The organism is Methylobacterium aquaticum (assembly GCF_016804325.1).
GTDB lineage: Bacteria > Pseudomonadota > Alphaproteobacteria > Rhizobiales > Beijerinckiaceae > Methylobacterium > Methylobacterium aquaticum_C.
In genome coordinates this window covers 3,377,539-3,434,106 of record NZ_CP043627.1, presented here as the reverse complement: position 1 = coordinate 3,434,106, position 56,568 = coordinate 3,377,539, and the positions used below count along the sequence as shown (strand labels likewise).

Genomic DNA, 56,568 nt, shown 5'->3' with positions numbered 1-56,568 from the left:
CAGATCCGCACCTATGCCCGCGAGATGATCCGCGACCACCGCGCCGCCAACGTCGCGCTGCTCGGCGGCCGTGAGAACGTGGCCCGCGGCACCGGTGCCGGCATCGGCGGCCTGATCGAGGCGCCCTTCGCTATCGCGGGCGGCGCGGTCGGCGCGGCCACGGGTGCGGCGGCCGGCGTGGTCGGCGGCACCCTCCAGGGCGGCCCGGTCGGCGGCCTCGAGGGTCTCGGTGCCGGTGCGGCCCGCGGCGCGCGGATGGGTGCCAACGCGGTCGATTTCGACGGTGACGTGACCACCACCGCCGCCACGGGCGCGATCCCGCTCGGCCCGCAGCAGCAGGCGATGCTCGCCGAACTCGCCGAGACCCCGGCCGGCCCGGCCTTCGACCGCACCTATGCCCGCATGCAAGTCCAGGCCCACGCCATGACCGTGGCCAACTACCAGGCCTACGCCCAGTCCGGCCCGAACCCGGCCCTGCGCACCTACGTCCAGCAGGCCCTGCCGGTCGTGCAGCATCACCTGGCGCAGGCCCAGCGGCTGCCGGGCGCCCGCTGAGCACAGACCATCCGGTGAGGTGACGGAGCGGCGGGCCGGAAGGCTCGCCGTTTCCGTTCGTGTCGGGCAGGTATGCCCATGGCCTTCGGAGGCGGTGCCGAAACACCGAAAGATTCGGGCTCGCCGATTGATTGACGGAGCGACCAGGCCTATCTTCAAGAAGTGAGGACCCGCAGGTGGCCGCCCGCGAGCCCTCTTGTCAAGCGATCCGAACCGCTACATGAGCCCGATCGTGATGGTCAGAGACCATCCGGTCGGGCTTTTCGCGATGGTGATGGTGAGTATCGGAAAACCGCTCACATCCTTCACCTCCTTCCCGGCCATGCCTGCTCAGCCCTTTCGGGTTTCGACGGCGGCCGGCGAATGCCGCCGTAAATCCACGCGCCATGGACTTTCGCAGCCGGGAAGGTGTCCGCTGACGCAAGGACCATAGCGGCTGCCGGGGGGATTGTCTCCCTCTCGTCTACGCGCCTTCGCTGCGGCACTCCGTTAGATCTCGACTGCCCCGATCGTCTCCTCGTCGAACGCCACGCTCTTCACGATCGCCAGGACCGGCAGCCCCGGCACGAGGGCGAGGTCGTGGACGGCGAGGCGCGTCACCTCGGCGATGAGGCTCGCCTCGCCGCAGGCGATCTCCACCCGGGCATGGGGGCCGTCCCCCGGCGTCACGGCGGTGACGGTGCCGGGGAGCACGTTGCGGGCGCTCAACGAGCGTGGCGCCTCGCGGGCCACCATCACGTCGCGGGCCCGCACCCGCACCCGCACGCTCGTGCCCACCGGCAGAGGAAGGCGCGGCACGGTCAGGCGGCCGGGCGCGCCGTCGAGCCGGGTAAGGCCGAAGGCGTCGTCGTGGGCGACGATCCGCAGGTGCAGGAGGGCGCCGGTCTCGCCGATGTCGCGGCCCGGGAAGAGGGCGCCCCGGCGCAGGATCTCGGCGGCGGGACCGCAGGCCGCGACTCGGCCCTGATCCAGCACCACCACCGTGTCGGCGAGGCGCGCCACCTCGGCGAGCGCGTGGCTGACATAGACGATCGGCACCCGCGCCTCGTCGCGCAGGCGCGCCACGTAGGGCAGGATCTCGGCCTTGCGCGCCTCGTCGAGGGCCGAGAGCGGTTCGTCCATCAGGAGGAGCCGCGGCCGGGCGAGCAGGGCCCGGCCGATCGCCACCCGCTGGCGCTCCCCGCCCGACAGCCCGGCCGGCCGCCGGCCGAGCAGGGGAAGAGGCCGAGAAGGTCGGCCACCGCCTCCAGGCTCGGACCGCCGGTGCGGTCACGGGCAAACCAGCGCCCGAACAGCAGGTTCTGGCGCACGCTGAAGTGCGGCATCAGCCGCGCGTCCTGGAACACGTAGCCGATCCGGCGCCGATGCACCGGCACGATCACGCCGTTCTCCGTATCGAGCAGGGTGACGCCGTCGACGACCACCCGCCCGCGATCAGGCCGCACCAGCCCGGCGATCACGTCGACGAGGGTCGACTTGCCGGAGCCGGAACGGCCGAACAGGGCGGTGACCCGCCCCTCCGCCGTGAAGGCCGCGTCGAGCGCGAAGGCGCCGCGGGCGTGCCGGACCGCGACCTCGATCATGCGCCCAGCCTGCGCCTCGCCCGCCGGGCCAGCCACTCGGAGGCGAGCAGTGCCGTCATCGACAGGGCGACGGAGACCAGGGTGAGGCGGAGCGCCCCCGCCTCGCCCCCCGGCACCTGGGTCAGGGTGTAGATCGCGGACGGAAGCGTCTGGGTCTCGCCCGGAATGTTCGACACGAAGGTGATGGTGGCGCCGAACTCGCCCATCGCCTTGGCGAAAGCGAGCACCGCCCCGGCGAGGATGCCCGGGAGCGCGAGCGGCAGCGTGACCACGAGGAAGACCGCGGCCGGCGAGGCCCCGAGCGTGCCGGCGGCCTGTTCCAGCTTGCGGTCGACCGCCTCGAGGGAGAGCCGCATCGCCCGCACCATCAGCGGAAAGCCCATCACCGCGCAGGCGAGCGCCGCCCCGGTCCAGCGGAACGAGAACACGATCCCGACCTCGGCCAGAGCCGGCCCGAACCATCCCCGGCGCCCGAAGGCCAGCAGCAGCACGTAGCCGGTCACCACCGGCGGCAGGATCAGGGGCAGGTGGACCAGCCCGTCGAGGAGCGCCCGGCCGCGGAATTCCCGCCGGGCGAGGAGATAGGCGACGGCAAGCCCCGGCAGCAGGCTCGCCGTCGTCGCCACGCTCGCCACCAGCAGGCTGAGCCGGAGCGCGCTCCACTCGTCGGGGGTGAGGAACAGGGGAGGGGGTCTTTCCGCGGGTTCGATCCGGCACCATGGCGGAACGGCGCCGGGAGTCCAGGCCCTGCGCGGCAACGCTGGGTTTCAGGCCGGACGATTGATCCGCGCCGGCATCTGGGGCCTGACTTGTCGCATGCCACCCCGCTCCCGGAGGCCCGGATGATCACGTTCTACTTCAACGGCTCGCCCAACCCGACCAAGGTCGCGCTCTTCCTGGAGGAAGCCGGGCTGCCCTACGAGCCGGTGGCGGTGGATACCCGCAAGGGCGAGCAATTCGCGCCCGACTTCCTGAAGCTCAACCCGAACGGCAAGGTGCCGGCGATCGTCGACGACGGCACGGTGGTGTTCGATTCGAACGCGATCCTGCTCTACCTCGCCGAGAAGACCGGCCGATATCTGCCGCCGGCCGAGGAGCGCGGCGCGCTCCTGTCCTGGCTGATGTTCGTCGCGACCGGCATCGGGCCGTTCTCGGGCCAGGCGGTGCATTTCCGCCATTTCGCCCCCGAGACGGTGCCGTACGCCAACACCCGCTACCAGTACGAGGTGAAGCGCCATTACGGCGTCCTCGACGGGCACCTCGCCGGGCGCGAGTGGATGGTGGGCGACGCCTACGGGATCGTCGACATGGCGGTGTGGGGCTGGGCGCGGATGCTGCCCTTCGTGCTCGGCGAGGGCGCCTTCGACGCCTTCCCGAACCTGAAGCGCCATACCGACGCGATCACCGCCCGCCCCGCCGCCGCGAAGGCCGTCGCCTTGAAGGACCGCTTCCCCTTCAAGGCGGAACTCGACGCCGAGGCGCGCGGGCACATGTTCAAGCACCTGAAGCCGGCCGTCTGACGGCCTGCTCGACTTGTCGTGCCAATGTTCCGGCACGAAAATCGACAACTCTCCTCGTCATCCCGGGTCTCGACGAAGCCGAGAACCCGGGATCCATGACAGCTGGCCTTTCAGGACAAGGTGGAGCGCAATCCGCCTCTTTTTCCAATGTCGGCGGTGATGGATCCCGGGTTCCGCTGCGCGGCCCCGGGATGACGGTGGAGGGTTTCAGCTCGGTCGGCTCACCCGGTCATTTCGAGCCTGAAATCAAAAAGGGGAGGAGACGCCATGAAATCCTTCGACAACCCGTTCAAGCGCGCCCTGGCTGAAGGGCGGCGGCAGGCCGGCCTGTGGATGACCACCGGGTCACCCGGCATCACCGAGCTCGCCGCCGGTGCCGGCTTCGCCTGGATGCTGATCGACATGGAGCATTCGCCCAACGACCTGATCCAGGTCGTCGACCACTTGCGGGCGGCGGAAGGCGGCACCGCCGAGCCGGTGGTGCGGGTGCCGTGGAACGAGCCGGTGATGGTCAAGCGCCTGCTCGACCAGGGCGCCCGCTCGCTGATGTTCCCGTTCGTGCAGAACGCCGAGGAGGCGCGCCGGGCCGTCGCCGCGACGCGCTACCCGCCCCACGGCATCCGGGGCTTTGCCGGCACCTCCCGGGCCACCGGTTACGGCCTGCGGCCGGACTACCACGCCCGCTCGGGGGGCGAGGTCTGCGTCATCGTGCAGGTCGAGACCAGGGAGGCGCTGGAGGCCGCCGGCGAGATCGCCGCGGTGGAGGGCGTCGACGGCGTGTTCATCGGCCCGAACGATCTCGCCGCCAGCATGGGCCATCTCGGGGAGCCCAACGCGGCCCCGGTCCGGGCCGAGATCGCCGCGGCGCTGCCGCGCATCCGCGGAGCCGGCAAGGCAGCGGGCCTCCTCAACTTCAACGAGGCCGGCGCCAAGGCCGATTTCGAGGCCGGATTCGCCTTCGTGGCGGTGGCCGGCGACGCCCACTTGCTTGCCCGCGAGACGCAGCGGGTCGCGAAGCTCTTCTGACGCATTTCCGGAGTACGAAAAGATGGCCGCCCTGTCGTTCCAGCACCGCTTCGAACCCGCCACCGATGCGGAGTCCGTGCCGCTCCTTCTCCTGCACGGGACCGGGGGCGACGAGGACGATCTCCTGCCGCTGGGCCGGGCGCTGTCGCCCGGGCGGCGCTGCTCTCGCCCCGCGGCCAGGTGCTGGAGGGCGGCGCGCCGCGCTTCTTCCGCCGCCTCGCCGAAGGTGTGTTCGACGAGGAGGACGTGGTGCGCCGGGCCGGAGACCTGGCGCGTTTCGTGACCGCGGCGCGTGCGGAATACCGCATCGCCGCGCCGCTCGCCGTGGGCTTCTCGAACGGCGCCAACATCGCCGCGGCGCTGATGCTGCTGCATCCGGGCGTGCTCGCCGGCGCCGTGCTGCTGCGGGCGATGGTGCCGCTCTCGACCCCGCCGGCCGGGCGCCTTCAGGGTGAGCCGGTGCTGATCCTGTCGGGCCGGATGGACCCGATCGTGCCCGCCGACAACGCCGCGCGCCTCGCCGCGATGCTGAATCAGGCGGGCGCCGCCGTCACCCACGAGGTGCTGCCCGCCGGCCACGGCCTGTCGCAGGCGGATCTGGTGCGGGCGAGGACGTGGCTGACGGGAAGGCCTGCCTGACCGGGCGGCCGCGATCGTCTCTCAGGCAAGCCCGATCAAGGCCGCGAGGCGGGCGCGCACGTCGGCCATCAGTTCGGGCGGAGCAACGGCAAGCGGGCACGCACCGCGCTCGTGCCATGACACGCTCTTCGCTTGGTCGGACAGCACGACGCCGCGCAAGCTGTCCTGTTCCGCTCCGTCGAGGAGGCCGAGACCTGGCGGGAGGGCAATGCCCGGCGGGACCGGAACCGCGAAAGGATAATCCTTCACGCGGCTGGTGATCGGGCAGACGATGCAAAGCCGCGTCACTGTATTATAGCGCTTCGGCGTAAGCACGAGGGCCGGGCGGATGCCGGCCTGCTCGCGCCCGGCCTGCGGGCTGAAGTCGAGGGCAATAATTTCGCCGAAATCCGGGCAGTGCGGCTGATCAGGCGATTTCTGCGCCTCGCGGAGCATCCGCGAAATATTCTTCATAAATATTCTCTTCCGTGATGCCGGCGAGCAACTCGTCGAGCGAGTAGCGGGGCTGCTGGTGAATGGGCTTCACGATCAATTTTCCGGATTCGACGCTCAGGTCTGCCGTCGTGCCTTCTGCCGCGCCAAGCTCACGTAATGCGTGGCTCGGAATACGCAGGGCGATACTATTGCCCCATTTTGCGAACTGCACGAGCATTGCTAACCCTCAAACACACACCCTGACACATATCGGTTGTCGATACGAGGTATATACGTACCGGCGATTCCACACAAGGTGCGCCCCAGGCTTGCACAGGCGTCGCCCGCTTGGGGGCGAGGGCAGGCCGGGCAATGCGGCGTCTTCTTTCGTCAGCGACGGAATCCCCTCACGTCCGCTCCGCCACCGTCTTGCCCCCGTGCTTCTGCCGCAGCGCGTCGATCTGCTCCTCGGCCTGGCGGAAGGCGGCGAGGTTCGGGCCGGTCAGCTCGCGGGCGCTCGGCAGGCGGATCTTCATCGGGTCGACGAAGCGGCCGTTGATCGCGACCTCGTAATGGACGTGCGGGCCGGTCGAGAGGCCGGTGGTGCCGACCGCGCCGATCACCTGGCCGAGGCGCACCCGGGCGCCCGGCGCGATGCCGCGGGCGATCCGGGCCATGTGGTTGTAGGCCGTGGTGTAGCCGTTGGCGTGCTGGAGCTCGACCCGGTTGCCGTAGCCCGATCGGGCGCCGGCCGAGACCACCGTGCCGTCGCCGGTCGCCATGATCGGCGTGCCGCGGGTCGCCGCCCAGTCGACGCCGTTATGCGGCCGGGAATAGCCGAGGATCGGGTGCAGCCGGGGACCGAAGGGCGACGAGATCCGCCCCTCCGCCACCGGGCGACGCATCAGGAATTTCTGGCTCGAGCGGCCGTTCGGGTCGAGGTAGTCGACCTCGGGCGTGCCGGGCACCCGGTAGCGATAGAGGCCGTAGGTCTCGTCGTGGATGCGCAGTCCGACATAGAGCAGTTCGGGCTTGGCGTCGTCGTCCTCGGTGAAGAACAACTCGGCCCGATCGCCCGCATTGGTGCGCTGCTGCAGGTCCGTGGAGGTCGCCAGCGCCATGACCATCTCCTCGATGATCGGGCGCGGCACGCCGTTCTTGAGCGCGGTGCCGTACAGGCTCTCGTAGAGGGTGACGCCGGATTCGTCGTCGTCGTCCTGCGCGGCCCCCGCCCGGGGCGGTGCCACCGACACGAAGCCGCCGCGGTCGTTGGCGGCGACGATCTCCTGGATGCCGTCCTCGCCGTAGAGGGTGACGCGCACGATGCCGCGCGCGCTCCCCTTGCTGTCGCCCTCCGGCGCGATGAGCAGGCGCACGTGCTGGCCCTCGGACAGCTCGCCCTTCGCCCGGGCGCTGAGGCTTGCCAGCATGGCGGCGAGCCGCGCCGGCTCCGCGCCGTTGCGCTTCAGGAGGTCCGCCAGGCTCTGGTCCTTGGCCAGCACCACGTCGCGCTCCTCGAACAGGCGTGCATCCTCTCCGCCGGTGCTGGTCTCGGGGATCTCGGTCAGGTTCTCGGGGAGGATCCGGACCTCGATGTTGCGGAACCGCGCCTCGACCCCCGGATCGTCGGGGAGGGCGGCCGGCCGCAGGGCCCGGGACAGCAGGCGCTCGGCCGGGAAGGCCGGCGGCAGCGTTCCCCCGGCGAGGCTCTGGGTCTCGGCGACCAGGGCGTCGACCTCCGCATCGGTGAGGGCCGGCGCCTCGTCGTCGAGCGCCGCCTCGGCGAGAGGGCTGCGCGTCAGGGTGACGGCGGTCTCGGCCGGATCGGTATCGCCCTCGGCGGCGGCCGGCGCCTCGATCCGGGCGCTGCGCAGGGGGTCGAAGGGCGGCACCGGCACGTCGGGCGCCCGCAGGGGCAACTCGGTGGCGATCTGCACGTAGGCGTGGACGCGGATCACCTCGCGCTCCCCGGCGCGCTCGCTCATCGGCGCCTTGAAGGCGGTCTTGGTCGCCACGATCATCTCGTCGCGCACCAGCCGGTCGCCCTTGCGGGCGACGTCGCCGGAGCCGCCCTCGCCATGGGGCGGCAGGGCCCGCTCGGGCGGCGTCGCGACCACGCCGTCGGCGGCGGCGAGGAAGAGCGCCACGCCGATCAGCCCGGCGCCGGTGATCCCGGTGAGCAGGCTGCCGGCGAGCCAGCGCAGGTTGAGGGCCTGCCGGGGCGGCCGCGATGCGGCAGGCGAAGCGGGGAGGGAGGGCGCGTCGACGAAAGCGGACAAGGACTGGAGGCCCTGGAATCAGCCGGAGGGGCGAAGCTCCGCCCTTGGCGCCGAAACCGTGACCGTTTTGAGACGCGAGCGGCCCCCCTACTCGGCGGCTTCCCGCGCCGCGTAGCCGAGCCGCGCGTTCAACTCGCCGATCAGCGAGGAGGCGGCCTCCGCGATGACGGTGCCGGGCGGGAAGATCGCCGAGGCGCCGGCCTGGCGGAGCGCCGCGAAGTCGCCCGGCGGGATCACGCCGCCGACCACGATCATCACGTCGGGCCGGCCGGCCTCGTCGAGCGCCCGCTTCAGCTCCGGCACGAGCGTCAGGTGGCCGGCGGCGAGCGACGAGACGCCGACGATGTGGACGTCGTTCTCCACCGCCTGGCGCGCGGCCTCCTCGGGGGTGGCGAAGAGCGGCCCGATATCGACGTCGAAGCCGAGATCGGCGAAGGCCGAGGCGATCACCTTCTGGCCGCGGTCGTGCCCGTCCTGGCCCATCTTGGCGACCAGGATGCGGGGACGGCGCCCATCCGCCTCCTCGAAGGCCTCGACCAGCCCGCGCACCCGCTCGACCGCCGCCGACATGCCGCCCATCTCCCGCTTGTAGACACCCGAGATCGCCCGGATCTCGGCCCGGTGCCGGCCCCAGGCCCGCTCCAGAGCCTCCGAGATCTCGCCCACCGTGGCCTTTGCCCGCGCCGCCTCGACGGCGAGCGCCAGCAGGTTGCCGGAGCCCTGCGCCGCCTCGGTCAGGGCCGCGAGCCGCGCCTCCACCGCCCGGCCGTCGCGTTCGCCGCGCAGGCGCTTGAGCTTGTCGATCTGGAGCGTGCGGACGTTGCCGTTATCGACCCGCAGGAGGTCGATCGCCCGGTCGCCGTCGGGCTTGTAGCGGTTGACGCCGACGATGACCTGCTGGCCCGAATCGATCCGCGCCTGGGTGCGGGCCGCCGCCTCCTCGATGCGCAGTTTCGGGATGCCGGCCTCGATGGCCTTCGCCATGCCGCCCAAGGCCTCGACCTCGCGGATATGGGCCGAGGCCCGGGCGACGAGGTCCTGGGTCAGCCGCTCGACATAGTAGGAGCCGCCCCACGGATCGATGATCCGGGTGGTGCCGCTCTCCTGCTGCAGGAACAGCTGGGTGTTGCGGGCGATGCGGGCCGAGAAGTCGGTGGGCAGCGCCAGCGCCTCGTCGAGGGCGTTGGTGTGCAGCGACTGGGTGCCCCCTTGCGTCGCCGCCATCGCCTCGACGCAGGTGCGGGTGACGTTGTTGAACACGTCCTGCGCCGTCAGCGACCATCCGCTCGTCTGCGAATGGGTGCGCAGCGCCAGCGACTTGGCGGATTTCGGCGAGAAGTCCTTGACGAGGGAGGCCCAGAGCAGGCGCGCCGCCCGCATCTTGGCCACCTCCATGAAGAAGTTCATCCCGATCGCCCAGAAGAACGACAGGCGGGGGGCGAACTTGTCGACGTCGAGCCCCGCCGCCATCCCGGCGCGGATGTACTCGACGCCGTCGGCCAGCGTGTAGGCGAGCTCCAGGTCCTGCGTCGCGCCGGCCTCCTGCATGTGGTAGCCGGAGATCGAGATCGAGTTGAACTTCGGCATGTTGGCCGAGGTATAGGCGAAGATGTCCGAGATGATCCGCATCGACCCGGCCGGCGGGTAGATGTAGGTGTTGCGGACCATGAACTCCTTGAGGATGTCGTTCTGGATCGTGCCGGCGAGCTTGTCCGGGGCGACGCCCTGCTCCTCGGCCGCGACGATGTAGAGGGCGAGGATCGGCAGCACCGCGCCGTTCATCGTCATCGACACGGTCATCTGGTCGAGGGGAATCCCCGAGAACAGCGTCCGCATGTCGTAGATCGAATCGATCGCGACGCCCGCCATGCCGACATCGCCCGAGACCCGCGGGTGGTCGGAATCGTAGCCGCGATGGGTGGCGAGGTCGAAGGCGACCGACAGCCCCTTCTGCCCGGCCGCGAGGTTGCGGCGGTAGAAGGCGTTCGAATCCTCCGCCGTGGAGAAGCCGGCATATTGCCGGATCGTCCAGGGCTGGGTCGCGTACATGGTGGGATAGGGCCCGCGCAGGAACGGCGCGATGCCCGGATAGGAGCCCGCGAGATCGATCCCGTCCCGGTCTTGCGGGCCGTAAAACTCCTTCACCGGGATGCCCTCGGGGGTCATCCAGGGCTCGGCGGCGGTCGCGGTCGCGGCTTGAGCGACCGCCGCGGCCGGCGCGAAGGCGATTTCCGAGAAATCCGGGATGCGGGTCATCGGCCTGCGGCTCTCGTTGCTGGCGTTCCTTGTCGCCAACTTATAGGGGGCGGTGCCGCTGCGGCCAATGGGTTGAAGGTCGGAAGGCGCGGGGCGATCAGCGCGCCTCCTCGCCCCCGCCACCCGGCCGCGGGCCCGCGCCCGGACCCAGTCGCGCCGGCGCTGGTCGGCCTTCGACTCGGCCGTTTCCCGCTCCGCCGGCACGGTGGCGTAGAACTCCGCGACCGCGGCGCCGCCATGGATGCGCTGGCCGCGACCGGCCTCGTGCCGCAGCCGCCAGCAGCCGAGCGTCTGGCGCTCGCCGTCGCTGCGCGCGCGCGCGCAGGCCTCCGTCCGGCTCTGGCGGGGTGAGGCCTCGGCGTGGCTCGCGAGTGCGATCGGAACGAGCACCAGGGGGGAGACAAGGGCGAGACGGGCGAAGGCGCGAGGGGACAGCGACGGCTTGCGGAGCATTCCGGACCTTTCGTTTGGGGAGGCCTCAAGCCTAGAGACCCGCTCCCATGCCTGCAACCTCTCCGAGCACCTGCCTGACGAGCACCTGCCTGAGCAGATGCGGGATGGATCGACCCGCACCAGGCCGCCGGCCGTGCGGCGGTGTCGCCGGTAAAATTCGGCTCCCGGTTCGTCTCGATGGTCATCTCCTACGCGCTGGAGGCGGGCTCAACCCGGCCAAAAGCCTTCACGAGGGCGTTCACCATGGCCGAACCCAAGCCGAGCGCGGCCATTGACGCGGGCACCGCCCGGCCCACTTCCCTGCCAGGCACTGCCTATTCCCTTTCGGCAGGCGCCCTGTCGACCCGTGCCCATCTGGAGTGACGAACCCGGTGCCCGATCGCTTCCTGCGGGTCGCCCTGACCACCGCGCTGGTGCTCCTCGCCCTGTTCGTGGCGCAGCCCTACGTCACGAGCCTGCTGTTCTCCGCCGATGCGCCCCGGGCGGTGACGGCACGGGGCGAGCTGTCGCCGATCGAGGCCTCGACCGTGGCCCTGTTCGAGCGCGCGGCGCCGTCGGTGGTCTACGTCTTCGCCCGCCCGCGGCAGGGCGCCGTGACCTTCGATCCCGAGACCGGCGAGCGCCGGGAGGGCGGGGGCGAGCAGACCGGCTCGGGCTTCGTCTGGGACGCGGCCGGCCACATCGTCACCAACAACCACGTCATCCAGGGCGGCGGCGACATCCAGGTCCGCCTTTCCACCGGCGAGGTCGTGCCCGCCACGATCGCCGGCACCGATCCGAACTACGACCTCGCGGTCCTGAAGCTCGGGCGCGTCGCCTCCGCGCCGCCGCCGATCGCCATCGGCACCTCGGCCGACCTCAAGGTCGGGCAGTTCACCTACGCCATCGGCAACCCGTTCGGCCTCGACCACACCCTGACCACCGGCGTGGTGAGCGCGCTCCAGCGCCGGCTGCCGACCGCGGAGGGCCGCGAGCTCTCCGGGGTGATCCAGACCGACGCGGCGATCAACCCTGGCAATTCCGGCGGGCCGCTGCTCGATTCCGCCGGACGCCTGATCGGGGTCAACACCGCGATCTTCTCGCCGTCCGGCGCCAGTGCGGGCATCGGCTTCGCCATCCCCGTCGACGTCGTCAACCGGGTGGTGCCCAACCTGATCCGCACCGGCCGCACCCCGAACCCCGGCATCGGCATCGTGGCGGCGAGCGAGGAGGCGGCGGCCCGGCTCGGCATCGACGGCCTCGTAGTGGTGCGGGTGCTGCCCGGCTCGCCCGCCGCCCAGGCCGGCCTCCAGGGCGTCGATCCGGCGACCGGCGAACTCGGCGACATCGTCATGGGGGTGAACGGCCGCCCGGTGCGGCGGCTCGCCGATCTCACCGCGGCGCTCGAAGCCGCGGGCGTCGGCAGCCGCGTGACGCTCCAGATCGAACGCGACGGGCGGGCGATCACCCTCTCGGTCACCCCGGCGGATATGGGACAGCGCCGGCGCTGACGCACGGTCGCGGGGCGGGACCGGATCCGCTATCCTGGTGCCGATCCGCCAGGACGCCGCCTCGTGCAGGAATCCACTTCGTGACTGCCCGCCTCGTGAATCCACGCGTTCTCGCCGCCCTCGTCCTCGTGGCCGCCGTCCTGCCGGCAGGCGCGGGCGAGCGCGGCACCCGGATGCCCCGCCTCTGCCCGCAGGACGCCCCGCCCGGCGTCCGCCTGCCCGACCGGCCTGAATGCCGGGAGGCGCCACCCGCCGCCGTCCGGGCCACGGCGCCGGGCTTCATCGATCTCGGCAACGGCACCTCGCTGCGCGTCGGCGGCAGGGCCGCCTTCGAGGCGGGCTACGCGAAGCGCTGAGCAGACTTGCGTCGGCAGGCCAACGCTTCACCCGCTTAGGTTTTTGTTTTGCCGCAGATTTTTCGCGCCGAACCGGTAACCACTTCGGCGAAGTCTGCTCAGCCCCGCTCCTCCGTCGTCGAGATCCCGACCGAATCGCATCGCCTGGACCGGCCGCCCCGGAACCCGCCCGGCCTCCCCGGCATTCGCTGTCACGTGGTGTGACGGAGGGCGTGATGATCCTGGCAGCCTGCGAGGGCCGGCACTGGCAATACGAGATCGTCGAGCATGCCGACGGCTACGTCGTGCGGATGCGCGACCTCGATACCGGTGACATCGATGCGGACGGCGCCACGGTCTTCCGCACCATGCCGGTCGCCTTCGCCTTCGCGGAGATGTCCGCCGCCTTCGACCGCTTCACCGCCTCGACCGACGAGGAGCCGGACGACGCGCAGATGGCGACCGACTTCGCGGTGAGAGAGCAGATCTTCTGCGATCTCAGCAGCCGCCTGTGCGACGGCGGCGTCGCCGGCAGCCTGGTCCAGGCCTGGGAGCGCCGGCCGGCGGAGGGGCCGCGGCAGACGCTGCATTGAAGTCCTAAGCAGACTTGCGTTGGCAGGCCAACGCTTCGTCCGCTTAGGTTGTTGTTTTATCGCAGATTTTTGTCGCAAAACCGGCAGCCACTTTTGCGAAATCTGCTTAGGAACCCAGCCGCTTGAGCGCGTCCCGCGCGGCCCGCTCGCCGTCGAGCGTCGCCCCGCCCACCGTCATCGCCGCCCCGCCCGCCGCGGCCTCGCCGGCGAGGAAGATCCGCCCGGCGACCGGCCGGCGCAGGGCCTCGCGGGCGGCGAGATGGCCGGGACGGGCCAGCGAATAGCTGCCGCGGGCGAACGGATCGGTCCACCAGGCGGCGAGGCGCCCACCCGTGACGGCGGCCCGGATGTCCGATCCGAAGACGCTCACGAGATGGTCGGTCGCTGCGGCGAGGGCCGACCTCTCGCCCGCCTCGCACAGGGCGCGGGCGCCGTCGCCGCCGCAATGGAGCACCGCCAACGGCTTCCCGAACGGCTGCATCTCCAGATAGGCGGTGAGGCCGGGCGTGCCGCTTCGCAGGATCACGGCGTCGCGCAGGTCTTGTGCTGTCAGCCGGGCGAGGTCGAGGGCGAGGCCGATCTTGGTGTAGGCGCCCATCGTCAGCCCCGCCACCGCTTCCGCCGTCGCCGCCGGCAGGGCGGGGGTGAAGCGCACCGCGCCCGAGGCCAGCACGCCGACCGGCACCGTCACGATGGCGCAGGCCGCGCGCAGCGTGCCGCGCGGCGTCTCGACGGCCACACCCGGGCCGCGCCAGTCGATCGCCGTGACGGGCGTGTCCAGCCGCACCGGCAGGTCGGCATGGTGGCCGGCCACCAGGGCGCCGTAGCCGTCGACCCAGATGTCGTCGCCCGACCAGAGCTGGTCGTAATCGGCGGCGGAGACCCGGTCCGGCTCCTCGCCGAGGGTGAGGCGGGTGAGCCCCGTCGCCGCGGCCCGCGCCGCCTCGTCCTCGCCGGCCACGGCCTGCGCCACCGAGCGGTCCGGGCCGGCCGGATGGTCGAGGAGGGCGCTGACCCGCCCGAAGCCGGCCCGGCGCTGGCGCCGCTCGCTCTCGCTCGCCCGCACGCCGTCCTTCACCAGGACCGGCCAGGGGCTCGCGGCGTCGTCGCTGGTGCGCACGCCCGCCGCCCGCACGATCTCCCGCCACGGGTTGCGCTCGGCCCAATGCACGTATTGGGCGCCGGCATCGAAGCTGCGCCCCGGGCCCAAGCCGGTCTCGGTGAAGGCCCGCCCGCCGATGCGCCCGCGCGCCTCCAGCACCACGACGCTGTGGCCGCTGCGCCGGATCGCCGCCGCCGCCGCAAGGCCGGCGGCGCCCGCGCCGATCACCGCGACTTCGGCATCCGCCGCCGCGCGGGCTTTGGCTGAGGCGGCCAGGATGGCGGCCCCGGCCAGAAGGGAGCGACGCGACAGCGCCATCCCGGTTCTCCGTCTCGGTTTCCTGCCCGTCCTCACCTCGGCGGCAATGGACCGCCGGCAAGCCTCGCACGGCGAAAACGGGCGTCGCGCGGCGAAATACCGCCCGCTCCGGCGCCCGCACTTTCGCCCCGGGAAATCCCCCGCTAAGAGCGCCGCCATGCTGATCCGCGCCGCCCGCCCCGAGGACGCCCCCGCCATCTGGTCGATCATCGGCCCGGTGATCCGCGCCGGCGAAACCTACACCCTCGACCCGCAGATGAGCGAGGCCGAGGCCCTGGCCTACTGGATGGGACCGGACAAGCAGACCTTCGTCGCCGAGGAGGCCGGCGAGATCCTCGGCACCTATTACATGCGGCCCAACCAGGCCGGCGGCGGCGCCCACATCTGCAATTGCGGATACATGACGCGCCAAGGCGCGACGGGACGCGGGATCGCCCGGCGGATGGCCGGGCACTCGCTCGATCACGCCCGCTCGCGCGGCTATCGGGGGATGCAGTTCAACTTCGTCGTCAGCACCAACGAGCGGGCGGTGCGGCTGTGGCACGCGCTCGGCTTCGCGACCGTGGGGCGACTGCCGCTGGCGTTCCGCCATCCCGAGCATGGATACGTGGATGCGCTGGTGATGTTCCAGCAGTTGCAAGAGCCTGCCTGAACGGTCGTGCAGGCCGGCCTGGCATGCATGTCGGCATCTCTCGACATTCCGGGGCCCGGCGCAGCCGGGGGCCCGGGATGACGGGGAGAATGTCGGCTTTAGCGGACTCATATCAATGGCCCAAGATGCTCACGCATCGGGCCATTGAGCCATCTCGAATTGTCCATGCCAAGCCGGAGGCTTGGCGAAGATTCGAGAACGGAACCAAAGGTCGTTTCCAACGACCTCTGGTATCGATCAAACAAGGTCTTTTGCTGACTACTCCGCAGTTGCGCTCACATCCAGGCGATCGAAGATCTTGCCCGGGCTCGGGGCGGTGCTGAAATCGATCAGGCCGAGCCCGCCCGGATCCTTGGCGGCGGCGCTGACCGAGAGGCGGCCGGGCTTGACCACGAAGCGCGATACCGCCTGGCCCAGAGCCTTGGCCGACGGCGAGCCGCCGAGGACCGCCGGGATCCCCAGCATCGCCGCGGTGCCGTATTCGCGCTGCAGCTCCTCGGGCTTGAGGCTCTGGGCCTTGGCCTGCTGGTCGACGAAGCGCTGGAACAGCCCGCCATTCTCCAGGGTGAGCGCGAGGGACTTGGCGCTGGCGCCGAGGAGGGCGAGGGACGAGACCATCGGCTCGGGGTCGAACACCTCCTTGCCGATCCCGCCGATCGTGCCGGTGATCCGGGCGGTACCCATGTCCTTGCCGGTCAGCGTCACGTCGCGAAGAGTCACCTCGCGGGCGGCCTCGTCCCAGCGGGCATCGAGGGTGCCGGAGAGGTCGAGGCCGGTATAGCCGAGGCCGGAGAGGTCGGCCAGCACCGACTGCGTGGTGCCGGGCGGGACCGCGCAGGTGAAGCCGTCGAAGGAGAAATGCGAGGCGGTCGGCACGCCGTCGCGCGGATCGCTCATCGCCAGGGCGGCCTTGCGGACGGCGAAGCGCATCGGGCCCGAGGCCGTGAGCGGGTCCTTCGGCGCGGCGTCCGCCGGCAGGTCGACGTCGAGCCCGTCGAAGGCGATCCGGCCGATGGCGGGGGCGTAGCGGCGCAGCTCGGCCTGATCGAGCGGGCCGGCGGCGGCGCGGCGCAGCCCCTCCAGCACCGGCTTCAGCGACAAGCCGGAGAGGGTCAGGTCCTTCAGCGCGACGCGGCCGGCAGCGGCCTCGACCTTCAGGTCCTCAGCCTTCACCTGGCCCGCGCCGTCCCCGGTGCCGTAGGTCAGCCGGGCGAGGCTCGCCTGGACCGGGTTCGGCTTCGGGCCGGCGCCCGGCGCCGCGAAGGTGATGCCGCTGATCTCGAGCCCGCCGACATCGATCCCGTCGAGGAGGTCCGCGGCGAGGCCCGACAGGCGGGAGCGCTCCGGCCCCTCGGCTTTGCCGGCCCCCTCCGCCAGCGCCCGGACCGATTCGGCCCAGGGGATCGTGGTCGGCCGGCCGGTGAGGTCGCGGGCATCAATGCGGGCGATGCGGAAGGCCGCCCCGTCCGGGCCGGTCATGGCGATGTCCTCGGCGGTGACGCCGCCATAGACCCGGATCGGCGCCGCGCCGGGGCCGCCGGGCTCGGTGAACAGGCGCGCCAGGCCCGGCAGGTCGACCTCGCGGGCGCTCAACCGGCCATAGGCGCCGGCGGCGTCGGGGCCCGGCCCCTCGACCGTCAGGGTGGCGCCACCGGCCTCCAGCGTGCCGATCCGGCCGGCCGCGACATCCTTGGCGACCACGTCGTGATAGACCGCAACCTGCACCCGCCCGCCGACCGGCTGCTCGACCCGCAGGACGGGGATCACGATCTCGCGGGCGGAGAGTTTTTCCAGCCGCGTGCGCCACGGCGCCGGGCCGGCCGGATCGAGGATCGACCGCGCTTCCTCCCGCGACAGGGCGGTGCCGCGCAGCTCCAGCTTCGGGGCCTTCAGGGTGACGGGGCCCAGCGGCAGCACCACCTCGTCGAGGGCGATCGCGGCATCCTGCGCCAGCGCGGGGCCGGCGAGCCACGGCACGGTCGCCGGCAGGGCGGCGGCCAGCGTGGCGCAGGCGACGGCACCGAGCGCGGCCCGGGCCACGCCCGTTCTGGATAAGCGGGTCATGGCGGAACGTCCCGGAACGGTGGCAGGCGAGGGGGATGAAGAGCGGGATTACAGGGAGAACGAGGTGCCGCAGCCGCAGGAGGCGGTGGCCTGCGGGTTCTCGATCTTGAACGACTGGCCGATCAGGTCGTTGACGAAATCGATCGTCGCGCCCTCCATGTACGGGAGCGAGGTCGGGTCGACCAGCACCGTCGCGCCGTCGCGCTCCACGGCCAGGTCGTCGTCGGCGCGGTCCTTCGCGATGTCGAAGGCGTACTGGAACCCGGAGCAGCCGCCGCCATTCACGCTGATGCGCAGCATCGAGCCGGGGGGCTCGGCGCCCATGATCTCGTTGATGCGGCGGGCGGCGCGGGACGTCAGGGTGATCGGGGTCATCGACGGCTTCTCGGGTGGGGGTCCGGCGTGCGATGGCAACATAAGAAGTGCGGGCGTGCGCCGCAACAGCGGCGCGAGAGGGGAGCGGGAACGTGAGACGGACAGGCGAGCGCTGGCGGGCCCCCTTCGGCAGCGACCCGTTCGCGTCGCGCGGGCGGCTGATCCCGGAGGCGGCCTCGCCGACCCGCACCGATTTCCAGCGCGACCGCGACCGGATCGTGCATTCGGCGGCCTTCCGGCGGCTGAAGCACAAGACCCAGGTCTTCGTCCATCACGAGGGCGACCATTACCGCACCCGCCTGACCCACACCCTGGAGGTGAGCCAGATCGCCCGCGCGCTCGCCCGGGCGCTGGGTCTCGACGAGGACCTGGCCGAGGCGCTCGCGCTCGCCCACGACCTCGGCCATACCTGCTTCGGCCATACCGGTGAGGATGCCCTGCATGCCTGCATGGCCGATCACGGCGGCTTCGACCACAACGCCCAGGCCCTGCGGCTGGTGACGCGGCTGGAGCGCCGCTACGCCACCTTCGACGGGCTCAACCTGACCTGGGAGACGCTCGAAGGGCTGGTCAAGCATAACGGCCCGCTCCTGACCCGCGACGGGCGGCCGACGCCGCATTACGAGGCGGGCGGCATCCCGGTGGCGATCACCGAGTACAACGCCGTCAACGACCTGGAACTGTCGACCTTCGCCGGGCCCGAGGCCCAGGTGGCGGCGCTCGCCGACGACATCGCCTACGACGCCCACGACCTCGACGACGGCCTGCGCGCCGACCTGTTCCGCCTCGACGACCTGGCGGAGGTGCCGTTCCTGGACGGCCTCCTCGACGAGATCCGGCGGACCTATCCGGGCCTCGAGCGCTCGCGGGTTGTGCACGAGCTCGCCCGCCGGGTCATCACCCGCTTCGTCGAGGATGTGATCGCCGAGGCCGAGCGGCGCTTGTCGGCGTTGCAGCCCGCGGACGCCGCCGCGATCCGCCACGCCGCGGCTCCGGTGGTCGCCTTCTCGGAGGCGATGGCCGCGGCCGACCGGGACATCAAGACCTTCCTGTTCGCCCGGATGTACCGCCATCCCGGCGTGATGGCGGTGCGCCGCCGCGCCGCCTCGATCGTCGAGGACCTGTTCTCCGCCTTCCGGCAAGACCCGACCCGGATGCCCGACGAATGGCGCGCCGGCCTCTCCGGTCCCGACGATCCCCGCACCCCGCGCCGGGTCGCCGACTTCATCGCCGGCATGACCGACAATTACGCGGTCAGCCAGCACCGCCGGCTGTTTCCCGAGACGCCGGACCTGCACTGGGTGATCTGGCCGGGGCTGGAGGGGTGATCCGGGGATTGGACCGAGATGATTGGACTGTAAGACCCGGCGCTAGGGCTCAGCGGTACGTTCGCCGCTCCCATCCACCACCTCATCCTGAGGTGTTAGTCGATCGAAGATCGACTGACCTCGAAGGAGGGCTCCAGACGTCTCTGAGCTAACTGGAGCCCTCCTTCGAGGCTCCTTTCAGTCGCACCTCAGGATGAGGTCGCGGGTGGGAAAGCCGGTTACGGCGCACCCCCGTCGCTGATAGTGCGGCCAGAAGTAGGAACGAACGATATGGGACGACGCCGCTCCCCCGCGCGTCGCCGCGCGAGGGGAGGGCGGAGACCGGCGCTCAATTACCCCGCAACAGCGCCTCAAGCACCTTGCCGCCGGGCCGCCCGGTCTGCGGCATGCCGAGCCGGCGCTCGATGTCCTTGATCGCCTCGCGGGTCTTCGCGCCGACCTTGCCGTCCGGCTCGCCGACATCGTAGCCGCGGGCGGTGAGCGCGCTCTGCAGGCTGCGGCGCTCGGCCCGGGACAGGGGTGGGTCGTCGGTCGGCCAGGCGGTCTGCACGCCGCCCTTGCCGCGCAGGCGGTCGGACAGGACCGCGATGGCGAGCCCGTAGGATTCGGCGGCGTTGTAGGAGTAGATCGCGTCGAAGTTCTTCGTCACCACGAAGGCCGGCCCGTCGGCGCCGGCCGGCGCCAGGATGCCTACCGGTCCCTCGCCGGAGAGCGGCCGCCCGTCGATCCGGGTGACGCCGAGCGAGGCCCAGTGCGCCACCGGCTTCTTGTTCTTGCGCCCGGCCGCCGCGACGTTGAAGCCGCGGGGCAGCCGCACCTCGTAGCCCCAGGGCTGGCCGTTGTGCCACTTGGCGACGCGCAGGAAGTTGGCGGTGGAGCCGACCGCGTCCGGCACCGAATCGACCACGTCGCGCCGCCCGTCGCCGTCGAGGTCGACCGCGAGGCGCTGATAGGTGGTCGGCATGAACTGGGTCTGGCCGAAGGCGCCGGCCCAGGAGCCGGTCAGGCGCTCGGGCGCGATGTCGCCGCGGTCGATGATCTTGAGGGTGGCGATCAACTCGCTGCGGAAGAACTCGCGCCGGCGGGTGCCGCCGCAGGCGAGCGTCGCGAGCGACTGCACCAGCGGCATCTTGCCGAGGTTCTTACCGAAATTCGATTCGACGCCCCACACCGCCGCGATGGTGTAGCGGTCGACGCCGTAGCGCGCCTCGGCCTGGGCGAGGGCGTTGGCGTGCTGGCGCATGGCGGCGCGGCCGTCATCGACCCGCTCGTCGTCCACGAGGGCGGCCATGTAGTCCCAGATCGGTGTCTTGAACTCGGGCTGGGCCTGGGACAGCTCGATCACCTTGTCGTCGAAGGCGATGCCCGCCGTCGCCGCCTGGAACGCCGCCGGCGAGACGCCGGCCGCCGCCGCATCCTGGCCGATGCCGGCGAGGCAGGAGCGGAAATCCGCCAAAGCCGCCTGCGGCAGGCCGAACCCGGCGAGGCAGAGCAGGGTGGCGGCCGTGAGGGTCGCGCGCCGTGTCATGCAGAAATCTCTCCCGTTTCGCCGATCCAAGCACCGGAATAGGGCGTCATCAGGGTTAAGGAAAACCTGATGGAATCGGAGACTGAAACGGGTTTCGCCGCGACGAACCGCCCTTCGGCCGGACGGGATTATTTTTCGCATTAAGCCGTCGGGCCAGGGCAGATATCGGCCGACACCGCTCCTGCATGTCGATCAGCCCACCTGAGAGCGGGGACTCCGAAGGTGTTTGATTGGCTTCCTCAGATTTGACACCCTCTGTGTCATTCCGGGGCCGCGCAGCGGAGCCCGGAATCCAGAACCGCAGGTGATCCAGAACAGAGCGGCGAGCGTTCCGCCTCTTTCTCGTCCAACTGAGTGTCTGATGGTGTGGACGGCCCCCCGATCGGCATCAGTGTGCCAGAATGAGGTCGTTGGGATCTCATCCGAGGAGGCCGTCCATGACCGAGGTTACCCGCATTGGGCTGGATACGTCCAAGGGAAGTTTTCAGCTGCACGGCGTCGATGCGTCCGAGGCTGTGGTCCTGAAGCAGAAGCTGACCCGGACCAAGATGCAGGAGTTCTTCGAGAAGCAGCCGGCCTGCCTGGTGGTGCTGGAGGCCTGTGCGGCGTCGCACTACTGGGCCCGCACGCTGGGGGCGATGGGCCACACGGTCCGGCTGATCGCTCCGCAATTGGTCAAGCCCTACGTGCTGCGCTCCAAGAACGACGCCCGGGACGCGGCAGCCCTGTGCGAGGCAGCCAGCCGGCCGCAGATGCGTTACGTGCCGGTCAAGACGCCCGAGCAGCAGGCCGCGCAGATGCTGGCGGGCCTGCGCGAGCAGCGGCTGAAGCGGCGCACCCAGATCAGCAACAGCCTGCGCGGCTACGCGGCCGAGTTCGGGCTCACGGTCCCGCAGGGTCTGGCCCATCTCGCGGACCTGGCGGAGCGCTTCGCGAAGGAGCCGGCAGTGCCGGACCTGGCCCGCACGCTGTTTGCGGATCTATGGGAGGAGTACCAGGATGCTGACGAGCGGGTGCAAGAGGCTGACCGCCAGCTCAAGCTCTGGCAGCGGGAGAACACGACCTGCCAGCGGCTGAGCGAGGTGCCGGGGCTGGGTCCGGTCGCCTCGGCGTTGCTGGTGATGAAGACGCCCGATCCCGCGGCGTTCGACAGCGGCCGGGACTTCGCGGCGTGGCTGGGCCTGACGCCCAAGGACCACTCGACGGCGGGCCGCCAGCGGCTAGGCGGGATCACGCGAGCGGGTGACGAGCAGTTGCGCAGCGTGCTGGTGGCTGGCGCGATGGCGGTGTTGCGTCACCACAAGCCGGGCAGCGGCGGGCTGAAAGGCTGGCTGACGGGGCTTCTGGCACGCAAGCCGATGAAGGTGGTGGCGGTGGCGCTGGCCAACAAGCTGGCGCGGATTGCCTGGCGTCTTCTGGTGAGCGGGGGCTCGTACGACCCGGCCTGGGCCGGCGCTGCTGTGGGCGGGGCTGCGCCGGCCCAGGCCTGATCGGGGGTAGGATCTGATCGGGAGCAGGGCTTGGCAGTATAGCAGGGCCTGGCAGTCTTGTCGGCGAGGCGAGGTCAGCGCGGATTGAAGGAGTTTGGGAGCCGGTGAGGCGCCCGTGAGCTTGCAAGCAGAAGATGAGTGGTCGGCTACGCTGTCTGTGACGCGCGAAAAATCCGTGGAATCCAGGGGCCGTTCGAGGCCGTGTTTCTGATGGGAGAGCGTGTCGCGAACCACCATTTTGGCCGCGGCCCCAGGGCCGCACCAAGGCCGGACATATGGATGCAACGCGAAAGCTTGGCCGGAATTTTCCGCTTGCGAGAAGGGGCCGTCCACATATGGATTCCGGGCTCCGCTGCGCGGCCCCGGAATGACGAGGTGGTTTTGATATCTGGAGAGACTAACCAAGCAAGCGCTCAGGCCCAGGGCCGCTCGGCGAGCTTCTGCTCGTAGGCGTCGATCGCCGGCGCCTTCTCCAGGGTCAGGCCGATATCGTCGAGGCCGTTGAGCAGGTTGTGCTTGCGGCCCGGATCGATGTCGAAATGCAGGGTGCCGCCGTCCGGCCCCTTGATGAGCTGGTTCTCGAGGTCGATCGTCAGCGTCGCGTTGGCGCCGCGATTGGCGTCGTCGAGGAGCTTCTCCAGGTCCTCCGGCGACACCGTGATCAGCAGGATGCCGTTCTTGGCGCTGTTGTTGAAGAAGATGTCGGCAAAGCTCGTCGAGATGATGCAGCGGATGCCGAAATCGGCCAGGGCCCAGGGGGCGTGCTCGCGCGAGGAGCCGCAGCCGAAATTGTCGCCCGCGACCAGGATCTTGGCGTTGCGGTAGGCCGGCTGGTTGAGGACGAAGTCGGGATTCTCCGAGCCGTCGTCGCGGTAGCGCATCTCGGAGAACAGGCCCTTGCCGAGGCCGGTGCGCTTGATCGTCTTGAGGTACTGCTTGGGGATGATGCGGTCGGTGTCGACGTTGACGATCGGCAGCGGGGCCGCAACGCCCTCCAGCACGGTGAACTTTTCCATGATTCGCTTCGTCCGAGATGCGCACCGCGCGGGGCAAGTCCCCGCGCGGCGTCAGTTCGGAGGTGTTCTAGCAACTCGCCGATGCGGCGGGAAGCGCAACCCGCGTCAGCGGGAGCCGGACAGCTCCAGCACGTCGTCGAAGGTCCGCAGGCCCGGACGCGGCGAGTTCACCAGCACCGCCATGTTGCCCGGGGCGTGCTGGTTCTTCCACATCTTGGTGTGGGCCTCCGGGATCTTGTCCCAGGGGAAGAGCTCGCTCATGCAGGGATCGACCCGGCGGTCGATGACGAACTGGTTGGCGGCGGCCGCCTGCTTCAGGTGGGCGAAGTGCGAGCCCTGGATGCGCTTCTGCCGCATCCAGACGTAGCGGGCGTCGAAGGTGATGTTGAAGCCGGTCGTGCCGGCGCAGAACACCACCATGCCGCCGCGCTTCACCACCAGCGCCGAGACCGGGAAGGTCGCCTCTCCGGGATGCTCGAACACGATGTCGACGTCGTTGCCCTTGCCGGTGATGTCCCAGATCGCCTTGCCGAACTTGCGGGCTTCCTTGGTCCACTCGTTGAACTCGGGCGAGTTCACCTTGGGCAGCTGGCCCCAGCAGTTGAAGTCCTTGCGGTTGATGACGCCCTTGGCGCCCAGGCTCATGACGTAGTCGCGCTTCGACTCGTCGGAGATCACCGCGATGGCGTTGGCGCCGGCCGCCGCGCAGAGCTGCACGCCGAACACGCCGAGGCCGCCCGAGGCGCCCCAGATCAGCACGTTCTGGCCCGGCTTGATCGTGTGCGGCGCGTGGCCGAACAGCATCCGGTAGGCGGTGGCCAGCGTGAGCGTGTAGCAGGCGCTCTCTTCCCAGGTCAGGTGCTTGGGCCGGTGCATCAGCTGGCGCGACTGCACCCGGCAGAACTGGCCGAAGGAACCGTCCGGGGTCTCGTAGCCCCAGATGCGCTGCGTCGGCGAGAACATCGGGTCGCCGCCGTTACATTCCTCGTCGTCGCCGTCGTCCTGGTTGCAGTGGACGATGACCTCGTCGCCGACCTTCCAGCGCTTCACCTTGGCGCCGACCGCCCAGACGATGCCCGAGGCATCGGAGCCGGCGATGTGGAAATCGGCCTTGTGGACGTCGAACGGCGAGATCGGCTCGCCGAGGCCGGCCCAGACGCCGTTGTAGTTGACGCCGGCGGCCATCACGAGGACGAGCACCTCGTCGTCGCCGATCGCCCAGGTCGGCAAAACCTCGATCTGCATCGAGGTTTCCGGCGGCCCGTGGCGCTCGCGGCGGATCGCCCAGGCATACATCTTCGCCGGGACGTGGCCGAGCGGCGGAATCTCGCCGATCTCGTAGAGATCCTTCACCTGGGGCCCACTCTTTGCCACCGGTTCCAGCGCGGCGCTCGCTGCCATTGCGGACCCTCCCTCGGTATGATGCACTGCACCGAGAATTCTAGCGCCGTTCCAAGGGGCCTCAATAGCCCATTTGGCGACGTGGCCGTGGCGTCGGTCTTACGTCATGGATGACGGTCAAGCCGGGTAGGGTTACCATTGCTGCGTCAGGGCGGGCATCCGGGCCCGCGGGCACAGCGGACAACGAGGGCGAGGGCGCAGATGGGCGAGCCGGACGTCAAGCGGGACAAGCCGTGGATCATCCGCACCTATGCGGGCCATTCCACGGCGGCGGAATCGAACGCGCTCTACCGCGGCAACCTCGCCAAGGGGCAGACCGGCCTGTCGGTCGCCTTCGACCTGCCGACCCAGACCGGCTACGACCCCGACCACGAGCTGGCGCGGGGCGAGGTCGGCAAGGTCGGCGTCTCGATCGCGCATCTCGGCGACATGCGGACCCTGTTCCAGGACATCCCGCTGTCCCAGATGAACACCTCAATGACCATCAACGCCACGGCCCCGTGGCTGCTGGCCCTGTATCTCGCGGTGGCCGAGGAGCAGGGGGCGCCGTTCTCGGCCCTCCAGGGCACGACCCAGAACGACATCATCAAGGAATACCTGTCGCGGGGCACCTACGTCTTCCCGCCGGGGCCGTCGTTGCGGCTCACCAAGGACGTGATCCTGTTCACGACGAGCCAGGTTCCGAAATGGAACCCGATGAACGTCTGCTCCTACCACCTGCAGGAAGCGGGGGCGACGCCGGTCCAGGAACTGTCCTACGCGCTGGCGGTCGCCATCGCGGTGCTCGACACGGTGCGCGACGACCCCGATTTCGACGAGGCGAGCTTCGCCGACGTGGTCGGGCGGATCTCGTTCTTCGTGAATGCGGGCATGCGCTTCGTCACCGAGATCTGCAAGATGCGGGCGTTCAGCGATCTCTGGGACGAGATCACCCGCGATCGCTACGGCATCACCGACGAGCGGAAGCGCATCTTCCGCTACGGCGTGCAGGTGAACTCGCTGGGCCTCACCGAGCAGCAGCCCGAGAACAACGTCCACCGCATCCTGATCGAGATGCTGGCCGTGACTTTGTCGAAGCGCGCCCGCGCCCGCGCGGTGCAGCTGCCGGCCTGGAACGAGGCGCTCGGCCTGCCGCGGCCCTGGGACCAGCAATGGTCGATGCGGATGCAGCAGATCCTCGCCTTCGAGACCGATCTCCTCGAATACGACGACATCTTCGACGGCTCGACCGCCATCGACGCCAAGGTCGAGGCCCTGAAGACCGAGACCCGGGCGGAGCTCGCCCGGATCGGGGCGCTCGGCGGCGCGGTGACGGCGATCGAGACCGGCTTGATGAAGCGGGCGCTCGTCGAATCGAACGCGAAGCGCATCGCCGCGATCGAGCGCGGCGAGCAGGTCGTGGTCGGCGTCAACAAGTTCCAGAACGGCGAGCCCTCGCCGCTCACCGCCGGCGACGGGGCGATCTTCACCGTCTCCGAGACCGTCGAGATGGAGGCGCAAGGCCGCATCAAGGCGTGGCGCGCCCAGCGCGATGCGGCGGCCGTCGCGGCGGCCCTCGACGAGCTCGAGGCCTCGGCCCGCGAGGGCCGCAACGTGATGCCGGCCTCGATCGCCTGCGCCAAGGCCGGGGTCACCACCGGCGAGTGGGGCGAGCGCCTGCGCCAGGTCTTCGGCGAGTACCGCGCCCCCACCGGCGTGACCCCTGAGACCGTCACTTCGGGGGCGGCCGAGGAGGCGCGCCTCCTCATCGCCGATCTCGGCGAGCGCCTGGGCGAGGCGCCCAAGCTCGTCGTCGGCAAGCCCGGCCTCGACGGCCACTCGAACGGCGCCGAGCAGATCGCCTTGCGCGCCCGCGACGTCGGCTTCGACGTGACCTATGACGGCATCCGCCAGACCCCGACGGAGATCGTCGCCAAGGCGCGCGAGCGCAACGCCCACATCATCGGCCTGTCGATCCTGTCGGGCTCGCACGTTCCGCTGGTGCGCGAGGTCCGGGCGCTGCTGCGCAAAGAGGGTCTCGACCACATCCCGGTCGTCGTCGGCGGCATCATCTCGTCGGAGGACGAGCTGGTGCTGAAGAACATGGGCGTGGCGGCGATCTACACCCCGAAGGACTACGCGCTCGACACGATTATGGTCGGCCTCGCCAAAGTGGTCGAGCGGTCGATCGCGAAGCGCGAGGCGGAGGATTCGGAGCCGCGGCGGGAAGAGGTGTTCTGAGGTAATACCAACGGTCGTTGGAAACGACCTTTGGTTCCGTTCTCGAATTTTCGTCAAGCCTCTGGCTTGGCATAGAAAATTCGAGATGGCTCAATGGCCCGATGCGTTAGCGTCTTGGGCCATTGGTGTAACGCCTCTCTTTCGAGATGGCCGGAGCCTCGTTGCGCCGGCCCGTTTTCCGACATGCCGACAGCCTGTCGGGGTGCGCACTCGTCAGTGTGCCTTCAATTCCAAACCGCGACCTCATCCTGAGAGCCTGTTTGAGCAGGATTTCTACCCAATATTTGAGGCGGGCGGGATCATCCTACCCGCTAATATCATCCTGAGGTGCGAACGAAGTGAGCCTCGAAGGAGGGCTCCAGAAGCCTCTGCGATCCCTGGAGCCCTCCTTCGAGGCTCCCTCCGGTCGCACCTCAGGATGAGGTCGTGGATGGGATGACGCCTTGGTCGGTGTTTCGTCGTTTTCTGGTCTATCACGTTGTCTTGACTGTCCCGTAGGCGGGCGCACACTCTCCGAACCGCGCCGATCCAAGAGAGCGCGGGTCGAGGGAGGAACACCATGCTGACGCGCCGCGGTTTCGCGGGGTTCGCCTCGTGCGCGATCTGCAGCCTGACCGGCTTTCTCGCCGTCGACGCCGGCGCGCAGACGCCGCCCGCCGCCACGCCGGGGGTGAAGCGCAGGATGCTGGGCCAGACCGAGGGGCCGATGCCCGGCTACGTTACCATCACCGCCGAGGTCGAGATCGAGCCCGGCATGCTGGTCGGCCGCCACACCCATCCGGGGATCGAATCGGGCTACGTCGTCGAGGGCGAGATCGAGCTGCCGATCGAGGGTCAGCCGACCCGGATGCTCAAGACCGGCGATGGGTTCCAGGTGCCGGCGGGTGTGCCGCATGGTGGGGCCAGGAGCGGTGGAAAGCCCGTGCGCCTCGTCAGCACCTACATCGTCGAGACGGGCAAGCCGCTGGCCTCCCCGGCGTGAGGCATGGTCTGGCTGGCGCCCGGCGGGTAGGGTAGGGGTGGGGAGCCCACCTCCCTCCGAACCCGTCGCGATGCCGCTCAGCCCCCTCGTTGCAATTCCCTTGGCCGCGGCCCTGTCGGCCGGGCTGATCGTCGCGTTGCGGCCGCTGCTCCAGCGCTACGCCCTGGCGCGGCCCAATGCCCGGTCGAGCCACCGGATCCCGACCCCGCAGGGCGGCGGCATCGCGGTGGTGGCGGCGGCGCTCGCGGTGGTGTTCGGATTCTCCGGGATGCCGGGCGGCGACGTCGCGGCCCTCGCTGTCGGCACGGTGGCCCTGGCGCTGGTCGGGGCCGTCGACGACATCCGGCCCCTGCCGGTGAGCCTGCGCCTGCCGCTCCAGGCGGCCTGCGTGGTGCTGGTGCTCACCGCCGCCGGCGGGCAGCTGGTGCCCGGAATCCCGCTCTGGTGCGAGCGCGCCCTCGCGGTCCTGGCCGGCCTGTGGTTCGTCAACCTCACGAACTTCATGGACGGGCTCGACTGGATGACGGTGGCCGAGATGGTGCCCCTGCTCGCCGCCCTCCTGGCCTTCGGCCTCGCCGGCCGGCTGCCCGGGGACGCGACCCTGGTGGCGGCGGCCCTGCTCGGCGGGCTTCTCGGCTTCGCGCCGTTCAACCGGCCGGTCGCACGGCTCTTCCTCGGCGATGTCGGCTCGCTGCCGATCGGCCTCGTCGTCGCCTGGCTGCTCTACCGGCTGGCCGGGGAGGGGGGGCTCGCCGCCGCGATCCTGCTGCCGCTCTACTATCTCGCCGACGCCACCTTGACCCTCGGGCGCCGGGCGCTCGCCGGGGACAAGGTCTGGCAGGCGCATCGCAGCCATTTCTACCAGCGCGCCACGACCAACGGCCGCTCCGTTCCCTTCGTGATCGGGGCGGTCTTCGTCCTCAACCTCGCCCTGGCGCTTCTCGCCGCCGCGACGCTCGCCGCGCCGGGCTGGACGATGGCCCTCGCGGGGCTGGCGCTCGGCGCCGGGCTCGTCGCCGGGCTGCTCCGGCTCTTCTCCCTGCCTGCCGTGAGGAACGCCGCCGCATGACCGCACCCCTCGTCGCCCTCACCGGCTCGACCGGCTTCATCGGCCGCCATCTCCTGGCGGCCCTGAGCGCCCGGGGCTACCGGGTGCGGGTGCTGCTGCGCCGGCCGGTGGAGCTGCCGCCGGGCATCAGCGGCGCCGTGGTGGGCGACCTCTCCCGGCCGCAGAACATGGCGGCGGCGCTCAGCGGCGCCGACGCGGTGGTGCATTCGGCGGGCCTCGCCCACGCGATGTCGGGGGCGCCGGAGGACGATTACCGGACCTTCAACACCGAGGCGACGCGGGGCCTTGCCCAGGCGGCGGCGAGGGCACGGGTGCGCCGCTTCGTGTTCCTGTCCTCGATCCGGGCCCAGTCGGGGCCATCGGCCTTACGCCTCCTGACGGAGGCCGATGCCCCGGCCCCGACCGATGCTTACGGCCGCTCCAAGCTCGCCGCCGAGGAGGCGCTGGCCGGCATCGACATCGACTCGGTCTCGCTGCGGCCGGTCCTGGTCTACGGTCCGGGCCAGAAGGGCAACATGGCGGCGCTGATGCGGCTCGCCCGGGCGCCGTACCCGCTCCCCCTCGGGGGCCTGTCCGGCCGGCGCTCCCTGGTCTCGGTCGAATCCCTGAGCGATGCCGTCGATGCGGTGCTGCGGGCGCCCGGCCCGTTGCGCCGGCCGCTGATCGTCGCCGAGGCCGAGCCGTTGCGGGTGCCGGAGATGATCGCATCCCTCCGCGCCGGCCTCGAGCGTCGGCCCGGACTCGTGCCGGTGCCGCAGGCGCTCCTCGATGCGGCCTTGAGGCTCACCGGGCGGAGCGAGCTGCGCGAGCGCCTGGCCGGATCCCTCGTCGCCCGCGCGGCGGGGCTCGAAGCCATGGGCTGGACGGCGCCGGTCGAGACCCGCGGCGGCCTCGCATCCCTGGCCCGGGCCGGCGGCTGACCGGTCGCCTCGCGAAAACGGCCCGGCGCCCGATCGGGCGCCGGGCCGGGCGAGCAGTGGCGCGGCCGCAGCCGGGATCAATCCTCGGCGTCGTCCTCGTCGGGCTGGCGGATGCCGTAGCGGTTCTCGAGGTTCACGGCGGCGCGCGGCGCCCGCTCGCCCGGGTCCCGGGGGGCGAGGTCACGAGGTCCCATATCACGAGGTCCCACATCACGAGGTCCCATGTCGCGCGGACCGTCCGGCCCGAGGGAGCGGGGCGCGCGGACCGGGCGCTCGCCCTGGTCGCGGCCGATGCGCGGGATCAGCTGCACGATGTCGACGAAGTCGTCGGCCTGGCGGCGCAGCTCGTCGGCGACCATCGGCGGCTGGGTCTGCACCGTCGAGACCACGGTCACCCGCACGCCCCGGCGCTGCAGGGCCGCCACCAGCGGCTTGAAGTCGCCGTCGCCGGAGAACAGTACCATGTGATCGATATAGGGGCTGAGCTCCATGGCATCGATCGTCAGCTCGATGTCCATGTTGCCCTTGATCTTGCGCCGGCCGCTCGAATCGGTGAACTCCTTCACCGGCTTGGTGACGACGCGGTAGCCGTTGTAATCGAGCCAGTCGATCAGCGGGCGGATCGAGGAATATTCCTGGTCCTCGATCAGGGCGGTGTAGTAGAAGGCGCGGACCAGATTCTCGCGCGCCCGGAAATCGGCCAGGAGCTTGCGGTAATCGATGTCGAAGCCGAGGGCCTTGGTGGTGGCGTAGATGTTGGCGCCGTCGATGAACAGGGCGCTGCGGGGGGGATTGGGCATCATTTATCCTTGAAGGTGCGGTACGGCCGCACGAAAAGAATCACTTGCGAGAAAAGCCGCCACGAAAAATGCAACTGCCCCTTGAGTATCGAGTTTGGAGCAATCAGTGCGGGTGCCGCACACCGCATGGCGGCTGCAATAACCGCAGCTAAGGATGCGTCGCCGCCCCTGTCAAGCGGTGATGCCGTGCAGGGGCCCGGCTCCCCGGCAAAATCCGCGCGTCCCGGCCCGTCTCCGCCGGGACCGGCGCTCCCGATCCGCCGACCCGAACGACCCTCCTGCCCGAACGGGGGGGTGAAACCGGTTGACCCTATGGGGCGTGGGGCGTAGGGTCCGCGCCACTCTCTAAAGGGCAGGCTTTCCACAGCATGCGTACGGTCCTTATTGTAGCGGAGGCGCCACCGAAGGGGCGGGCTTGAGAAGCCCGGCATCCCATGGGTGGCGCATGCAGGGTCCTTCGGGGCCCTTTTTTGTTGCGTAAAACGGACCCGAGAGCGCGGACGAGACCCAAGGAACGGAGCGCGACGATGAGTGCGGGCGAGGTCATGACGGGCGCCGAGATGGTGATCCGGGCGTTTCAGGATCAGGGAGTCGACACCCTGTTCGGCTATCCGGGCGGCGCGGTGCTGCCGATCTACGACGCGCTGTTCCACCAGGACACGGTAAAGCACATCCTGGTGCGGCACGAGCAGGGCGCCGTGCACGCCGCCGAGGGCTATGCCCGCTCGTCGGGCAAGGTCGGCTGCGTGCTCGTCACCTCGGGGCCGGGCGCCACCAACATCGTCACCGGCCTGACCGACGCGCTGCTCGATTCGATCCCGCTCGTCTGCATCACCGGCCAGGTGCCGACGCACCTGATCGGTTCCGACGCGTTCCAGGAATGCGACACGGTCGGCATCACCCGCAGCTGCACCAAGCACAATTACCTGGTCAAATCGATCGAGGACCTGCCGCGGATCCTGCACGAGGCGTTCTACGTCGCCTCGCACGGCCGGCCCGGCCCGGTGGTCGTCGACCTGCCGAAGGACATCCAGTTCGCCAGCGGCGTCTACCGCCGCCCGGTCGACAACAGCCACAAGACCTACAACCCGCAGACCCAGGGCGACCCTGAGAAGATCCGCGCCGCCGTGGCGCTGATGGCGGGCGCGCGCCGCCCGGTCTTCTATACCGGCGGCGGCGTCATCAATGCGGGGCCCGAGGCCTCCGCGCTGCTGCGCGAGCTCGCCCGCGCCACCGGCTTCCCGGTCACCTCGACCCTGATGGGTCTGGGCGCCTTTCCGGGCTCGGACCCGCAGTTCCTCGGCATGCTCGGCATGCACGGGACCTACGAGGCCAACCTGGCGATGCACGAATGCGACGTCATGGTGTGCATCGGCGCCCGCTTCGACGACCGCATCACCGGCCGGCTCGACGCCTTCTCGCCCTTCTCCAAGAAGATCCACGTCGACATCGACGCCTCGTCGATCAACAAGACCGTCAAGGCCGATATCGGCATCGTCGGCGATTGCGGCTCGGTGCTGGCCGACATGCTGCGCGAGTGGCGGGCCGTGACGCCGGAGCCCGACCAGGGCCGCCTGACCGAGTGGCTGTCGAAGATCCGCGGCTGGAAGGCGCGCGAATGCCTCGGCTACTGGCCGTCGGGCACCACCATCAAGCCGCAATACGCGGTCCAGCGCCTCTACGAGGCGACCAAGGACCGCGAGACCTACGTCACCACGGAGGTCGGCCAGCACCAGATGTGGGCGGCCCAGTACTACAAGTTCGACGAGCCGAACCGCTGGATGACCTCGGGCGGCCTCGGCACCATGGGCTACGGCCTGCCGGCGGCGATCGGCGCCCAGCTGGCGCATCGCGGCGCGCTGGTGATCGACATCGCCGGCGAAGCCTCGATCCAGATGAACATCCAGGAAATGTCGACGGCCGTGCAGTACCGCCTGCCGGTCAAGATCTTCATCCTGAACAACGAGTACATGGGCATGGTGCGCCAGTGGCAGCAGCTGCTGCACGGCTCGCGCTACTCCGAGAGCTATTCGGAGAGCCTGCCCGACTTCGTCAAGCTGGCGGAAGCCTACGGCGCCAAGGGCATCCGCTGCTCCGATCCCGGCAGCCTCGACGCGGCGATCGCCGAGATGCTGGACTATGACGGCCCGGTCATCTTCGACTGCATCGTCGACAAGACCGAGAACTGCTTCCCGATGATCCCGTCGGGCAAGGCGCATAACGAGATGCTGCTCTCGGATTACCTCGGCGAGACCGGGGCGGACCTGGGCGACGTGATCTCCGACGAAGGCAAGATGCTGGTCTGAGCGGGCAAGGGTTGAGGACGATGAACGCCATGAACACCCACTACCCCGATCCGGTCCGCGTCGAGCCGGTGAACCGCCATACCCTGGCGGTCATCGTCGACAACGAGCCCGGCGTGCTCGCCCGCATCGCCGGCCTGTTCTCGGGCCGCGGCTACAACATCGAGAGCCTGACGGTGTCGGAGACCGAAGAGGCCCGGCACATCTCCCGCATCACCATCGTGACGGCGGGCACCAATGCGGTGATCGAGCAGATCAAGGCGCAGCTCGACCGGCTCGTGCCGGTTCACCGGGTGGTCGACCTGACCCTTCAGGGCGATTCGCTCGAGCGGGAGCTGGCGCTGGTCAAGGTGGCCGGCAAGGGCGACCACCGGGTCGAGGCGATGCGGCTCGCCGCTGCCTTCGGCGCCCGCACCCTCGATGCGACGCTGCACTCGTTCGTGTTCGAGCTGACCGGCACGACCGACGAGATCGACCGCTTCGTCAAGCTGATGGCGTCGGTGGGGCTCGTCGAGGTCTCGCGCACCGGCGTCGCCGCGATGGGGCGCGGTGCGGAGGCGATGTAGCGTGCTACTCGGCGGGCGGGGTGCCGGTGCGCCCCGCCTGGCCGTACTTCCGCTCGAAGCGGTAGACGGCATACCAGGCGCCCGCGATGCTCGTCACCGAGATGAACAAGGCAAAGCTGAGCATCGCGAGGGTGGCATCCCAGGGCATCGTCACTCCCCCCGGCGTGCTGATCCCGGTCGGCGAGCCTTATTTTGATTCGCCCCAATAGATTTGACAACCTCCCGTCATTCCGGGGCCGCGCAGCGGAGCCCGGAATCCAGACACTCAGGTGGGAGAGGATGAAGCGGCCCGCTGTCCGCTCTATTCTTTACCATCGGCGGTTCTGGATTCCGGGCTCCGCTGCGCGGCCCCGGAATGACGCGGAGGTTTTGAGCAGCGTTGAGCGAAGCTAGTCAGCTCAAATACACAAATCCAACGCTCGACGCCCGGGGCCGGCTCAAGCGCCAGCCCCCGCGAGCGCTCCTCGCCTCAGCGCGCGCCCTTGCCGTCCCCGTCGCGCATCGCGCCGGTCGGCTCCTGGACGTGGGCCTCGAGGAACCACAGCTGCTTGTCGACCGCGCGGGAGACCTCGGTGAACAGGTCGGCGGTGCCGGCGTCGCCCGCCTCGTCGGTCTGGTCGATGTTCTCGCGCACGGCGTTGGCATAGGCCGCGTAGCGGTCGATCAGGGCCGAGAGGTGGTCGGCGATGGCGTAGACGTCGGTGGGGTAGGGGGTCAGCTTCGAGGAGGCGGCCACCACCGAGGCGGTGCCGAGCGCCGTGGCGCCGAGCTGCACGGCCCGCTCCGCGACCTTGTCGTTGAGGTCGTCGAGCTCGGTGCGGAACCCGTCGAGCATCTCGTGGATGCCGATGAATTGCGGGCCCTTCAGGTTCCAGTGCGCCTGCTTGACGGCGAGCGCCAGATCGATGCCGTCGGCGAGGCGCGCATTCAGGGTCTCGATCGAGACGCTCTTAGCATTCGAATCGGTGCCGTTGCGGGTGCGGTGGCTGCGCGGCTGGCCGGCCTTGCCCTTGGTATCCGTCATGTCGGTGTGCTCCGTGGATTTGCCGCAACAACGAGGCCGGAGGGCGGCCGTTCCGATGTTGTGGTGGGGTTTTCTCGGCCGTCCCGGGCTTTTCGGCCGCCGGGTCGAGGCGGGCCGGCATCGTGCCCGAGGGGCTAGGGCGGGGTGTCCGGGCGAACACCCCGCCGGGCGATAGCCTGACCTACCGTCAGAGCATCGGCTGACCGCCGGTCACCGGCACGAGCGCACCCGTCATGTAGCTGCCCTCCCGGGAGGCGAGGAGCACGTAGGCGGGCGCCAGCTCCGCCGGCTGGCCGGCGCGGCCGAGGGGCGTGTCGGCGCCGAGCTGCTCGATCTGCTCCGGCTTCTTCACGATCGGCTGGATCGGCGTCCAGACCGGGCCGGGAGCGACGCAGTTGACCCGGATGCCCTTCGGGGCCAGCAGGTTCGACAGCCCGACCGTCAGGGTGCTGATCGCGCCCTTGGTGGCGGCGTAGACCAGCATGCTCGCATCCGCCACCTTGGCCTGCTGGCTCGTCGAGTTCACGATCGCCGAGCCCGGCCGCATGTGCTTCACGGCCTCTTGCGCCAGGTAGAACATCGCGAAGACGTTGGCGCGGAACGAACCCTCGACATCGTGGGCGGTCACGTCGTCGAGGCCCTCGTTCACCACCTGCGCGGCGGCGTTGTTGACCAGGATGTCGATCCGGCCGAACGCGGCGACGGTCTTCGCTACGATCGCCCGGCAATGGGCCTCGTCGCGCAGGTCGCCGGGGATCAGCAGGCAGCGCCGGCCCGCCTTCTCGACCCAGGCTTTCGTTGCTTGCGCATCCTCCTCCTCAGATTCGAGGTAGGAGATCGCGAGGTCGGCGCCCTCGCGGGCATACGCGATGGCGACCGCCCGGCCGATGCCGGAATCGCCCCCCGTCACGATCGCGACCTTGTCGGTGAGCAGGCCCTTGCCGACGTAACTCTCCTCGCCGTGGTCCGGGGCCGGGTCCATCGGGCCGGTGAGGCCGGGGCGCGGCTGCTGCTGCGCGCCGGGGAAGGGCGGCCGGGGATAGGCCGTGCGGGGATCGTCGCTCATCGGGTGCCTTTCAGGAACGCGCCGGCGGTGCGCAGGGACAACGCCATGATGGTGAGCGCCGGATTGGCCGCGAGCGAACTCGGGAAGACCGAGCCGTCGCAGATCCAGAGATTCTCGACCTCGTGGCTGCGCCCATAGGCATCGACCACGGAGGTGTCCGGGTTCCGTCCCATCCGGCAGGTGCCCAGCGTGTGGGCGACGCGCTCCAGCACCCAGATGTCGGAGGCGCCCGCCGCCTCCCAGATCCCGCGCATCACCTTGGTGGCGTGGGCGTTGAGCCTGTCCTCGTTCGAGCCGTAGCCGAAGTCGATCTTGGCTTTTCGCATCCCGAGCGCGTCGGTCTCGTCCGACAGGGTCAGGATGTTGGCGTCGCAGGGCAGCGTCTCGCCGTTGATGCCGATGCCGGCGACGCGGTTGTACTGTTTCAGGTAGTCGGTCAGCGCCGTGCCCCACAGGCCGCGACCGCGGGCAACGGAGTTCGCCCAGGTCAGCGGCTCGACGCCGAGGCTCTGCACCAGGTAGCCGCCGGCGAAGTCGGCGCCTTTCGGCCGGGTGTAATCCTCGGTGATGAGCGAGGACGGATAGCCCCGGTTCATCCCCACCTCGTCGGCGAAGGTGCCCCAGACCTGCGTCGCGACGTGGCCGATATAGTTCCGCCCGACCTGGCCGCTGCCGGTGGCGAGGTCGAGATGGAGCAGGAGGCGGGGCGTCTCGACGGCGCCGGCGCACAGGACCAGGTGGGCGCAACGCTGGCGATGGTCGCGCCCGCCGCTGCGGTAGATCACGGCCGTGATCCGCCCGGCCTTGTCGCGCTCGACCCCGTGCATCCGTGCCTCGGCGCGGATCTCGGCCCCGCGGGCGACGGCCAGCGGCAGGTAGGTCACGTCCATGCTGGCCTTGGCGCGGGTGCGGCAGCCCTGGTGGCAGAAGCCGCAATTGATGCAGGCCTTGCGCTCCGGCACGGCCGGATCGACGGTGAAGTCGCGCGAGACCACCGCCGCCGGCGCGTCGGTCGCGGTGATCCCGAGTGTCCGGCACGCCGAGGCCATGATCTGGGCCGGCCCGTTGCGCAGGACCGGCGGCAGCGGGAAGCGGCGCGCCTCGTCCCACGGATAGGGCGTCGGGCCGGAGGTGCCGATGAAGGCCTCGACACGGTCGTAGAACGGCACCAGCTCGGCATGCTCGATCGGCCAGTCGCAGCCCTCGCCGGTCTCGGTGTTCAGCCGGAAGTCGCGCGGGTCGGCCCGGGGCACGAAGGCGCCCCAGTGCAGGGTCGAGCCGCCGATGCCGGTGCCGCTGTTGTTGGCGCCGAAGGCCTCCGGCGTCGAACCGCCGCTCAAGCGCTCCTCGGTCCAGTAGATCTCGTCGGCGAGCGTCTCGTCGAAGCCGTATCCGGCGGGATCGAAATTCGGCCCGGCCTCCAGCGCCACGACCTTGAGTCCGGCCGCCGCCAGTTCGGCCAGCAGCGGCGCGCCGCCGGCCCCGGTGCCGACCACCACCACGTCGACGACCTCGTCGGTGCCGTAACGCTTCTGCCCCGCGAGGTTCATCGGGCGTCTCCCACGGTGTCGAGAACGGGCTTTTCCCAGGATTCGCGCTCGTTCAGGCCGGTCAGGCGATAGCCGGGCAGGGCATCGGCGTCGTCGCCGCCCGCGCCGATCCCGGTGAAGCCGATCGCCGCGAGGCCGGCCGGATGGGCGAGGTAGGTGCGCACCGCCTCGCCCCGCAACTCCTCGAACCAGCAGGTCATCAGATCGGGCGCGAGGCCGCCCTGGATCTCCGGCAGGTCGCCGGAGGTGGCGCGGGTGAGAAGGGCGTCCTGCTCGGGCCCGCCGAGTGACGCGAAGGAGCGTCCGTGCGCCTCCCGCGCGGCCCCGTCGAGGGTGCGGAGCGCCCGGGCACAGGCGTCCGCGTCCGGCGGCAGGGCGGCGAAGCGCCAGCCGTCGCCGGTGCCGGAGGCGAGGCGCGCGTCGATGCGGCGGGCGAGATCGATCCGTCCCGGGCCCGCTTGCGGCAAGACCCGGTCGAGGCAGGCTCGAAGCGTCGCGCGCTCGTCCGGCTGCAAGCAGAACGGGCCGTCGGGCTCGCGCATCCGCTCGCGCAGGGTCGTGCGCAGGCGGGTATTGACCCGGTCGGACCCCATCAGCGCCGCGAAGGCCGGCGGCAGGGCAGGGGCTTCGGCGGCTTGCGGCGGGGCCGCGACGAAGTCGCGGATCAGCGTCGCCAGAGCCTCCGGCCGCTCCAGCGGCAGCAGGTGCCCGGCGCTGACGGCCACCTCGTGGCGGTGGCGGGCGAGGTGGGGCAGGGTCAGCGCGGCCTGCGCCTCCGGCCCGAGATCGCCGTCCTTCGCCCCGCTCACCACCAGGGCGGGCGTCGTCAGGATGCCGATCCGGTTGCGCCAATCCTCCTTGGCGCCGTTCGCCAGCCAGGCCTTCCAGGCCTGCGGGTTGGCGCGCAGCACGTCCTCGACCGTCCGGGCATGGTCCTCCGGCGCGAGGGGTGCGCCGACATTCGCCGCGACGAAGGCCTCGGCCTCCCGCTGCCGTGTCTCCGGATCGGCATCGATCCAGGCGATCATCGCCTGCCGGCGTTCCTCTTCCATCGGCTCAGGGCAGGGCGGGGAGCCCGCCAGCAGCACCAGCCCGGCGAGGCCGGCGAGCGCCGAATCGCCGTCCTCGCTGCGCCGCGCCAGCGCCAGGGCGACCTTCGCCCCCATGCTGTTGCCGGCGATGAGAAAGGGCCCGGGCGGGCCCTCGGCTTTGATGCGGGCCGCGACGTGGTCGGCCATGGCGGCGACGTCTGCGCCCGGATGGTCGGCTTCGTCGCCGAAACCCGGCAGGTCGATGGCGACGCAGCGCAGGTGGGGCCCGAAACGCTCGGCGAGGGGACGCCAGATGCGGGCGCTGCCTCCGAGGAAGTGCAGGCAGAAGAGGACGGGGTGGTCGATCATGCCGGCGAGATCGCGCGGTGCTGCGCTGCGTCAACGGCGGCCTGCCCGCGGCGCCTTGCAGCACCCCGGGATGATCTGTCGAGTCATTGACGGACCTGAGGGGCCTGCGGATCGCCTCCCTGTCGGTCGTGATGCCGCGATGGGCGCGGGGACGGACCGCCTCGACAGTCGAGCACTATGCCCGATCGTAGATAATATATGATCTCTTCGTCTCATGCGTTGAGGCGTGCCATCGGCTTTCGCCGCCCGCACTGCAAATTTGATCTATGTTAAATTTTTCCAATGAGTAAAGAGTAGCCGCCGCCACATCCTGGAATGCGCCTGGAGGAGCCGCGCAGGCGGGGGCCAGATCTCGCAGCAGCGGCCGGAAGCGTCGCTGCATCTGCACGGCTGGCCGGATCCACTCGGATTCTCGCCGCTCTCGACAACGCGAAACGCCGCGCGGACAGGCGGTCCGCGCGGCGTTTCGCAAGGCTGCGCCGCGGCCCGCCCGAGCGGGCCGCGGCATCGAAAAAGCTTAGTTCTTGGCCTTGTCGACCAGGGCCTTCTCCTTGATCCACGGCATCATGCCGCGGAGGCGCTCGCCGACCTCCTCGATCGGGTGGGCGGCGTTGCGGGCGCGGGTCGCCTTGAACGAGGTCTGGTTGACCTTGTTCTCGAGCATCCAGTTGCGGGTGAACGTGCCGTTCTGGATGTCCGTGAGCACCCGCTTCATCTCGGCCTTGGTCTCGGGCGTGATGATGCGCGGGCCGGTCACGTACTCGCCGTACTCGGCGGTGTTCGAGATCGAGTAGTTCATGTTGGCGATGCCGCCCTCGTAGATGAGGTCGACGATCAGCTTCACCTCGTGGAGGCACTCGAAATAGGCCATCTCGGGGGCGTAGCCGCCCTCGACCAGGGTCTCGAAGCCGGCCTTGATCAGCTCGACGAGGCCGCCGCAGAGCACGACCTGCTCACCGAACAGGTCGGTCTCGCACTCTTCCTTGAAGGTGGTCTCGATGATGCCGGCGCGGCCGCCGCCATTGGCCGAGGCGTAGGACAGGCCGAGGTCGTGGGCGTTGCCCGAGGCGTCCTGGGCGATGGCGATCAGGGTCGGCACGCCGCCGCCGCGCAGGTACTCGGAGCGCACGGTGTGGCCCGGGCCCTTCGGGGCGACCATCAGCACGTCGAGGTCGGCGCGCGGCTCGATCAGGTTGAAGTGGACGTTGAGGCCGTGGGCGAACAGCAGGGCGGCGCCCTGCTTCATGTTGGCCTGGAGCGAATCGCGGTAGATCTCGCCCTGCAGCTCGTCGGGGGTCAGCATCATGACGACGTCCGCCTGCTTGGCGGCGTCGGCCACTTCCATGACCGTGAAGCCCTCGGCCTCGGCCTTCTTGGCGCTGGCCGAGCCCTTGCGGAGCGCGATCACCACGTCCTTGACGCCGGAATCGCGCAGGTTCAGCGCGTGGGCGTGGCCCTGGCTGCCGTAGCCGACGATGACGACCTTCTTGCCCTTGATCAGATTGATGTCGGCATCACGATCGTAATAGACCCGCATGGCGGCTCCCCCTTGTGCAGATGGCGAGAATTTCGAACGCTCCGGGCGCTGGAGCGGCCGTGCGACGGCCGGCTTGTAGCGGCGTGATTCGCGTCAAGGAAGAGGGGATGCGCGCGAACGCGCACATGACTGGTCCGTTCCGGGCGCGGATTCGACCATTGGGGTTGCCGGCTCGACGGCGTGCGGACCGGGATCGTGACCGGCCCGCCGCCGTTCGCCCCTCACGCCGGCAGGGGCAGCCCCTCGCGGGCGAAGGCGCGCTGCACCGCCGGCCGCGCGGCCATGCGGCGGGCGTGATCGGTCCAGTACGGGAACTGGCGGGCCATGTCGTAGCCCAGAACCTGGCCGCGGCCCCAGTGCCAGAACACCAGCAGGTAGGGATCGGCGACGCTGTAATGCTCGCCCGCCGCCCAGCCGCCGCGGGACAGCCCGACCTCGATCATCGTCCACAAATCGGCGCAGGTCTCGTGGCCCTTGGCCTTCACGTCCTCGATCGCCGCCGCGTCGGTGGCGTAGCGCTCGGCCCGGCGGATATGGGCGTAGGCCGGGTGGATGGTGGAGGACATCCAGGCAAGCCACTCGGCGCACCGCGCCTCCTCCCGCGGGTCCTCCGGCCACAGGCCCGCCTGCGGATGCTTGCGGGCGATGTAGCGCAGGATCGCCGGGTTCTCGGTCAGGACCCACTCGCCCTCGGCGAGCGCCGGCACCCGGCCCTTCTGGTTGACGGCGAGGTAGCGGCCGCCGCGCTGCTCGGCTTTGGAGAAATCGATCTTCACCGCCTCGAAGGCTGCGCCGGTCTCTTCGAGGGCGATGTGGGGCGCGAGCGAGCAGGCACCCGGCGAGTAGTAGAGCGTGGTGACGTCGGACAACGGGACCTCCCGGAGAAGTCCCGGATCCTTAGCGCGAACGGGTCCTGACCGGGAAGCCGACCCGGGGCGCTCCCGCCCCGAATGCAAGGATCTCAGGCCGAGAAAGGATCTCAGGCCGAGACTTGCCCTCGGAGCCAATCTGAGCTTTTGCGCCGATCGATCCGGCACACAGACCGACATCTCTCGACGTCATCCTGGGGCTCGTCGAAGACGAGAACCCGGGATCCATAACCGCTGACGGTGCAGGATGAAGCGGAACGCTGGCCGCCTTGCCCGGCGTCGTCAGCGGTTATGGATCCCGGGTTCCGCTCCGCGGCCCCAGGATGACGTCGAGGTTTTCAATGCCGTCGGCCAATTCAAACTGGCTCTCAGAGCTTGTTCGATTTGCGAAAATTTAGCCGCAACGACCTTTTCCATCCCTCTCGCGACCTCATCCTGAGGTGCGACTGAAAGGAGCCTCGAAGGAGGGCTCCAGAAGTCTTCGCGATCCCTGGAGCCCTCCTTCGAGGTCAGTCGATTTTCAATCGACTGACACCTCAGGATGAGGTCGTGTGTGGGAGTCAGTGCTTGACTCGATCAGACAGGCTCTCGGGCTGACACTTGCTCAAGCGGAGACTTGCGGCCGCGCCGCCACGCCGGCCACCGGGCGGGTGCGCTGCGTCGCCAGCCAGACGACGGCGCAGAGCACGATCGCTCCCTGGACGGCCAGGGCCTCCCAGCTGCCGTTGAAGCCGAGCTCGGTGACGAGTTCCGGCACCCCATCGTTGTGGACCGGCAGCAGCACCTGCTCCTGGAATTCCTGGATCGCCGCGCCGACCATCCGCAGGCCCATCACGAACAGGAAGGCCGAGGTGAGCAGGAAGACCGGGCGCAGGGGCAGCCGGAGCGCCAGCCACTGCATCGCCACGAACACCACCGCGAGGGCGACAGCCGCGACTGCGAGGCCGCCGAAGAGCGAGGCGTCGAAGCCGCCGGCGGTGCGCGCCAGGGCGTGCAGAAACAGGACCGTCTCGGCGCCCTCCCGGAACACCGCCAGGAAGGCGATTCCGGCGAGCGACACGAGCGTGCCGGCGCTCATCGCCCGCTCGGCCATGCGGTTGATCTCGGCCTTCCAGGCCGCCGGGTCCTGGCGCAGGAACAGCCAGCCGCTCATCGTGAACATCAGGGCGGCGGCGACCACGATTACGCCGGCCTCGATCAGGTCGTTGTGGTTGCCGTCGAAGAAGGCCTCGAACACCCAGGCCATGCCGAAGCTCGCCAGCACCGCGAGGCCGGCCCCGGCATAGATCGGGCGGATGCGGTCGGCGCCGCCGGCCCGGCGCAGGAAGGCGGCGAGCGCGGCCACCACCAGCAGCGCCTCCAACCCCTCCCGGAACAGGATGGTGAAGGCCTGCACGAAGGTGGATCCGTCGGCCATGGGGTGCTCCTCGCTCGCAATGTCCGAAAATGGGCACCGTCGCGCCCTGTCGGCCGCCCTCTTAGGCGAGGCGGTCCCGGCTTTCAAACGTCGAATCTTTGTTTTGTATGATTCTAATCTAAGTTCCGGCGAGTAACGACTGTCGTATCCTGCTCCGGGGCCGATCGATCCGCGATGTGCGGACGGGGATCCGGAAACAAAACGGAAGAGATGCAGCCTGCCTCGACCATCCTTCGATGGTGCGGTCGCCGCGCATACGATCCGGGAGATCCATCACCACGCCGCATGCGGCGTCAGCCCGCGCACCCGTGCCACCGCCGCCTCCAGCCCCGTCCATTCCGGCGCGCCGGGTGCGTAGCGGGCGCGGGTATAGGCCGCGACCTCCGCCACCTGGCGGTCGGTGAGGGTGTCGCGAAAGGCCGGCATCGCGGCGGGCGGCGCCGCGGGATCGGGATTCGGGAAGCGCTCGGCCGCGGCCGCGACGCCGTTGAGGATGGCCTGGATCAAATTGTCCGGGTGCGCGCTGTGGACCGCGGTGACGAGGCCGAGCGGCACCAGCTCTCCCCGGCCCCACCCTCGTGGCAGGAGGCGCAGGCGCCCTGGAACAGGGCGGAGGAGAGGGGAGGGCTCGCGACCGCCGCGGCGCGGTGGGGCCGGGCTGCCGGCGCCTCGCCGGCGAGGCTCGTCAGGTAGATCGCCATGGCGCGGATGTCGGCATCCGGCAGGGGCGCCAGCGAGGCGACCATGTCGGCCATCGGGCCGGCGGCGCTGCCGTGGCGCGCCGAGCGGCCGGTGCGCAGGTAGGCGAAGAGATCGTCCTCGGTCCAGGACAGGGGCGCGCGCGACAGGCCGGTCAGGGCCGGCGCCTCCCAGCCGTCGGCGAAGCCCCCGGCGAGGCGGGCCGCGCCCCGTCGTTCGGCCCCGAGCGCGTTGCGCGGGGTGTGGCAGGCGCCGCAATGGCCGAGCGCCTCCACCAGATAGGCGCCGCGGTTCCAGTCCGGGCTGCGGGCCGGATCGGCGAAGGCGGGCGGGCGGTGGAACAGGGCGTTCCAGCCCGCCATCAGCGGCCGCAGGTTGAACGGCGCCCGCAAGCTCGTCTCGGGGGTCGGATTCGCCACCGGCGCCTGCGCCATCAGGTAGGCGTAGAGCGCCTGCAGGTCGCGCTCCGAGACACCGGAAAAGCTCGGATAGGGATGGGCCGGGTAGAGGTGGTGCCCGTCGCGCGACACGCCCTCGCGCATCGCCCGGGCGAAGGCGGTATAGGACCAGGCGCCGATTCCGGCGCCCGGATCGGGCGTGATGTTCGAGGCGTGGACGGTGCCGAACGGCGTTTCGAGCCCGCGCCCGCCGGCGAAGGATTTGCCGTCCGGCCCGACATGGCAGACGAGGCAGGCGCCGGCCGCCGCGACGAGGCGCCCCTGCGCGATCGTGGCGGCGGAATAGGCCGCCGGATCCGGCCGCTCGATCGACGGATAGGCCGGGCGCCAGGGCAGGAGGGTGGTGGCCAAGGCCAGCGCTCCGGCGCCGGCCCCGAACAGCCCGGCGAGGAGGCCGCGACGCCGGCGCGGCGCAGCGTCGGGGCCTGCGATCCGCGGCGGGTTGAGGGCGGCGCGTACGGCATCCGCGGTGAGTGGGAGTTCGCGAAAGCGGATGCCGGTGGCGTCGAACAGCGCGTTGGTGATCGCCGCCGCGCTCGGCACCGAGGCCGATTCGCCGGCCCCGAGCGGCGGATCCTCCGGCCGCTTCACCATCAGCACGTCGATCTCGGGGACCTGCGGGAAGGCGAGGATCGGGTAGCTGCCCCATTCCCGGCTCGTCACCCCGGTGGCGTCGAAGCCGACCGATTCGCTGAGCACCCGGCTCGTCGACTGGATCACGTTGCCGTGGATCTGGTGGCGCACCCCGTCCGGGTTGATCATCAGGCCGGAATCCTGGCCGACCACCACCCGGGTCACCGCCACCTCCCCGGTGACCCGGTTGACCGCCACGTCGGCCACCCAGGCGGCCCAGGCGGCGGCCTTTCCGGGGAACGGCCCGTGGACGTAGACCGCGTAGGCGAAGCCCCGCCCATACAGGATGTCGCCGGAACTCCCGTGGGTGCCGGGCCTGGCATGCGGCACCCAGGCAGCGCGCTCGGCGACCGCACGGACGAGATCGGCGGCGCGGGAATCGTCGAGGTAGCGCAGGCGGTACTCGATCGGGTCGATGCCTGCCGCGATGGCGAGTTCGTCGATGTAGGATTCGTGCGCGAAGGTGTTGGGCAGGGCCGAGACGCCGCGCAGCCAGGAGGCGCGGGCGATCGGCGGCATGTCGTGCACCGTCACCCGGGCGTTGCCGAAGGCGTAAGGCGGAACCGCCGTGCGGTCGCCCATCGGGTAGACCGCCGGGGTCGCCGCGACCTTGCCGGTGAGGATCAGCGCCAGCGTCGGGGCGCCGTTCGAGGGATAGCGAGTCTCGAAATCGTACGCCGCCGGCCCTCCCTCGGCATCGAGGCCGCCGCGCACGTCCATCACCTGCGCCGCGCCCTTCGGCTCCCAGGCATGCTCCTGCTCGCGGGTGAGCTGCACCCGCACCGGCCGGCCGACCGCCCGGGCGAGAAGCGCCGCGTCGGCCGCCACGTCGTCGGCGCAGTTGCGGCCGTAGCAGCCCGCCGCCTCGTGGCGCTCGATCGCGATCCGCTCCTCCGGCATGTCGAGGAGGAGCGCGAGGTCGCTTCTCAGGACGTGCGGGTTCTGGGTGCCCGACCACACGACCAGATCGCCGTCCCTGAACTCCGCCACGGCGCAGGACGGCCCGATCGAGCCGTGCATCTGGTAGGGCCAGACATAGGTGCGGTCGAGCCGCGGCTGCGCATGGGCCAGGGCCCGCTCGACGTCGCCGCGGTCGAGCAGCGTGCGCGCCGTCGCGGGATTGTCGCGCAAGGGCGCCTCGGGCCGGTTGAGGTCGGGGAGACCCGACCAGGGCCGCCAGGTCACGGCAAGGCATCGCGCCGCCTCGGCGGCGTTCTCCTCGCGCTCGGCGACGATTCCGACGAAATCGCCGACGACCACCACCGCGACGAGGCCCGGGACATGGGCGACGGAGGCCTCGTCCACGGCCACCAGAAGGTGCCCGAGGGTGGAATCGACGCCCGGTGTCGGCGGCCGGACCACCCGGCCATGCACCATGCCGGGCACCCGCACGTCGTGGATGTAGGTCCAGGCGCCGACCGCCTTGGCGGGGATGTCGACCCGCGGCACCGGCCGGCCGACCAGGGTGTAATCCGCCACCGGCTTCACGGGTGCGTCGGGATCGAGGGTCAGCTCGGTGCGCGCGCCCCGCACGAGGTCGCCATAGGCCACGCTCAGGTCCGGCTCCGCCGCGACCCGGACATGGCCGGCTTCGACGACCAGCTCGGCGGTGCCGCGGTTGAGCCGGCGCGAGGCCGCCTCGACGAGGTGGCGCCGCGCGGTGGCGGCGGCCTGGCGCAGGGGGATCGCCGCGATCTGGATCGTCTCGCTCGCGATGGTGCCGCCCTGGTCGGGGGCGGTCGCGGTGTGGCCGAGGTCCATGGCGACGTGGGACAGCGGCACGTCGAGTTCCTCGGCGACGATCTGGGCCAGCGCCGTGCGGATGCCGGTGCCGAGATCGACATGGCCGTTGAAGGCGGTGACCCGGCCCTCGCCGTCGAGGCCCAGATAGAGCGCGCGCTGCGGCCCCGCCGCCAGGGCGGCGCCGGGTGCGTCGCCGAGGCGGGGCGGGCGGCCCATCGTCTCGCGGTAGACGAGCAGGCGATCGCCCGCCTCCTGCCAATGCCGGCTCTCGGTCGCGGGATCCCGGGTCATGCCGCGTCTCCCCGGGGCGCCGTGCGCAGCCGTTCGGCGGCGGACCGCACGGCACGCAGGATCTCGATATGGGTGCCGCAGCGGCACAGGTTGCCCCGGAGCGCCGCCCGGATCCCGGCCTCGTCCGGGTCCGGATCGGCGGCGAGCAGCGCCACCGTCGTCATGATCATGCCGTTGAGGCAGTAGCCGCATTGGGCCGCGTTCTCGGCGATGAAGGCCTCCTGCACCGGGTGCAGCCGCCCGCCTTCCGCCAGTCCTTCGAGGGTGGTGATCCGGCGTCCGACCGCGGCACGCAGGGGGATCGCGCAGGAGCGCATGGCCCGTCCGTCGACCAGCACCGTGCAGCTGCCGCACTGGCCGAGGCCGCAGCCGTATTTCGGGCCGTTCAGCGCCAGGTCGTTGCGCAGCACGTAGAGGAGGCGGGTGGCGGGGGCGGCCTCCACCGCCACGCTCCGGCCGTTGACCGTGAGCACGTGGCGGATCGCCGCCAGCCGCGGGTCGTTGGCGATCGGCCGCCGATCGTCCTGCATGTGGTCCTGTCCCGCCCCGGCTGTTCCGCCGGCTGCCTCTAGTTCTCACAGATTTCGGCGGGGACCGGAACCCCGCCTGCGCCGGGGGCGGCTTGCAAGAGCTTGGCCAGATGGGTGCGTTACAGATGGTTGGCCTTGCACGGCGACCTCTGTCGCTCAGGGCAGCCGAGGCGGAGCGATCTGCCGGGGCTCGTCGAGGCCGTGTGCCGGGGCGAGGATTTGGTCGGCACCGATCCCGATTGGTTCGCTCCGCTGGATGGCGATGAGGTCGATGCCTGTCTGAAGGGCGCCAAGCCCTGAAGCGTCGGGCTGTCCCTCTGCCGGCTCACTCCGTTCGCCACCCTCCCCCCGTGGGGGGCAGGGCTGTCCGGGGGAAAATACCCTTTGGAATCAAACGCGGGATCCCCTCTCCTGGCGATGCCGGGCTTGCCCGGTATCGCTGCAAGGTGTGGGAGAGGGGAGACGCGCCTTTTTCTTTCCCCGGACAGCCCTGCGACAGTCCAAATCCGTCCGGCTCGCTCGGGCCATCAACCCCTCGTCGTCATTCTGAGACTGCGAAAGTGGAGCACGGGATCGAGGGGGCCCGAAGTGCAATCCAGAACCGCCGATGGCGCTGAACTCCGCAGACGGTGTTCCGCCTCGATCTCTCCAGCCTGAGGGTCAGAATTTCAGGCGTTGCCCTTACGGCTCCGGAGCGATGCGGTATAACTTAGATATATGGGTAGAAAACAGCAAATAACCTAGTTGCATCGAACACTATTATGCGTCTTAAATTTGTTAATGATTTACGGTTAAATCAATGTAATATTTTAAAAAAAGCAATCAATCATCATAATTTTGGAGGATAGAGTGTCCAGCGATATCACCCAAAGCGGTACGACGCCCGAGGGCGAGCCCGCTTCCCTGGCAGTCGGCGAGGCCGACACCGTCGCCGGAGACGGCGTCTCGCTCACGGTCGCGGATGACGGTACCGGGACCATCGCCGAGACCGCGCCGCCGCCGTTCAGCCCGACCCTGCGCGACCCCGACGCTTCCGCGTCGGAGACCGGCATGACCGTGCCGCCGCGGCCGCTCGACCCCGTCGATGGCGGCGAGGCACTGCCCTGCACCGGCCCTGAGGCCGACCGGGACCTGATCCTCGGCGCGTCGGACGGGGAAGCCGGCGAGGCGGCGATTCCTGTCGCGGAGGGGCCGGACGGGGCGACCGCTCCGGCCGTCGTGTCGCAGGAGACGCCGAGCCCCGTCGATGCCGCGAGCCTGTTCCGGGACTGGGCCGTGATGTGGTCCGGCAACCCGTCTGAGGTCGGGGCGGATGACGGCCTCGATCCGTCGCATGCCGAGATCTGCCTGTGCGACGAGACCAGCCTGGCACCCGGGGAGGGGATGGCCGACCTCGCCTCCTGATCCTCCCGGATTCCGGTCGATCCCGGGGGCAACCCGGGATCGATGCCGCGGCGCCCGCCTGAATCGTGGTCGATCCCTTTGGCCCCGGGCGCTTGCGGCGCGGCCCGTCTCCGCTAGCTCCCCGGGAGTAGGGGGAGCTCCATCATGCAGCAGCGCTGGCCGGACCGGATCTGGATCGTGCGTCACGGCGAGAGCGCCGGCAACGTCGCCCGCGACGCCGCCCAGGCGGCGGGGCACACCCATATCGACATCACGGAACGCGACGTCGACGTGCCGTTGAGCCCGCTCGGCGAGCGCCAGGCCGCGGCGGTCGGGCGCTGGTTCGCGGAGATGCCGGCCTCCGAGCGGCCCGACGTGGTGCTGACCTCGCCCTATCGCCGGGCGGAGTCCACCGCGCGGCTGATCCGGGAGGCCGGCGGCGTCGCCGACACGCTGCTCGACTACGTCGCCGACGAGCGCCTGCGCGAGAAAGAATTCGGCATCCTCGACCGGCTCACCCGCGAGGGCATCACCCGGCTCCATCCCGAACAGGCCGAGCTGCGTGGGCTGCTCGGCAAGTTCTACCACCGGCCGCCGGGTGGCGAGAGTTGGTGCGACGTGATCCTGCGCCTGCGCAGCGCCCTCGACACCGTGTCGCTGCATTACGGCGGCCGGCGCGTGCTGGTGGTCGGGCATCAGGTCGTGGTCCTGTGCCTGCGCTACCTGATCGAGGGGATGACCGAGGACGAGATCTTGGGCATCGACCGGGACGGCGACGTCGCCAATTGCGCGGTGACCGAATACGCCTTCGACCCGCACAAGGGCAGCAGCGGCAAGCTGGTGCTGCAACGCTACAATTTCGTGGCGCCCCTGACCCGGGCCGGCGCCCCGGTGACCGCCGAGCCCGATGCCACGGGAGCCGCCCGATGACGCGAGAGACCATCAGGCCGATCGACGCCGCGACCCTGCGCGGCCTGCCCCTCCCGGATTCGGGCAGCGGCAGCAAGGAGGCGCGCGGCAGCGCCCTCGTCATCGCCGGCTCGGTCGAGGTGCCGGGCGCCGCGATCCTGGCCGGCACCGCGGCGCTCCGGGCCGGCGCCGGCAAGCTGCAGATGTCGATCGCCGCCGGAACGGCACCGCACGCGGCGTTGGCGGTGCCCGAAGCCCTGGTGGTGCGGTTGCCGGAAGGCGAGGACGGCCATGTCGATCACCGCGAGGCCGCCGCGGTGCTGCTGCCGCGCTCCGAGCGGGCCGCCGCGATCCTGGTCGGGGCCGGTATGGCCTCGGGCGAGCCGACCAGGGCGCTCACCGCCGCCCTCCTCACCGGCCCGGCCAAGGCCCCCTTCGTCCTCGACGCGGCGAGCATCGACGGGCTGTGCGAGCAGGAAGAGGCGGTGCGGGCGCGGGCAGGCCGGGTGGTCCTGACCCCGCATGCCGGCGAGATGGCGCGTTGTCTCGGCTGCGAGCGCGACGCGGTCGAGGCCGACCCCCTCGGCGCGGCGCGGCAGGCGGCCGAGCGGCTCGGCGCCGTCGTGGTAATGAAGGGCGCCGAGACCTGGATCGTCGATCCGGCCGGCGAGACCTGGCATTATTCCGGCGGCGGCGCGGGCCTCGCCACCTCGGGCTCGGGCGACGTGCTCGCCGGGATCATCGTCGGGCTGCTTGCCCGCGGCACCAGGCCCGCCGAGGCCGCCGCCTGGGGCGTGTTTCTCCACGGCGAGGCCGGGCGGCGCCTCGGCCGGAGCTGCGGGCCGATCGGCTTCCTGGCGCGCGAACTGCCCGGCGAGGTGCCGGGGCTGATGCGGGACGTGGCGGAGGGGGCTATCTGACCGGTCAGGCGGCCCGCACCGTGGCGAGGACGCGCCGCACCTCGCACGACAGGGGCTCAGAATGGCGCGACAGGTCCGCCGCCGCGGTGGTGTCATCCTCCAGCCGGCGGGTGCGGGTCATGGTCTCGCGCGCTGCCGCGATGGCGCCGGTCTCGCCGGCGCGGCCGATCGGGCGGCGGGAGGCTCCCACGCCTCTGCCGGGAATCGTTCCCCTGGAAGATCGAACCCGCGGGCCGTCCGGATGTTGAGGAGGCGAGACTTCCGCACGGACAACCCGATGATCAGAGTGACCCTCGCCCTCGCTCTCACGCTCGCCGCCGCGGGCGCCGCCGAGGCCCAGACCGCCCGGGTTCCCCCGCCGAGCGACGCCGTCGGCGCCCCGGGCCCCGGCACCGGCACGAAGCCGCCGGCCTCCCGCCCGACCACCAACCTGCCGGGCAATCCGAGCAGCACCTCCGTGCCCGGTACCAATCCGGGGTGTGGATCGGGGGCAGCCCGACCGCGGGACCGCCCGGTTCCGGCGGCACCGCGGGCGGGCCGGCGGCGGGGAACCGCTGAGGGCAGCGCCTTGACGCTGTGCGGGCTCGAAGCGATGCTCGTCTCGTTGACGGCAACACGTCGCGGTGATGATTCAGAGCTTCCATGATCGCATCACCGAAGCCGTGTTCCGGGGCCGCTGTCCGAAGGGGTTCCCCGCCGACCTGTTCAAGGCCGCCCGTCGTCGTCTGATCGCCCTGGATGGCGCGACGTCGCTGGACGACCTGAAGATCCCGACCTCGAACCGGCTGCATCCGCTCGAAAGGGACCGCACGGGGCAACACGCGATTGCGGTCAACGCTCAGTTCCGGATCTGCTTTGTGTGGACCGAAGCAGGGCCCGAGCGGGTCGAGTTCACGGATTACCATTGAGGAGGCCAGCCATGTCGGACACCATCACGCTCGACACCCTGCGGCGGTCCTTCGACGATCCCGAGAGTGTGACGGTGCTGCCGCCGGTTCATCCCGGCGAAATCCTGCGCGAAGACTTCATGACGCCGCTCGGGTTGACGGCCGACACGGTCGCACGGGCCCTGCATCTGCCACGCTCCCGCATCGAGCGCATCATCGAGCAGGAGATCGGCATCAGCGCCGACACGGCGTTGCGCCTGGCTCGCTACTTCCGCACCTCGCACATGTTCTGGCTCAATCTTCAGATCCGGTTCGAGAGCGAAACGGCGTTGGCGGAGATCGGCGCCGAGTTAGAGCGGATCGAGCCGGTGCGCGACGCGGCGGCATGACAGAACCTTCGTGCTGCCGGCAAAATCGTCCGTGATCGTCGGGTCTTTGCCGGCCTGACGCCTCACGCCGCCAGCCAGTCCCGCAGCAACGCGCTCACCGCCTCCGGCCGCTCCAGGGGCGGCAGGTGGCCGCATTCGGGCAGGACGTGCAGGCGCGAGCCGGCGATGCCGTCATGGATCTCGCGGGCTTGCGCCGGCGGGGTCAGCCGGTCGTCCTCGCCCACCGCCACCAGGGTCGGCACCCGGATCGTCGGCAGGAGCGGGCGGCTGTCGGGGCGGTCGAGGATCGCGCGCTGCTGGCGCAGGAAGGCCGCGCCGCCGACCCGCTCGGCCATCGCCTTCACCGCCTCGCCCACCGGCCCATGCACGTGCGAGGCGTGGACGAGGGTCGGCAGGAGGCGCGTCGTGACCCCGGCGAAGCGGCCGACCTTGAGCTGATCCATGCCCTGGCGCCGCGTCGCGGCGCGGGCGTCGGTCTCCGGGGCGGCGGTGGTGTCGAACAGGGCGAGCCGCGTCACCCGCTCGGGCGCCTGGCGCAGGATCTCGAAGGCGACGTAGCCGCCCATCGACAGGGCGACGAGGCCGAAACGCGGCGGCGCGACCGCGAGCGTCCGGTGCGCCATCGCGGCGACGCTGTCGTCGAGGGTCAGGTCCGCCACCGAGGCGGCGGCCCGGTCGGCGAGCGCATCGATCGGCGCGCGCCACAGCACCGCGTCGTTGAGGAGCCCGGGCAGGAACAGGAGCGGTGCGAGAGCGGCGGCCATGGCCGCCCCTATGGCCGGATCGGTGGTCCGGCGCCAGGGGCGGCCGCGATCCGTCAGTAGGAACGCGGCATGCCGAGCACGTGCTCGGCGATGTAGGACAGGATCAGGTTCGTCGAGATCGGCGCGACCTGGTAGAGCCGGGTCTCGCGGAACTTGCGCTCGACGTCGTATTCCTCGGCAAAGCCGAAGCCGCCGAAGGTCTGGATGCAGGCATTGGCCGCCTCGAACGAGGCGTCGGCGGCGAGCATCTTGGCCATGTTGGCCTCCGCCCCCGGATTGGCCCCGGCCTCGTAGAGGCGCAAGCCCTCCTGCACCATCAGCTCGGCGGCGCGCATGTTGGCGTAGGCCTTGGCGATCGGGAATTGGATCCCCTGGTTCTGGCCGATCGGCCGGCCGAAGACCTGGCGCTCGCGGGCGTAGGCCGAGGCCTTGGCGATGAACCACTTGGCGTCGCCGACGCATTCGGCGGCGATCAGCAGCCGCTCGGCATTCATGCCCGAGAGGATGTAGCGAAAGCCCTTGCCCTCCTCGCCGACCAGGTTCTCGGCCGGCACCTCCATGTTGTCGAAGAACACCTCGCAGGAATTGTGGTTCATCATCGTGCGGATCGGCCGGATGGTCAGGCCGCGGCCGAGCACCGTGCGCATGTCGACGATGAAGGTCGAGAGGCCGTCGGTCTTCTTCGCCACTTGGTCGCGGGGCGTGGTGCGGGCCAAGAGCAGCATCAGGTCGGAATGCTCGGCCCGGCTGGTCCAGATCTTCTGGCCGTTGACGATGAACTTGTCGCCCTCGCGCCGCGCGGTGGTGCGGAGCGCCGTGGTGTCGGTGCCGCTCGTCGGCTCGGTGACGCCGAAGGCCTGGAGCCGCAGGCGGCCGGCGGCGATCTCCGGCAGGTAGCGCTCCTTCTGGGCCTGCGTGCCGTGCCGCAGCACCGTGCCCATCGTGTACATCTGGGCGTGGCAGGCCGCGCCGTTGCAGCCCGAGCGCTGCACCTCCTCGAGAATCGCCGCCGCGGCCGAGAGCGGCAGGCCCGAGCCGCCATACTCCTCGGGGATCAGCACCGAGAGGTAGCCGGATTCGGTCAGCGCGTTGACGAAGTCGGTCGGATAGGCGCGATCGGAGTCGAGGCGGCGCCAGTACTCGTCGGGGAAGCGGGCGCAGAGCTTGGCGACCTCCTCGCGGATCTCCGGGTGCCGCAGGGCGTCGGTCTCGGTCATTCGGGCGTCTCCTCCTGGCGGCGATGCGGGCACCGCGGCTCGGTTCGTTGCGCGCACGCTATATCGTCCGGGCCCGGGCAGGCCAGGGCATGGCGTCGTCATCGGCGTGCCGTCATGGGTGTCATGCCGTCGAGGCCTGCCTGCCGACCCCGCGTTCCGGCCTTGCCTTCGCGAGCCGCATGGCCTGTAAGTTTCGGGCCGGGGCCACGGGGACCGAAGCGGATTTCAGGGCATCGCGATACCGGGAACCGAGGCGTCATGCGTGCGGCAGACCTGTCCTTCGCCCCCGCCGATTTCCTGCGGCTGACGGAGACGGCCGGGCTGACGGGCAACTGGGCCTGGGTCTTCGCCTCCGACCGGCAAACCTGGTCGCCCGGCCTGCATCGCCTGCTCGGGCTCGATCCGCGGCTGGCGCCGCCGAGCTACGCGCTGCTCGTCGACCTCGTCCATCCCGACGACCGGATCCATCTGGCGAGCGCCGCCGACCTGATGCAAGGCTACGCGCTGCCCGAGCGCGAGGTCCGGGTCATGCGGCCGGACGGGACCCTGCGCCTCCTCACGATGCGCACCGAACTGCACCTGTCGCCGGAGGGCCGGCCGCGCGCCGCGGCCGGCCTCGTCCTCGACGTGACCGATTCGGCCGCCCTGATGCGGTTGCGCCGGGCCGACCAGCGCCGGCAGAGCGCCTGGTTCGCGGCGGCCCGCATGCTGTTCGTCCCCGTCGGCCTGGACGGGCAGTTCCGCTTCCCGGCCGAGGCGGCGCGGCTCGCCGGACGCCCGCTCGAGGATATCAATGCCGATCCCTTCGCCGACGTGGTACCGGATGAACGGGCGGCGTTCCGCGACAGCGTCGCGCAGCGCGCCGCCGGCGGCGTGTTCCAGGCGGCCCCGCTGATCCGTCACCGGAACCGGGAGCCCGAGCGGTACCGGGTGCTGTCGGTCCCGGTCCATGACGACCAGGGCCGCCTGATCGAGCGCAACGGCCTCATCTACCCCGCCGCGCTCGCTCCCGCCGTGGCGGCGACCGACCTGCGCCCGGGCCTGGAGCAGGCGGTGGAGGGGCACCACCTGCGCGCCGCCCGGGCGCTGCTCGACTGGTCGATGACGACCCTCGCCGAGGCGAGCGGCCTGTCGCTCTCGACGGTGCGGCGCCTCGAGGAGAATGCCGAGGGGCAGGGCGCCCGGTCCCGCCACAAGGCGGTCGCGACCCTGCGCGCCGCGGGCATCCGCTTCGTGCTGCTGGACGACGGCGAGGTCGCCGTCGCCCGCGCGTGATCGAGCCTCAGGGAAGCGCCGCGGCGGAGCGTGGCGGGGCGAACAGGCCGGCCTCGAGGAAGCGCTCCACCGCCAGCGCCGCGCCGGCCGAGGAGAGGTGGCCGGTATCGGCGTAGAAGAAGGTCTCGCCGCGGGCGAAGGGGCAGGTTCCGCCCGCGCACAGGGCGGCCGCCGGATCGACGAAGGCGGCGCCCGCCGGCAAGGCCGCCCGCAGGGCGTGGTTCAGGTGCAGACCCTCGACCGGGCGCCAGCGTCCCGCATCCTCCGGCGGGTCGCGGCGCTGGTGGTAGGCCAGGAAGGCGGGATCGAGGGGGAATTCCGGCGATTGCCCGACGACGTGGATGCGGGCGCCCAGCGCCATCACCTGCGCCACGGTCTCGCGCAGGCGCTCCGGCAGGGCGCGGTCGCGCTGCGCCCCCCAGCGGGCCGCCAGCACCACGTCGCGGATCCCGAGCCGGCGGATCAGCGCCAGGGCGTTGTCGTTGAAGGCCCGGCAATGCGGCAGGACGTGCGAATTCGTGCCGAGCACCGGCCGGCACCCCGCCGCCGTGTACTGGACCAGACGGCCGGGCAGCCTGTCGGCGTGCCGGATCAGCCCGGGCACGTAATGCGCCGCGAAGCTGTCGCCCCAGAGCAGCACCAGCCCGTCCTTGGCCCGCGTACGGACGCAACCCTCCGGGTCCCAGGCCTGCCAGCTCTGGTCGGCGAACAGGAAGCAGGTGCGGTGGTTCCAGGTCTCGCTGCCGGCCACCGGCCGCAGGCGGAAATCGGGGAAGCGGCCGGGCAGGCCGCCGCTGGTGGCGCCGGCCCAGCCGAGGCCGGCCATCACCAGCGTGGCGAGGAGCCCGCCGGCGAAGACCGGGCGCATCCGCCGCGCGGGCGAGGGCGGGTGGCGGAACGGCCGCTCGATGAACCGGTACGACAGGGCGGCGAGGAGAAGCGTCGCGCCGATCACCGCGACGGTCTCGGGCGTGGTGAAGTCCCGCATCAGGGCGATCCGCCCGAGCACGATCAGCGGCCAATGCACGAGATAGGCCGAGTAGGAGATCAGCCCGATCGCGACGAGGGGAGGGGCGGCGAGCAGGCGGGTCGCCGCCCCGCGCGGTCCCTGTCCCTCGCCGAGGCGGATCAGCAGGGCGGTGCCGAGGCAGGGCGGCAGGGCGCCGGCGCCCGGGAAGGGCGTCGCCTCGGTGTAGAGGAGGGACGGCGCGAGGATGAGGGCGAGCCCGGCCAAGCCGGCGATCCGGCGCAGGGCGGGCGCCGGCATCGTCCGCGCCGGCGGCGCCATCGCCAGCAGGGTGCCGGCGAGGAGCTCCCAGGCCCGGGTCGGCAGCAGGTAGAAATTCGCCGTCGGCGCGGCGCGGCCGGCATAGAGGCTCAACCCCAGCGAGAGCAGGGCGGCGAGCGCGAAGGGCCACAAGAGCGGCCGCAGGCGCAGGCGGAGTGCCAGCAGGAGCGACACCGGCAGGACGAGGTAGAACTGCTCCTCGACCGAGAGAGACCAGGTATGCAGCAGCGGCCGATACAGGGCCGCGGCGTCGAAATAACCCGAGGCGCGCCAGAAATAGAGGTTTGCCACCGAGAGCGCCGAGGCCGCCGCGCTGCCGGCGTAATCCTCGAATTGCGGCGGCAGCAGGATCCACCAGGCCGCCAGCGAGGTGACCGCCAGGGTCGCCGTCAGGGCGGGCAGGATGCGCCGGATGCGCCGGGCGTAGAAAGCCGCCAGGCCGATGCCGCCGCCCGCCGCCTCCCGCAGCAATCCGCGGGTGATGACGTAGCCGGAGATGACGAAGAACACGTCGACCCCGACGAAGCCGCCGGGTATCCAGACGAGGCCGGCATGGTAGAGGATCACCGCCAGCACGGCGACGGCGCGCAGACCGTCGATATCGGGCTGATAGCCGGTGAGGATCGGCTGCCCGTTCGGATTGGATCGCATGGAGCGTGCCCCCGGACGAAGGCCCATGATTGTCGCTCGACTGGCCTACAGGATCATCGTCCCGCAATGGGCGGGGATATCTGTCGGATCATCATCGCGAACGAACGTTTTTACGTCGTTGTCGGCGTCCAATGTATGAAGACGATGGGCGGGAGACAGCGCAGACTTTGTCGGTAAATTTTCGGCTTCATCATCGGCGATGTTGCAGAATTACCCGGTCCGAGCGATCCGCCGGCCCCGTGATTCAGGCGTGATGGTGCCGAGCATTGCGGCGGGGCGCGGTTGCCGGCGCCGCAACGGTGGATCTCTCCTCCTCCTGCCGACGGAAGAACACCGAGGTCGAGGTGGTGGCGCGTCCGCAGGTGGGCGCAAGTCGTCGTACCGACGGCAT

At 70.6% G+C, this 56,568-nt stretch carries 46 protein-coding genes and 3 pseudogenes (1 of these 49 only partly in view); 22 read left to right on the top strand and 27 right to left on the bottom strand.

What is annotated here, in order from left to right:
* On the top strand, positions 1-555 hold the 3' portion of the coding sequence (locus F1D61_RS15560) for a DUF4142 domain-containing protein (RefSeq protein ID WP_203158792.1). Its footprint begins 162 nt before the window's first position; only the last 555 of its 717 coding nucleotides appear in the window; its start codon lies off the left edge, out of view; it ends in the stop codon at positions 553-555.
* Between the two features lie 489 nt (positions 556-1,044).
* Here the strand turns inward: F1D61_RS15560 and modC are convergent.
* Positions 1,045-2,138, bottom strand: a pseudogene (gene modC / locus F1D61_RS15555) (molybdenum ABC transporter ATP-binding protein).
* Entirely contained in the window at positions 2,135-2,821 is a 687-nt protein-coding gene (gene modB / locus F1D61_RS15550; RefSeq protein ID WP_203159097.1) for a molybdate ABC transporter permease subunit, read from the bottom strand. The pseudogene modC and the gene modB overlap by 4 nt, the downstream one beginning before the upstream one ends.
* A gap of 159 nt (positions 2,822-2,980) precedes the next feature.
* Between modB and F1D61_RS15545 the strand changes: the two genes are divergently transcribed.
* The 3 genes and pseudogenes from F1D61_RS15545 (at position 2,981) to F1D61_RS15535 (ending at position 5,323) form a co-directional block, all read left to right on the top strand.
* Positions 2,981-3,658, top strand: a complete 678-nt coding sequence (locus F1D61_RS15545; protein ID WP_203158791.1) for a glutathione S-transferase family protein — start codon at positions 2,981-2,983, stop codon at positions 3,656-3,658.
* Between the two features lie 267 nt (positions 3,659-3,925).
* Positions 3,926-4,684, top strand: coding sequence for an HpcH/HpaI aldolase family protein (locus F1D61_RS15540; RefSeq protein ID WP_203158789.1), 759 nt, complete (start codon positions 3,926-3,928; stop codon positions 4,682-4,684).
* Positions 4,685-4,706: 22 nt separating this feature from the next.
* Positions 4,707-5,323 (top strand): annotated as a pseudogene (locus F1D61_RS15535) (alpha/beta hydrolase).
* Positions 5,324-5,344: 21 nt separating this feature from the next.
* Here the strand turns inward: F1D61_RS15535 and F1D61_RS15530 are convergent.
* The 4 genes from F1D61_RS15530 to scpA all read right to left on the bottom strand — a co-directional run bounded on the left by F1D61_RS15530 (position 5,345) and on the right by scpA (position 10,272).
* Complete coding sequence (locus tag F1D61_RS15530; protein WP_203158785.1) at positions 5,345-5,758, bottom strand: type II toxin-antitoxin system PemK/MazF family toxin; 414 nt, start codon at positions 5,756-5,758, stop codon at positions 5,345-5,347.
* Positions 5,730-5,975 (bottom strand): AbrB/MazE/SpoVT family DNA-binding domain-containing protein, encoded by a 246-nt coding sequence (locus tag F1D61_RS15525; protein ID WP_203158782.1) that lies wholly within the window; start codon positions 5,973-5,975, stop codon positions 5,730-5,732. The genes F1D61_RS15530 and F1D61_RS15525 overlap by 29 nt, the downstream gene beginning before the upstream one ends.
* A gap of 169 nt (positions 5,976-6,144) precedes the next feature.
* Positions 6,145-8,016: a M23 family metallopeptidase gene (locus F1D61_RS15520; RefSeq protein ID WP_203158781.1), complete on the bottom strand. Its 1,872-nt coding sequence runs from the start codon at positions 8,014-8,016 to the stop codon at positions 6,145-6,147.
* An 87-nt stretch (positions 8,017-8,103) separates the two neighbouring features.
* Positions 8,104-10,272, bottom strand: coding sequence for a methylmalonyl-CoA mutase (gene scpA, locus F1D61_RS15515; protein ID WP_203159096.1), 2,169 nt, complete (start codon positions 10,270-10,272; stop codon positions 8,104-8,106).
* Between the two features lie 824 nt (positions 10,273-11,096).
* On the opposite strand from scpA, the gene F1D61_RS15510 reads away from it, so the two are divergent.
* The 3 genes from F1D61_RS15510 to F1D61_RS15500 all read left to right on the top strand — a co-directional run bounded on the left by F1D61_RS15510 (position 11,097) and on the right by F1D61_RS15500 (position 13,143).
* Positions 11,097-12,215: a S1C family serine protease gene (locus tag F1D61_RS15510; protein WP_203158779.1), complete on the top strand. Its 1,119-nt coding sequence runs from the start codon at positions 11,097-11,099 to the stop codon at positions 12,213-12,215.
* 80 nt (positions 12,216-12,295) lie between these two features.
* Positions 12,296-12,571, top strand: coding sequence for a hypothetical protein (locus F1D61_RS15505; protein ID WP_246775903.1), 276 nt, complete (start codon positions 12,296-12,298; stop codon positions 12,569-12,571).
* 215 nt (positions 12,572-12,786) lie between these two features.
* Complete coding sequence (locus tag F1D61_RS15500) at positions 12,787-13,143, top strand: hypothetical protein (RefSeq protein ID WP_203158777.1); 357 nt, start codon at positions 12,787-12,789, stop codon at positions 13,141-13,143.
* A gap of 106 nt (positions 13,144-13,249) precedes the next feature.
* On the opposite strand, the gene F1D61_RS15495 is transcribed toward F1D61_RS15500, so the two are convergent.
* Positions 13,250-14,563 carry a flavin monoamine oxidase family protein gene (locus F1D61_RS15495; protein ID WP_203158776.1) on the bottom strand — a complete coding sequence of 438 codons (1,314 nt, stop codon included), beginning with the start codon at positions 14,561-14,563 and terminating at the stop codon, positions 13,250-13,252.
* A 157-nt stretch (positions 14,564-14,720) separates the two neighbouring features.
* Here F1D61_RS15495 and F1D61_RS15490 point away from each other — a divergent pair, with 157 nt between their 5' ends.
* Positions 14,721-15,215, top strand: coding sequence for a GNAT family N-acetyltransferase (locus F1D61_RS15490; RefSeq protein ID WP_203158775.1), 495 nt, complete (start codon positions 14,721-14,723; stop codon positions 15,213-15,215).
* A 258-nt stretch (positions 15,216-15,473) separates the two neighbouring features.
* Here the strand turns inward: F1D61_RS15490 and F1D61_RS15485 are convergent, their stop codons facing one another.
* Positions 15,474-17,279: a hypothetical protein gene (locus F1D61_RS15485; protein WP_203158774.1), complete on the bottom strand. Its 1,806-nt coding sequence runs from the start codon at positions 17,277-17,279 to the stop codon at positions 15,474-15,476.
* Positions 17,280-17,327: 48 nt separating this feature from the next.
* On the bottom strand, positions 17,328-17,654 hold the full coding sequence (erpA, locus tag F1D61_RS15480; RefSeq protein ID WP_203158773.1) for an iron-sulfur cluster insertion protein ErpA: 327 nt from the start codon (positions 17,652-17,654) through the stop codon (positions 17,328-17,330).
* 92 nt (positions 17,655-17,746) lie between these two features.
* Between erpA and F1D61_RS15475 the strand changes: the two genes are divergently transcribed.
* Positions 17,747-18,982, top strand: coding sequence for a deoxyguanosinetriphosphate triphosphohydrolase (locus tag F1D61_RS15475; RefSeq protein WP_203158772.1), 1,236 nt, complete (start codon positions 17,747-17,749; stop codon positions 18,980-18,982).
* 328 nt (positions 18,983-19,310) lie between these two features.
* Here F1D61_RS15475 and F1D61_RS15470 read toward each other — a convergent pair whose 3' ends face one another.
* On the bottom strand, positions 19,311-20,510 hold the full coding sequence (locus tag F1D61_RS15470) for a lytic murein transglycosylase (protein ID WP_203158771.1): 1,200 nt from the start codon (positions 20,508-20,510) through the stop codon (positions 19,311-19,313).
* Between the two features lie 437 nt (positions 20,511-20,947).
* Here F1D61_RS15470 and F1D61_RS15465 point away from each other — a divergent pair, with 437 nt between their 5' ends.
* Complete coding sequence (locus F1D61_RS15465) at positions 20,948-22,000, top strand: IS110 family transposase (protein WP_203158770.1); 1,053 nt, start codon at positions 20,948-20,950, stop codon at positions 21,998-22,000.
* 413 nt (positions 22,001-22,413) lie between these two features.
* Here F1D61_RS15465 and leuD read toward each other — a convergent pair whose 3' ends face one another.
* Positions 22,414-23,016 carry a 3-isopropylmalate dehydratase small subunit gene (gene leuD / locus F1D61_RS15460; RefSeq protein WP_203158769.1) on the bottom strand — a complete coding sequence of 201 codons (603 nt, stop codon included), beginning with the start codon at positions 23,014-23,016 and terminating at the stop codon, positions 22,414-22,416.
* A gap of 105 nt (positions 23,017-23,121) precedes the next feature.
* Positions 23,122-24,417, bottom strand: coding sequence for a crotonyl-CoA carboxylase/reductase (gene ccrA / locus F1D61_RS15455; RefSeq protein ID WP_203158768.1), 1,296 nt, complete (start codon positions 24,415-24,417; stop codon positions 23,122-23,124).
* Positions 24,418-24,618: 201 nt separating this feature from the next.
* On the opposite strand from ccrA, the gene F1D61_RS15450 reads away from it, so the two are divergent.
* The 4 genes from F1D61_RS15450 to F1D61_RS15435 all read left to right on the top strand — a co-directional run bounded on the left by F1D61_RS15450 (position 24,619) and on the right by F1D61_RS15435 (position 29,608).
* A complete protein-coding gene (locus F1D61_RS15450) occupies positions 24,619-26,637 on the top strand; it encodes a protein meaA (RefSeq protein ID WP_203158767.1) in 2,019 nt (672 codons plus the stop codon).
* Positions 26,638-27,196: 559 nt separating this feature from the next.
* The gene (locus F1D61_RS15445) at positions 27,197-27,619 is read left to right on the top strand and encodes a cupin domain-containing protein (protein WP_203158766.1); all 423 of its coding nucleotides are present in this window, start codon (positions 27,197-27,199) and stop codon (positions 27,617-27,619) included.
* A gap of 70 nt (positions 27,620-27,689) precedes the next feature.
* A complete protein-coding gene (locus F1D61_RS15440; protein WP_203158765.1) occupies positions 27,690-28,688 on the top strand; it encodes a glycosyl transferase in 999 nt (332 codons plus the stop codon).
* Positions 28,685-29,608 carry an NAD-dependent epimerase/dehydratase family protein gene (locus F1D61_RS15435; RefSeq protein ID WP_203158764.1) on the top strand — a complete coding sequence of 308 codons (924 nt, stop codon included), beginning with the start codon at positions 28,685-28,687 and terminating at the stop codon, positions 29,606-29,608. The genes F1D61_RS15440 and F1D61_RS15435 overlap by 4 nt, the downstream gene beginning before the upstream one ends.
* Before the next feature lie 77 nt (positions 29,609-29,685).
* On the opposite strand, the gene F1D61_RS15430 is transcribed toward F1D61_RS15435, so the two are convergent.
* Positions 29,686-30,408: an NYN domain-containing protein gene (locus F1D61_RS15430; RefSeq protein ID WP_203158763.1), complete on the bottom strand. Its 723-nt coding sequence runs from the start codon at positions 30,406-30,408 to the stop codon at positions 29,686-29,688.
* Positions 30,409-30,935: 527 nt separating this feature from the next.
* On the opposite strand from F1D61_RS15430, the gene F1D61_RS15425 reads away from it, so the two are divergent.
* Both F1D61_RS15425 and ilvN read left to right on the top strand, forming a co-directional pair.
* Positions 30,936-32,714 (top strand): acetolactate synthase 3 large subunit, encoded by a 1,779-nt coding sequence (locus tag F1D61_RS15425; RefSeq protein WP_203158762.1) that lies wholly within the window; start codon positions 30,936-30,938, stop codon positions 32,712-32,714.
* 20 nt (positions 32,715-32,734) lie between these two features.
* A complete protein-coding gene (gene ilvN / locus F1D61_RS15420; RefSeq protein WP_203158761.1) occupies positions 32,735-33,277 on the top strand; it encodes an acetolactate synthase small subunit in 543 nt (180 codons plus the stop codon).
* Between the two features lie 4 nt (positions 33,278-33,281).
* On the opposite strand, the gene F1D61_RS15415 is transcribed toward ilvN, so the two are convergent.
* From F1D61_RS15415 to F1D61_RS15370, 10 genes and pseudogenes are all read right to left on the bottom strand, one after another.
* Positions 33,282-33,425: a hypothetical protein gene (locus F1D61_RS15415; RefSeq protein WP_203158760.1), complete on the bottom strand. Its 144-nt coding sequence runs from the start codon at positions 33,423-33,425 to the stop codon at positions 33,282-33,284.
* 321 nt (positions 33,426-33,746) lie between these two features.
* Positions 33,747-34,301, bottom strand: coding sequence for a DNA starvation/stationary phase protection protein Dps (dps, locus tag F1D61_RS15410; protein ID WP_203158759.1), 555 nt, complete (start codon positions 34,299-34,301; stop codon positions 33,747-33,749).
* A gap of 187 nt (positions 34,302-34,488) precedes the next feature.
* Positions 34,489-35,367: an SDR family oxidoreductase gene (locus tag F1D61_RS15405; protein ID WP_203158758.1), complete on the bottom strand. Its 879-nt coding sequence runs from the start codon at positions 35,365-35,367 to the stop codon at positions 34,489-34,491.
* Positions 35,364-36,917, bottom strand: coding sequence for a GMC family oxidoreductase (locus tag F1D61_RS15400; protein WP_203158757.1), 1,554 nt, complete (start codon positions 36,915-36,917; stop codon positions 35,364-35,366). Before F1D61_RS15400 ends, F1D61_RS15405 begins: the two co-directional genes overlap by 4 nt.
* A complete protein-coding gene (locus tag F1D61_RS15395) occupies positions 36,914-38,317 on the bottom strand; it encodes an alpha/beta hydrolase (RefSeq protein ID WP_203158756.1) in 1,404 nt (467 codons plus the stop codon). The genes F1D61_RS15400 and F1D61_RS15395 overlap by 4 nt, the downstream gene beginning before the upstream one ends.
* A gap of 517 nt (positions 38,318-38,834) precedes the next feature.
* Positions 38,835-39,854 carry a ketol-acid reductoisomerase gene (gene ilvC / locus F1D61_RS15390; RefSeq protein ID WP_048425858.1) on the bottom strand — a complete coding sequence of 340 codons (1,020 nt, stop codon included), beginning with the start codon at positions 39,852-39,854 and terminating at the stop codon, positions 38,835-38,837.
* A 221-nt stretch (positions 39,855-40,075) separates the two neighbouring features.
* Positions 40,076-40,723 (bottom strand): glutathione S-transferase family protein, encoded by a 648-nt coding sequence (locus F1D61_RS15385; RefSeq protein WP_246775902.1) that lies wholly within the window; start codon positions 40,721-40,723, stop codon positions 40,076-40,078.
* Between the two features lie 604 nt (positions 40,724-41,327).
* Positions 41,328-42,140 carry an FTR1 family iron permease gene (locus tag F1D61_RS15380; RefSeq protein ID WP_203158754.1) on the bottom strand — a complete coding sequence of 271 codons (813 nt, stop codon included), beginning with the start codon at positions 42,138-42,140 and terminating at the stop codon, positions 41,328-41,330.
* A 273-nt stretch (positions 42,141-42,413) separates the two neighbouring features.
* A pseudogene (locus F1D61_RS15375) lies at positions 42,414-45,964 on the bottom strand (molybdopterin cofactor-binding domain-containing protein).
* Positions 45,961-46,494 carry a (2Fe-2S)-binding protein gene (locus F1D61_RS15370; protein ID WP_203158753.1) on the bottom strand — a complete coding sequence of 178 codons (534 nt, stop codon included), beginning with the start codon at positions 46,492-46,494 and terminating at the stop codon, positions 45,961-45,963. The pseudogene F1D61_RS15375 and the gene F1D61_RS15370 overlap by 4 nt, the downstream one beginning before the upstream one ends.
* Positions 46,495-47,343: 849 nt before the next feature.
* Between F1D61_RS15370 and F1D61_RS15365 the strand changes: the two genes are divergently transcribed.
* From F1D61_RS15365 to F1D61_RS15355, 3 genes are all read left to right on the top strand, one after another.
* Positions 47,344-47,898, top strand: a complete 555-nt coding sequence (locus tag F1D61_RS15365) for a hypothetical protein (RefSeq protein WP_203158752.1) — start codon at positions 47,344-47,346, stop codon at positions 47,896-47,898.
* Between the two features lie 144 nt (positions 47,899-48,042).
* Positions 48,043-48,807, top strand: coding sequence for a histidine phosphatase family protein (locus F1D61_RS15360; RefSeq protein ID WP_203158751.1), 765 nt, complete (start codon positions 48,043-48,045; stop codon positions 48,805-48,807).
* Complete coding sequence (locus F1D61_RS15355) at positions 48,804-49,706, top strand: NAD(P)H-hydrate dehydratase (RefSeq protein ID WP_203158750.1); 903 nt, start codon at positions 48,804-48,806, stop codon at positions 49,704-49,706. The genes F1D61_RS15360 and F1D61_RS15355 overlap by 4 nt, the downstream gene beginning before the upstream one ends.
* A gap of 4 nt (positions 49,707-49,710) precedes the next feature.
* Here the strand turns inward: F1D61_RS15355 and F1D61_RS15350 are convergent, their stop codons facing one another.
* Complete coding sequence (locus F1D61_RS15350; RefSeq protein ID WP_203158749.1) at positions 49,711-49,896, bottom strand: hypothetical protein; 186 nt, start codon at positions 49,894-49,896, stop codon at positions 49,711-49,713.
* A 436-nt stretch (positions 49,897-50,332) separates the two neighbouring features.
* Here F1D61_RS15350 and F1D61_RS15345 point away from each other — a divergent pair, with 436 nt between their 5' ends.
* Positions 50,333-50,614, top strand: a complete 282-nt coding sequence (locus tag F1D61_RS15345; protein WP_203158748.1) for a type II toxin-antitoxin system RelE/ParE family toxin — start codon at positions 50,333-50,335, stop codon at positions 50,612-50,614.
* A gap of 11 nt (positions 50,615-50,625) precedes the next feature.
* Positions 50,626-50,982, top strand: coding sequence for a HigA family addiction module antitoxin (locus tag F1D61_RS15340; protein ID WP_203158747.1), 357 nt, complete (start codon positions 50,626-50,628; stop codon positions 50,980-50,982).
* 62 nt (positions 50,983-51,044) lie between these two features.
* Here the strand turns inward: F1D61_RS15340 and F1D61_RS15335 are convergent, their stop codons facing one another.
* Positions 51,045-51,746 carry an alpha/beta fold hydrolase gene (locus F1D61_RS15335; protein WP_203158746.1) on the bottom strand — a complete coding sequence of 234 codons (702 nt, stop codon included), beginning with the start codon at positions 51,744-51,746 and terminating at the stop codon, positions 51,045-51,047.
* 53 nt (positions 51,747-51,799) lie between these two features.
* A complete protein-coding gene (locus F1D61_RS15330) occupies positions 51,800-52,963 on the bottom strand; it encodes an acyl-CoA dehydrogenase family protein (protein WP_203158745.1) in 1,164 nt (387 codons plus the stop codon).
* A gap of 258 nt (positions 52,964-53,221) precedes the next feature.
* Here F1D61_RS15330 and F1D61_RS15325 point away from each other — a divergent pair, with 258 nt between their 5' ends.
* Entirely contained in the window at positions 53,222-54,238 is a 1,017-nt protein-coding gene (locus tag F1D61_RS15325) for a PAS domain-containing protein (protein WP_203158744.1), read from the top strand.
* Between the two features lie 7 nt (positions 54,239-54,245).
* Here the strand turns inward: F1D61_RS15325 and F1D61_RS15320 are convergent, their stop codons facing one another.
* Positions 54,246-56,177 carry an acyltransferase family protein gene (locus F1D61_RS15320; protein ID WP_203158743.1) on the bottom strand — a complete coding sequence of 644 codons (1,932 nt, stop codon included), beginning with the start codon at positions 56,175-56,177 and terminating at the stop codon, positions 54,246-54,248.
* Between the last annotated feature and the right edge of the window lie 391 nt (positions 56,178-56,568).

Bases quoted from the DNA above. Each gene is read 5' to 3' on its own strand.
- F1D61_RS15545 (WP_203158791.1), top strand. From the start codon at position 2,981: ATGATCACGTTCTACTTCAACGGCTCGCCCAACCCGACCAAGGTCGCG.
- F1D61_RS15540 (WP_203158789.1), top strand. From the start codon at position 3,926: ATGAAATCCTTCGACAACCCGTTCAAGCGCGCCCTGGCTGAAGGGCGG.
- F1D61_RS15530 (WP_203158785.1), bottom strand. From the start codon at position 5,758: ATGCTCCGCGAGGCGCAGAAATCGCCTGATCAGCCGCACTGCCCGGAT.
- F1D61_RS15525 (WP_203158782.1), bottom strand. From the start codon at position 5,975: ATGCTCGTGCAGTTCGCAAAATGGGGCAATAGTATCGCCCTGCGTATT.
- scpA (WP_203159096.1), bottom strand. From the start codon at position 10,272: ATGACCCGCATCCCGGATTTCTCGGAAATCGCCTTCGCGCCGGCCGCG.
- F1D61_RS15500 (WP_203158777.1), top strand. From the start codon at position 12,787: ATGATCCTGGCAGCCTGCGAGGGCCGGCACTGGCAATACGAGATCGTC.
- F1D61_RS15495 (WP_203158776.1), bottom strand. From the start codon at position 14,563: ATGGCGCTGTCGCGTCGCTCCCTTCTGGCCGGGGCCGCCATCCTGGCC.
- F1D61_RS15490 (WP_203158775.1), top strand. From the start codon at position 14,721: ATGCTGATCCGCGCCGCCCGCCCCGAGGACGCCCCCGCCATCTGGTCG.
- F1D61_RS15485 (WP_203158774.1), bottom strand. From the start codon at position 17,279: ATGACCCGCTTATCCAGAACGGGCGTGGCCCGGGCCGCGCTCGGTGCC.
- erpA (WP_203158773.1), bottom strand. From the start codon at position 17,654: ATGACCCCGATCACCCTGACGTCCCGCGCCGCCCGCCGCATCAACGAG.
- F1D61_RS15470 (WP_203158771.1), bottom strand. From the start codon at position 20,510: ATGACACGGCGCGCGACCCTCACGGCCGCCACCCTGCTCTGCCTCGCC.
- F1D61_RS15465 (WP_203158770.1), top strand. From the start codon at position 20,948: ATGACCGAGGTTACCCGCATTGGGCTGGATACGTCCAAGGGAAGTTTT.
- leuD (WP_203158769.1), bottom strand. From the start codon at position 23,016: ATGGAAAAGTTCACCGTGCTGGAGGGCGTTGCGGCCCCGCTGCCGATC.
- ccrA (WP_203158768.1), bottom strand. From the start codon at position 24,417: ATGGCAGCGAGCGCCGCGCTGGAACCGGTGGCAAAGAGTGGGCCCCAG.
- F1D61_RS15450 (WP_203158767.1), top strand. From the start codon at position 24,619: ATGGGCGAGCCGGACGTCAAGCGGGACAAGCCGTGGATCATCCGCACC.
- F1D61_RS15445 (WP_203158766.1), top strand. From the start codon at position 27,197: ATGCTGACGCGCCGCGGTTTCGCGGGGTTCGCCTCGTGCGCGATCTGC.
- F1D61_RS15440 (WP_203158765.1), top strand. From the start codon at position 27,690: ATGCCGCTCAGCCCCCTCGTTGCAATTCCCTTGGCCGCGGCCCTGTCG.
- F1D61_RS15435 (WP_203158764.1), top strand. From the start codon at position 28,685: ATGACCGCACCCCTCGTCGCCCTCACCGGCTCGACCGGCTTCATCGGC.
- F1D61_RS15430 (WP_203158763.1), bottom strand. From the start codon at position 30,408: ATGCCCAATCCCCCCCGCAGCGCCCTGTTCATCGACGGCGCCAACATC.
- F1D61_RS15425 (WP_203158762.1), top strand. From the start codon at position 30,936: ATGAGTGCGGGCGAGGTCATGACGGGCGCCGAGATGGTGATCCGGGCG.
- ilvN (WP_203158761.1), top strand. From the start codon at position 32,735: ATGAACGCCATGAACACCCACTACCCCGATCCGGTCCGCGTCGAGCCG.
- F1D61_RS15415 (WP_203158760.1), bottom strand. From the start codon at position 33,425: ATGCCCTGGGATGCCACCCTCGCGATGCTCAGCTTTGCCTTGTTCATC.
- dps (WP_203158759.1), bottom strand. From the start codon at position 34,301: ATGACGGATACCAAGGGCAAGGCCGGCCAGCCGCGCAGCCACCGCACC.
- F1D61_RS15405 (WP_203158758.1), bottom strand. From the start codon at position 35,367: ATGAGCGACGATCCCCGCACGGCCTATCCCCGGCCGCCCTTCCCCGGC.
- F1D61_RS15400 (WP_203158757.1), bottom strand. From the start codon at position 36,917: ATGAACCTCGCGGGGCAGAAGCGTTACGGCACCGACGAGGTCGTCGAC.
- F1D61_RS15395 (WP_203158756.1), bottom strand. From the start codon at position 38,317: ATGATCGACCACCCCGTCCTCTTCTGCCTGCACTTCCTCGGAGGCAGC.
- ilvC (WP_048425858.1), bottom strand. From the start codon at position 39,854: ATGCGGGTCTATTACGATCGTGATGCCGACATCAATCTGATCAAGGGC.
- F1D61_RS15380 (WP_203158754.1), bottom strand. From the start codon at position 42,140: ATGGCCGACGGATCCACCTTCGTGCAGGCCTTCACCATCCTGTTCCGG.
- F1D61_RS15370 (WP_203158753.1), bottom strand. From the start codon at position 46,494: ATGCAGGACGATCGGCGGCCGATCGCCAACGACCCGCGGCTGGCGGCG.
- F1D61_RS15360 (WP_203158751.1), top strand. From the start codon at position 48,043: ATGCAGCAGCGCTGGCCGGACCGGATCTGGATCGTGCGTCACGGCGAG.
- F1D61_RS15355 (WP_203158750.1), top strand. From the start codon at position 48,804: ATGACGCGAGAGACCATCAGGCCGATCGACGCCGCGACCCTGCGCGGC.
- F1D61_RS15345 (WP_203158748.1), top strand. From the start codon at position 50,333: ATGATTCAGAGCTTCCATGATCGCATCACCGAAGCCGTGTTCCGGGGC.
- F1D61_RS15340 (WP_203158747.1), top strand. From the start codon at position 50,626: ATGTCGGACACCATCACGCTCGACACCCTGCGGCGGTCCTTCGACGAT.
- F1D61_RS15335 (WP_203158746.1), bottom strand. From the start codon at position 51,746: ATGGCCGCCGCTCTCGCACCGCTCCTGTTCCTGCCCGGGCTCCTCAAC.
- F1D61_RS15330 (WP_203158745.1), bottom strand. From the start codon at position 52,963: ATGACCGAGACCGACGCCCTGCGGCACCCGGAGATCCGCGAGGAGGTC.
- F1D61_RS15325 (WP_203158744.1), top strand. From the start codon at position 53,222: ATGCGTGCGGCAGACCTGTCCTTCGCCCCCGCCGATTTCCTGCGGCTG.
- F1D61_RS15320 (WP_203158743.1), bottom strand. From the start codon at position 56,177: ATGCGATCCAATCCGAACGGGCAGCCGATCCTCACCGGCTATCAGCCC.